The organism is Streptomyces auratus, assembly GCF_050433025.1.
Lineage (GTDB): Bacteria > Actinomycetota > Actinomycetes > Streptomycetales > Streptomycetaceae > Streptomyces > Streptomyces sioyaensis.
In genome coordinates this window covers 1,022,088-1,077,215 of record NZ_JBNGCB010000003.1, presented here as the reverse complement: position 1 = coordinate 1,077,215, position 55,128 = coordinate 1,022,088, and the positions used below count along the sequence as shown (strand labels likewise).

Annotated in this window: 55 protein-coding genes, 1 pseudogene and 1 riboswitch (2 of these 57 running past the window's edge); of the genes and pseudogenes, 30 read left to right on the top strand and 26 right to left on the bottom strand. The window is 72.2% G+C overall.

Annotated features, from left to right (window positions below; genetic code table 11):
- On the bottom strand, positions 1-753 hold the 5' portion of the coding sequence (locus BKA18_RS24455; protein ID WP_366045563.1) for a class I SAM-dependent methyltransferase. It extends 9 nt beyond the left edge of the window; only the first 753 of its 762 coding nucleotides appear in the window; the start codon lies at positions 751-753; its stop codon lies beyond the left edge, outside the window.
- A gap of 106 nt (positions 754-859) precedes the next feature.
- On the opposite strand from BKA18_RS24455, the gene BKA18_RS24450 reads away from it, so the two are divergent.
- Positions 860-1,525, top strand: a complete 666-nt coding sequence (locus BKA18_RS24450) for a CGNR zinc finger domain-containing protein (RefSeq protein ID WP_366045564.1) — start codon at positions 860-862, stop codon at positions 1,523-1,525.
- Here the strand turns inward: BKA18_RS24450 and sodX are convergent.
- Positions 1,429-1,899 carry a nickel-type superoxide dismutase maturation protease gene (sodX, locus tag BKA18_RS24445; protein ID WP_093485127.1) on the bottom strand — a complete coding sequence of 157 codons (471 nt, stop codon included), beginning with the start codon at positions 1,897-1,899 and terminating at the stop codon, positions 1,429-1,431. The two genes, BKA18_RS24450 and sodX, sit on opposite strands and share 97 nt — an antisense overlap.
- Positions 1,900-2,106: 207 nt before the next feature.
- Here sodX and sodN point away from each other — a divergent pair, with 207 nt between their 5' ends.
- Positions 2,107-2,502: a superoxide dismutase, Ni gene (gene sodN, locus BKA18_RS24440; RefSeq protein WP_006603170.1), complete on the top strand. Its 396-nt coding sequence runs from the start codon at positions 2,107-2,109 to the stop codon at positions 2,500-2,502.
- 150 nt (positions 2,503-2,652) lie between these two features.
- Here the strand turns inward: sodN and BKA18_RS24435 are convergent, their stop codons facing one another.
- The gene (locus BKA18_RS24435) at positions 2,653-3,939 is read right to left on the bottom strand and encodes a cation:proton antiporter (RefSeq protein ID WP_366045565.1); all 1,287 of its coding nucleotides are present in this window, start codon (positions 3,937-3,939) and stop codon (positions 2,653-2,655) included.
- 238 nt (positions 3,940-4,177) lie between these two features.
- Between BKA18_RS24435 and BKA18_RS24430 the strand changes: the two genes are divergently transcribed.
- Both BKA18_RS24430 and BKA18_RS24425 read left to right on the top strand, forming a co-directional pair.
- Entirely contained in the window at positions 4,178-5,488 is a 1,311-nt protein-coding gene (locus BKA18_RS24430) for an RNA polymerase sigma factor (RefSeq protein WP_366045566.1), read from the top strand.
- Between the two features lie 215 nt (positions 5,489-5,703).
- Entirely contained in the window at positions 5,704-6,393 is a 690-nt protein-coding gene (locus BKA18_RS24425) for a hypothetical protein (RefSeq protein WP_366045567.1), read from the top strand.
- A gap of 28 nt (positions 6,394-6,421) precedes the next feature.
- Here BKA18_RS24425 and BKA18_RS24420 read toward each other — a convergent pair whose 3' ends face one another.
- Positions 6,422-7,381 (bottom strand): LysR family transcriptional regulator, encoded by a 960-nt coding sequence (locus tag BKA18_RS24420; RefSeq protein WP_366045568.1) that lies wholly within the window; start codon positions 7,379-7,381, stop codon positions 6,422-6,424.
- Between the two features lie 218 nt (positions 7,382-7,599).
- Here BKA18_RS24420 and snpA point away from each other — a divergent pair, with 218 nt between their 5' ends.
- Positions 7,600-8,268: a snapalysin gene (gene snpA / locus BKA18_RS24415; protein ID WP_366045569.1), complete on the top strand. Its 669-nt coding sequence runs from the start codon at positions 7,600-7,602 to the stop codon at positions 8,266-8,268.
- A gap of 218 nt (positions 8,269-8,486) precedes the next feature.
- Here the strand turns inward: snpA and crcB (BKA18_RS24410) are convergent, their stop codons facing one another.
- The 4 genes from crcB (BKA18_RS24410) to BKA18_RS24395 form a co-directional block, all read right to left on the bottom strand.
- Entirely contained in the window at positions 8,487-8,861 is a 375-nt protein-coding gene (gene crcB, locus BKA18_RS24410; protein WP_366045570.1) for a fluoride efflux transporter CrcB, read from the bottom strand.
- Entirely contained in the window at positions 8,858-9,244 is a 387-nt protein-coding gene (locus BKA18_RS24405) for a DUF190 domain-containing protein (protein ID WP_006603177.1), read from the bottom strand. Before BKA18_RS24405 ends, crcB (BKA18_RS24410) begins: the two co-directional genes overlap by 4 nt.
- Positions 9,241-9,678 (bottom strand): fluoride efflux transporter CrcB, encoded by a 438-nt coding sequence (crcB, locus tag BKA18_RS24400; protein ID WP_006603178.1) that lies wholly within the window; start codon positions 9,676-9,678, stop codon positions 9,241-9,243. Before crcB (BKA18_RS24400) ends, BKA18_RS24405 begins: the two co-directional genes overlap by 4 nt.
- Positions 9,679-9,975: 297 nt before the next feature.
- On the bottom strand, positions 9,976-11,061 hold the full coding sequence (locus BKA18_RS24395) for a magnesium and cobalt transport protein CorA (RefSeq protein ID WP_366045625.1): 1,086 nt from the start codon (positions 11,059-11,061) through the stop codon (positions 9,976-9,978).
- A gap of 400 nt (positions 11,062-11,461) precedes the next feature.
- On the opposite strand from BKA18_RS24395, the gene BKA18_RS24390 reads away from it, so the two are divergent.
- Both BKA18_RS24390 and BKA18_RS24385 read left to right on the top strand, forming a co-directional pair.
- A complete protein-coding gene (locus tag BKA18_RS24390; RefSeq protein WP_366045571.1) occupies positions 11,462-13,789 on the top strand; it encodes a heavy metal translocating P-type ATPase in 2,328 nt (775 codons plus the stop codon).
- A 298-nt stretch (positions 13,790-14,087) separates the two neighbouring features.
- Entirely contained in the window at positions 14,088-15,026 is a 939-nt protein-coding gene (locus BKA18_RS24385; RefSeq protein ID WP_366045572.1) for a beta-ketoacyl-ACP synthase III, read from the top strand.
- Between the two features lie 40 nt (positions 15,027-15,066).
- Here the strand turns inward: BKA18_RS24385 and BKA18_RS24380 are convergent, their stop codons facing one another.
- Together BKA18_RS24380 and BKA18_RS24375 are read right to left on the bottom strand one after the other, a co-directional pair.
- Entirely contained in the window at positions 15,067-15,300 is a 234-nt protein-coding gene (locus tag BKA18_RS24380) for a hypothetical protein (protein ID WP_147248198.1), read from the bottom strand.
- A gap of 80 nt (positions 15,301-15,380) precedes the next feature.
- A complete protein-coding gene (locus BKA18_RS24375) occupies positions 15,381-16,307 on the bottom strand; it encodes a glutaminase (protein ID WP_006603184.1) in 927 nt (308 codons plus the stop codon).
- A 310-nt stretch (positions 16,308-16,617) separates the two neighbouring features.
- On the opposite strand from BKA18_RS24375, the gene BKA18_RS24370 reads away from it, so the two are divergent.
- The 3 genes from BKA18_RS24370 to BKA18_RS24360 all read left to right on the top strand — a co-directional run bounded on the left by BKA18_RS24370 (position 16,618) and on the right by BKA18_RS24360 (position 18,587).
- The gene (locus BKA18_RS24370; RefSeq protein WP_366045573.1) at positions 16,618-16,851 is read left to right on the top strand and encodes a hypothetical protein; all 234 of its coding nucleotides are present in this window, start codon (positions 16,618-16,620) and stop codon (positions 16,849-16,851) included.
- Between the two features lie 166 nt (positions 16,852-17,017).
- The gene (locus BKA18_RS24365; protein ID WP_093485115.1) at positions 17,018-17,608 is read left to right on the top strand and encodes an N-acetylmuramoyl-L-alanine amidase; all 591 of its coding nucleotides are present in this window, start codon (positions 17,018-17,020) and stop codon (positions 17,606-17,608) included.
- A 46-nt stretch (positions 17,609-17,654) separates the two neighbouring features.
- On the top strand, positions 17,655-18,587 hold the full coding sequence (locus BKA18_RS24360) for a 1-aminocyclopropane-1-carboxylate deaminase/D-cysteine desulfhydrase (protein ID WP_093485114.1): 933 nt from the start codon (positions 17,655-17,657) through the stop codon (positions 18,585-18,587).
- 82 nt (positions 18,588-18,669) lie between these two features.
- Here the strand turns inward: BKA18_RS24360 and BKA18_RS24355 are convergent, their stop codons facing one another.
- Positions 18,670-20,271 (bottom strand): Na+/H+ antiporter, encoded by a 1,602-nt coding sequence (locus BKA18_RS24355; RefSeq protein ID WP_366045574.1) that lies wholly within the window; start codon positions 20,269-20,271, stop codon positions 18,670-18,672.
- Positions 20,272-20,330: 59 nt separating this feature from the next.
- Here BKA18_RS24355 and BKA18_RS24350 point away from each other — a divergent pair, with 59 nt between their 5' ends.
- The 4 genes from BKA18_RS24350 to BKA18_RS24335 all read left to right on the top strand — a co-directional run bounded on the left by BKA18_RS24350 (position 20,331) and on the right by BKA18_RS24335 (position 22,828).
- Complete coding sequence (locus tag BKA18_RS24350; protein ID WP_147248194.1) at positions 20,331-20,591, top strand: UBP-type zinc finger domain-containing protein; 261 nt, start codon at positions 20,331-20,333, stop codon at positions 20,589-20,591.
- A 32-nt stretch (positions 20,592-20,623) separates the two neighbouring features.
- Positions 20,624-21,112, top strand: a complete 489-nt coding sequence (locus tag BKA18_RS24345) for a GNAT family N-acetyltransferase (protein WP_006603190.1) — start codon at positions 20,624-20,626, stop codon at positions 21,110-21,112.
- 290 nt (positions 21,113-21,402) lie between these two features.
- On the top strand, positions 21,403-21,816 hold the full coding sequence (locus BKA18_RS24340) for an ATP-binding protein (protein ID WP_006603191.1): 414 nt from the start codon (positions 21,403-21,405) through the stop codon (positions 21,814-21,816).
- Between the two features lie 43 nt (positions 21,817-21,859).
- Positions 21,860-22,828 carry an RNA polymerase sigma factor SigF gene (locus BKA18_RS24335; protein ID WP_366045626.1) on the top strand — a complete coding sequence of 323 codons (969 nt, stop codon included), beginning with the start codon at positions 21,860-21,862 and terminating at the stop codon, positions 22,826-22,828.
- A gap of 90 nt (positions 22,829-22,918) precedes the next feature.
- On the opposite strand, the gene BKA18_RS24330 is transcribed toward BKA18_RS24335, so the two are convergent.
- Complete coding sequence (locus BKA18_RS24330; protein WP_366045575.1) at positions 22,919-23,380, bottom strand: hypothetical protein; 462 nt, start codon at positions 23,378-23,380, stop codon at positions 22,919-22,921.
- A gap of 96 nt (positions 23,381-23,476) precedes the next feature.
- Between BKA18_RS24330 and BKA18_RS24325 the strand changes: the two genes are divergently transcribed.
- Both BKA18_RS24325 and BKA18_RS24320 read left to right on the top strand, forming a co-directional pair.
- Positions 23,477-24,460, top strand: a complete 984-nt coding sequence (locus BKA18_RS24325) for a diacylglycerol/lipid kinase family protein (RefSeq protein WP_366045576.1) — start codon at positions 23,477-23,479, stop codon at positions 24,458-24,460.
- A gap of 320 nt (positions 24,461-24,780) precedes the next feature.
- Positions 24,781-25,038: a WhiB family transcriptional regulator gene (locus BKA18_RS24320; RefSeq protein ID WP_003983230.1), complete on the top strand. Its 258-nt coding sequence runs from the start codon at positions 24,781-24,783 to the stop codon at positions 25,036-25,038.
- Positions 25,039-25,212: 174 nt separating this feature from the next.
- Here the strand turns inward: BKA18_RS24320 and BKA18_RS24315 are convergent, their stop codons facing one another.
- Positions 25,213-26,685: a sensor histidine kinase gene (locus BKA18_RS24315; RefSeq protein ID WP_366045627.1), complete on the bottom strand. Its 1,473-nt coding sequence runs from the start codon at positions 26,683-26,685 to the stop codon at positions 25,213-25,215.
- 646 nt (positions 26,686-27,331) lie between these two features.
- On the opposite strand from BKA18_RS24315, the gene nagB reads away from it, so the two are divergent.
- Positions 27,332-28,114 (top strand): glucosamine-6-phosphate deaminase, encoded by a 783-nt coding sequence (gene nagB, locus BKA18_RS24310; RefSeq protein WP_366045628.1) that lies wholly within the window; start codon positions 27,332-27,334, stop codon positions 28,112-28,114.
- Positions 28,115-28,141: 27 nt separating this feature from the next.
- Here the strand turns inward: nagB and BKA18_RS24305 are convergent, their stop codons facing one another.
- Both BKA18_RS24305 and BKA18_RS24300 read right to left on the bottom strand, forming a co-directional pair.
- Positions 28,142-29,695, bottom strand: coding sequence for a glycoside hydrolase family 3 protein (locus BKA18_RS24305; RefSeq protein WP_366045629.1), 1,554 nt, complete (start codon positions 29,693-29,695; stop codon positions 28,142-28,144).
- 8 nt (positions 29,696-29,703) lie between these two features.
- Positions 29,704-29,814, bottom strand: a pseudogene (locus BKA18_RS24300) (carbohydrate ABC transporter permease); the annotation flags it as partial.
- Positions 29,815-30,193: 379 nt separating this feature from the next.
- Here BKA18_RS24300 and BKA18_RS24295 point away from each other — a divergent pair.
- The 3 genes from BKA18_RS24295 to mctP all read left to right on the top strand — a co-directional run bounded on the left by BKA18_RS24295 (position 30,194) and on the right by mctP (position 33,110).
- Positions 30,194-30,949: a GntR family transcriptional regulator gene (locus BKA18_RS24295; protein ID WP_366045630.1), complete on the top strand. Its 756-nt coding sequence runs from the start codon at positions 30,194-30,196 to the stop codon at positions 30,947-30,949.
- Between the two features lie 215 nt (positions 30,950-31,164).
- Positions 31,165-31,425: a DUF3311 domain-containing protein gene (locus BKA18_RS24290; protein ID WP_235447710.1), complete on the top strand. Its 261-nt coding sequence runs from the start codon at positions 31,165-31,167 to the stop codon at positions 31,423-31,425.
- On the top strand, positions 31,422-33,110 hold the full coding sequence (gene mctP / locus BKA18_RS24285) for a monocarboxylate uptake permease MctP (RefSeq protein WP_366045577.1): 1,689 nt from the start codon (positions 31,422-31,424) through the stop codon (positions 33,108-33,110). Before BKA18_RS24290 ends, mctP begins: the two co-directional genes overlap by 4 nt.
- Positions 33,111-33,182: 72 nt before the next feature.
- Here the strand turns inward: mctP and BKA18_RS24280 are convergent, their stop codons facing one another.
- Positions 33,183-33,770, bottom strand: a complete 588-nt coding sequence (locus BKA18_RS24280; RefSeq protein WP_006603202.1) for a Uma2 family endonuclease — start codon at positions 33,768-33,770, stop codon at positions 33,183-33,185.
- Between the two features lie 130 nt (positions 33,771-33,900).
- Positions 33,901-34,048, top strand: a riboswitch (cobalamin riboswitch).
- 160 nt (positions 34,049-34,208) lie between these two features.
- Here BKA18_RS24280 and BKA18_RS24275 point away from each other — a divergent pair.
- From BKA18_RS24275 to BKA18_RS24265, 3 genes are all read left to right on the top strand, one after another.
- The gene (locus tag BKA18_RS24275) at positions 34,209-36,680 is read left to right on the top strand and encodes a ribonucleoside-diphosphate reductase subunit alpha (RefSeq protein WP_429638591.1); all 2,472 of its coding nucleotides are present in this window, start codon (positions 34,209-34,211) and stop codon (positions 36,678-36,680) included.
- The gene (locus BKA18_RS24270; RefSeq protein WP_366045578.1) at positions 36,680-37,825 is read left to right on the top strand and encodes a ribonucleotide-diphosphate reductase subunit beta; all 1,146 of its coding nucleotides are present in this window, start codon (positions 36,680-36,682) and stop codon (positions 37,823-37,825) included. The genes BKA18_RS24275 and BKA18_RS24270 overlap by 1 nt, the downstream gene beginning before the upstream one ends.
- A gap of 108 nt (positions 37,826-37,933) precedes the next feature.
- Positions 37,934-39,934, top strand: a complete 2,001-nt coding sequence (locus BKA18_RS24265) for a transglycosylase domain-containing protein (RefSeq protein ID WP_366045579.1) — start codon at positions 37,934-37,936, stop codon at positions 39,932-39,934.
- Between the two features lie 59 nt (positions 39,935-39,993).
- Here BKA18_RS24265 and def read toward each other — a convergent pair whose 3' ends face one another.
- The 6 genes from def to BKA18_RS24235 form a co-directional block, all read right to left on the bottom strand.
- Positions 39,994-40,638, bottom strand: a complete 645-nt coding sequence (gene def / locus BKA18_RS24260) for a peptide deformylase (RefSeq protein WP_366045580.1) — start codon at positions 40,636-40,638, stop codon at positions 39,994-39,996.
- 68 nt (positions 40,639-40,706) lie between these two features.
- The gene (locus BKA18_RS24255; RefSeq protein WP_093485098.1) at positions 40,707-41,705 is read right to left on the bottom strand and encodes a tetratricopeptide repeat protein; all 999 of its coding nucleotides are present in this window, start codon (positions 41,703-41,705) and stop codon (positions 40,707-40,709) included.
- Between the two features lie 426 nt (positions 41,706-42,131).
- On the bottom strand, positions 42,132-43,493 hold the full coding sequence (locus BKA18_RS24250) for an HD-GYP domain-containing protein (protein ID WP_429638588.1): 1,362 nt from the start codon (positions 43,491-43,493) through the stop codon (positions 42,132-42,134).
- A complete protein-coding gene (locus BKA18_RS24245; RefSeq protein WP_366045581.1) occupies positions 43,490-44,968 on the bottom strand; it encodes an HD-GYP domain-containing protein in 1,479 nt (492 codons plus the stop codon). Before BKA18_RS24245 ends, BKA18_RS24250 begins: the two co-directional genes overlap by 4 nt.
- Before the next feature lie 186 nt (positions 44,969-45,154).
- The gene (gene rsrA / locus BKA18_RS24240) at positions 45,155-45,577 is read right to left on the bottom strand and encodes a mycothiol system anti-sigma-R factor (RefSeq protein ID WP_366045582.1); all 423 of its coding nucleotides are present in this window, start codon (positions 45,575-45,577) and stop codon (positions 45,155-45,157) included.
- On the bottom strand, positions 45,574-46,269 hold the full coding sequence (locus BKA18_RS24235; protein ID WP_006603211.1) for a sigma-70 family RNA polymerase sigma factor: 696 nt from the start codon (positions 46,267-46,269) through the stop codon (positions 45,574-45,576). Before BKA18_RS24235 ends, rsrA begins: the two co-directional genes overlap by 4 nt.
- Positions 46,270-46,633: 364 nt before the next feature.
- On the opposite strand from BKA18_RS24235, the gene BKA18_RS24230 reads away from it, so the two are divergent.
- Positions 46,634-47,224: a helix-turn-helix domain-containing protein gene (locus tag BKA18_RS24230; RefSeq protein WP_366045583.1), complete on the top strand. Its 591-nt coding sequence runs from the start codon at positions 46,634-46,636 to the stop codon at positions 47,222-47,224.
- A 21-nt stretch (positions 47,225-47,245) separates the two neighbouring features.
- Here the strand turns inward: BKA18_RS24230 and BKA18_RS24225 are convergent, their stop codons facing one another.
- Positions 47,246-47,893 (bottom strand): alpha/beta hydrolase family protein, encoded by a 648-nt coding sequence (locus BKA18_RS24225; RefSeq protein WP_366045584.1) that lies wholly within the window; start codon positions 47,891-47,893, stop codon positions 47,246-47,248.
- A gap of 132 nt (positions 47,894-48,025) precedes the next feature.
- Entirely contained in the window at positions 48,026-48,859 is an 834-nt protein-coding gene (locus tag BKA18_RS24220; protein ID WP_366045586.1) for an SOS response-associated peptidase, read from the bottom strand.
- Positions 48,860-48,894: 35 nt separating this feature from the next.
- On the opposite strand from BKA18_RS24220, the gene BKA18_RS24215 reads away from it, so the two are divergent.
- From BKA18_RS24215 to BKA18_RS24200, 4 genes are all read left to right on the top strand, one after another.
- Complete coding sequence (locus tag BKA18_RS24215; RefSeq protein ID WP_366045587.1) at positions 48,895-49,608, top strand: M50 family metallopeptidase; 714 nt, start codon at positions 48,895-48,897, stop codon at positions 49,606-49,608.
- A 154-nt stretch (positions 49,609-49,762) separates the two neighbouring features.
- Complete coding sequence (gene aroA / locus BKA18_RS24210) at positions 49,763-51,127, top strand: 3-phosphoshikimate 1-carboxyvinyltransferase (RefSeq protein WP_366045588.1); 1,365 nt, start codon at positions 49,763-49,765, stop codon at positions 51,125-51,127.
- 14 nt (positions 51,128-51,141) lie between these two features.
- Positions 51,142-52,149 carry a ribosome small subunit-dependent GTPase A gene (rsgA, locus tag BKA18_RS24205; protein WP_366045633.1) on the top strand — a complete coding sequence of 336 codons (1,008 nt, stop codon included), beginning with the start codon at positions 51,142-51,144 and terminating at the stop codon, positions 52,147-52,149.
- Between the two features lie 165 nt (positions 52,150-52,314).
- Positions 52,315-52,638, top strand: coding sequence for a DMT family transporter (locus BKA18_RS24200; protein WP_006603218.1), 324 nt, complete (start codon positions 52,315-52,317; stop codon positions 52,636-52,638).
- 36 nt (positions 52,639-52,674) lie between these two features.
- Here BKA18_RS24200 and BKA18_RS24195 read toward each other — a convergent pair whose 3' ends face one another.
- Positions 52,675-53,409 (bottom strand): TetR/AcrR family transcriptional regulator, encoded by a 735-nt coding sequence (locus BKA18_RS24195; protein ID WP_366045589.1) that lies wholly within the window; start codon positions 53,407-53,409, stop codon positions 52,675-52,677.
- Between the two features lie 174 nt (positions 53,410-53,583).
- On the opposite strand from BKA18_RS24195, the gene hisN reads away from it, so the two are divergent.
- On the top strand, positions 53,584-54,387 hold the full coding sequence (hisN, locus tag BKA18_RS24190; RefSeq protein WP_006603220.1) for a histidinol-phosphatase: 804 nt from the start codon (positions 53,584-53,586) through the stop codon (positions 54,385-54,387).
- A gap of 151 nt (positions 54,388-54,538) precedes the next feature.
- Complete coding sequence (locus BKA18_RS24185; protein ID WP_006603221.1) at positions 54,539-54,940, top strand: CBS domain-containing protein; 402 nt, start codon at positions 54,539-54,541, stop codon at positions 54,938-54,940.
- Between the two features lie 182 nt (positions 54,941-55,122).
- Here BKA18_RS24185 and BKA18_RS24180 read toward each other — a convergent pair whose 3' ends face one another.
- Positions 55,123-55,128, bottom strand: the 3' end of a protein-coding gene (locus BKA18_RS24180) for a catalase (protein ID WP_366045590.1). 1,458 nt of this gene lie beyond the right edge of the window; only the last 6 of its 1,464 coding nucleotides appear in the window; its start codon lies beyond the right edge, outside the window; its stop codon occupies positions 55,123-55,125.

The following is a 55,128-nucleotide window of genomic DNA, read 5'->3' as shown; positions in this document are numbered from 1 at the left end:
GCCCAGCACCATCGCATCCGTCGGCGAGGACCACACCGTCCGCGCCTCCTCGAAGCCGGACTCGCGCAGCACCTGGGCATGCCATGCCGCCGACGGCGTCTCCCCGTCCGCGTGCTCGCCGAAGATCTCGAAGCGCTCGGCGGTCGGCGCGGCCAGCCGCGGGTCGGCGGCGGCCAGTTGCCACCACTCGGCCCAGTCGACGGCGCCGGCCGCCTTCGCCTCGTCCCGCCGCGCATGCCGGAAAGCGCGGTCGGCGGCGTTGATCCGCGGGGTGGCCTCGTCGGGCATCCGGTCGGCGTTCAGGAAGACCCCGCCGTCCCGCACCAGGCCGCCGAGCTGCCCGTACAGCCCGCGCAACTCCCCGCTGTGCAGCCAGTGCAGGGCGGTGGCGGAGAGCACCGCGTCGTACGAGGCGTGCGGCAGCTTCGCCGTCCACTCGGGGTCCTTGAGATCGGCCCGCACGAAGCGGACCCGGCGCTCGCCGGCGAAGTACCCTTCCGCGATGGCCAGCAGCGCGGGATCCAGATCGACGCCCACACTCTCGGCCCCGGGGAACCGCTGCAGCAGCCGGTCGGAGATACTGCCCGTGCCGCAGGCGAGGTCCAGGACCCGGGGAGCGGGACCCACCAGCGCCTCGACCATGTCCAGCATCACCCGGAAGCGCTCCTCGCGGTCGGGGAGGTACCACTCCTGCTGGCGGTCCCAACTGTTCTGCCACGCCTGCCAGTCGGCGCCGACGACGGTCTCGGTCATCGCTTCCCCTTCAGGGTGTACACCAGGGTGTAATACCCTTGTAGCCATATCGCCCATTACCTCATCCAGCATTCCGTACCTTAGCCCCCGCCCGTAAGGACTACAAGTGGAACTGGCCTATTACTCGGACTATGCGGTGCGACTGGTCAACACCGAGCAGCCCGAGCGCGGCACCGACAGCCTCACCTCGGTCGAGGCGGTACGGGAACTCTTCGGCCCCGCCCAGCAGGCCGCCCGGCGCGCGACCGACAGCGACGTCACGCGCCTGCGGACGGTCCGCGCCCGGCTGCGCGCCGTCTTCGAGGCCGCCGACGCCGGCGACGAGGTGCTGGCCGTGGACCTCCTCAACGCCCTGATGATGGAGTTCCCCGTCAGCCCGCAGATCTCCGGGCATGAGCACCGCGACGATGGGGGCACCTCCCGCTCGAGCCGAGCCGAGAGTGGGGGAGGCCGCCCCGACTGGCACATGCACATCGCCGACCACGCGGCCAACGCCACCGCCGGCTACACCGCCACCGCCTGTATGGGCCTGGCCTTCCACCTCACCGACCTGGGCGTGGACCGCCTCGGCATCTGTCAGGCGCGCCCCTGCCGGAACGTCTACCTGGACACCTCCACCAACCGCTCCCGGCGCTACTGCTCCGACCGCTGCGCCACCCGCGCCAACGTCGCCGCCTACCGGGCCCGCAAGCGGCTGGAGAGCGAGCGCTCGGCGCGTACCGGCCGCACCGCCGAGACCACCCAGGACAGCACCCCGGCGACCGACCGCTGAACCCCGCGCGGCGGGCGGACCCGCACCCAGGCGCGGGCGATGACCAGTTCGTCCGGAACCACCCCGAATTCCCGGCTGTCGTTCTCGACGAACGGATTGTCCCCCTGGACCCACCAGCCGCCGTCCCGCCGCTGTACGGCCCGCTTGACGATCAGCAGATCCTGCCGGAACGGATGCCGCAGCACGACCACGGCGCCGGGCCGCACCGCCGCCCCGTACTGCACCACCAGCTGGTCACCGGGCTGCAGCGTCGGCACCATCGATGGGTTGTACACCTCGGCCAGCCCGAACGCCCGCAGCGGCCCGCCCCGCCCCTGCCCCGCTTCCGCGCCCTCGCCCTGCCCGGGCCCGCGCTCGTGCACCTGCTCCGGCATCCCGTACCTCCCGGTCCAGCCCCGGTCCGACCCTCCCCCGGACTCCGTCCGGGGGCACCCCCATCTCGCTTCGCTCACCGGCCCATCCTCCATCAGTCCCAGCGCGACACCGGACTTTTGCCCTAAGCCCCCCGGGCCGCCCGAGAAAAGCCTTCCCCCACCGAGTAATCTCGCACCTGAGAAGACGATCACGAGGAAGGACTGAACATGCTTTCGCGCCTGTTCGCCCCCAAGGTGAAGGTCAGCGCCCACTGCGACCTGCCCTGCGGCGTCTACGACCCGGCCCAGGCCCGCATCGAGGCCGAGTCGGTCAAGGCCGTCCAGGAGAAGTACCAGGCCAACGAGGATGCGGACTTCCGCACCCGCGCCGTCCTGATCAAGGAGCAGCGCGCCGAGCTGGCCAAGCACCACGTCTCGGTGCTGTGGAGCGACTACTTCAAGCCCCCGCACTTCGAGAAGTACCCGCAGCTGCACCAGCTGGTGAACGACACCCTCAAGGCCCTCAGCACCGCCAAGGGTTCCAACGACCCGAAGACGGGCGAGAAGGCGCTGGAGCTCATCGCCGAGATCGACCGGATCTTCTGGGAGACCAAGAAGGCCTGACCTCGGTCCGGACGGCCTGACCTGCACTGCGCGGGTCGCGTGGCCACCTGTCCGCACCCGGTCCGCGGGGCGCCGCACATGGCGTCCATGACGGAGCGGGTGCGGTCTTCTTTTTCCGGCGGCAGGGGTGCCAGGTCCCACCGGTGGCGTTCACGGGCGGCTGGGGCCGCCCCGTCGCCGGACCCGGTGCAGACCGCCGCCCGCCATGCCCCGCACGGGCAGTTCGTCCGCCGGGGCGGCGGCGGGGCCGGTGTCGTCGACCGCCCGCCCGTAGCGCCGGGCCAGCGGGGCGGAGGTGAGGCCGTGGGCGAGGACGCTGAGCAGGACCGTGCAGGCCAGCACCGGGAGCACCGGGTGGGCTCCGGCGGGGTCGAGCTCCTCGACCGCGAGCAGGCCGAAGATGACCGAGGCCAGTCCGCGGGGCCCGAACCAGCCGACGAACAGCACCGTTCGGGCGTCCAGACCGCTGCCGGCCAGGCACAGCGCCACCGGCACCATGCGGATCACCGTCAGGCTCAGGACGGCGTAGAGCACGGCCTGCCAGGTGAAGTCGGCGGCCATCTGCGGGAGCAGGAGGGTGCCGAAGACCAGCCACACCAGCACGGACAGCAGGGCCGCGGACTGCTCGACGTACCCCAGCACCCGCTGCGGCGCTCCGTGCATCGTGCCGAACGCCAGCCCGGCGACGAAGGCGGCGACGAAGCCGTTGCCGCCGAGGGCGAGGGCCGAGGTGTAGCCGAGCAGGGACAGCGCCAGGACGCCCGCGCCGGCGAAGTCCTCGGCCGCCCAGCCGTTGCGCAGCGTGGTTCTCAGCAGCCAGCCGGCGGCCAGGCCGACCACCGCGCCGTACGCCGCACCGACGGCGAGCTCCACCACGGCATGACCGGTGGCGTCCGGTCCGGCAGTTCCCCCGGCCGATGCCATCCCGGCCAGGGCGAGCACCACCAGCGGGGTGACGATGCCGTCGTTGAGGCCGCTCTCCACGTTGATGACCCGGCGGATCTTCACCGGTACCTCCGGGTTGACCATCATCGTGGCGCCGAGCGCGGCGTCCGTCGGAGCGAGCGCGGCCCCGACGTACAGGGCGGCCCAGCCCGAGACGCCGGGCAGCAGGGCGGCCGCCAGCAGCGTGCCCAGACCCACGCACAGCGGCAGTCCGATGCCCAGCAGCCTTACGTAGAGGCCGAGTTCGGGGCGCAGGGCACGGAAGGAGAGCCGTGCGGCGTCGGTGAAGAGCACCCACACCAGGGTGACCTCGGCCAGCGTCTTGACCGTTTCGTGCGACAGCGCGAGGTGGAGGGTCCCGGTGCCCTCGCCCAGCAGCAGGCCCAGCAGCACGAAGGCGGCCGGAGCGGTGAGTTCGAAGCGCTCCATCCGCCGTGAGCACAGGCACCACAGGAACAGCAGGAGCAGGACCAGGGAAAGGGTGCCGTCCACGGGGGCTCTCCAGGGCTCGGCCTCGTCGGCCTTCGGGCCCCCAACTCTCGGGCATCACACCCGGCACCGGGCGGCGCGCGGCAGGCCGGGGCGCCGCCTTTCACGCTGCTGGCGGAAGGGCCGGGCGGCGGGGTGGCGCTCTGCGGCCACCAGGGCGTCAGCCGGCCGCCGGCCAGGGCCCCCGCCCGGCCCCGTCGCGCGGTGCCGGATTGCCGCGGCGGGGCCCGGATGCTCTGATGTGGCGGTGACGGCAACAGGCGACGCGCGACGCGCGGTCGAGGCGGTGTTCCGGATCGAGTCGGCGCGGCTGATCGCCGGGCTCACCCGGATCGTGCGCGACGTGGGGCTCGCCGAGGAGCTGGCCCAGGACGCCATGGTGGCCGCGCTGGAGCGGTGGCCGGAGACCGGCGTCCCGGACAATCCGGGTGCCTGGCTGATGGCGACCGCCAGGAACCGTGCGATCGATCTGCTGCGCAGACAGGAGCGGCTGGCCCGCAAGGTCGAGCTGCTCGGGCGGGACGCGGAGCGCGGTCCCGGCCTGTCGGAGGCGGACTTCGCACGGGTCGAGGACCGCGCGGGGATCGAGGACGATCTGCTGCGGCTGGTGTTCCTCTCGTGCCATCCGGTGCTGTCCACCCCGGCGCGGGTGGCGCTGACCCTGCGGCTGGTGGGCGGGCTGCGGACCGACGAGATCGCCCGCGCGTTCCTGACGTCCGAGGCGACCGTGCAGCAGCGGATCGTCCGGGCGAAGAAGCGGCTCGCCGACGCGCGGGTGCCGTTCGAGGTGCCGGCCAGGGCGGAGTGGGGCGAGCGGCTCTCGTCGGTGCTGGAGGTCGTCTATCTGGTCTTCAACGAGGGGTATGCGGCGACGGCCGGGGACGACTGGATGCGGCCGGCGCTGTGCGAGGACGCGCTGCGGCTGGGACGGATGGTGGCCGGGCTGCTGCCGAAGGAGCCGGAGGCGCACGGGCTGGTGGCGCTGATGGAGATCCAGGCCTCGCGGTCGGCCGCGCGGACCGGGCCGACGGGTGAGCCGGTGCTGCTGCTGGAGCAGAACCGGTCGCGCTGGGACCGGCTGCTGATCCGGCGCGGGCTGGCCGCGCTCGCCCGCGCCGAGGAGCTGGGCGGCGCCCTCGGCCCGTACGCCCTGCAGGCCGCGATCGCCGCCTGCCACGCCCGGGCGCGCACCGCCCAGGAGACGGACTGGCCGCGGATCGCGGTGCTGTACGAGGCACTGGGGCAGGTCGCGCCGTCCCCGGTCGTGGAGCTGAACCGGGCGGTGGCGGTGGGCATGGCGTTCGGCGCCGCCCAGGGCCTGGCGGTGGCGGACGGGCTGGCGGCGGAACCGGCGCTCGCGGGCTACCACCTCCTGCCGAGCGTGCGCGGCGATCTGCTCGCCCGGCTGGGGCGCGCGGCCGAGGCCCGGCAGGAGTTTCTGCGGGCCGCCGCGCTGACCCGCAACGCCCGGGAACGGACCCTCCTGGAGGAGCGGGCGGCGGAGCAGGAGGAGGAGGGGGGCACGGGCCATGGCCGCCCGCCCGAGAGCTGAGATCCGCCGCGCCGTACGGGAGCTGCCTTCCTCGGCGGCGCCCCTAGGGGGTGTCTCTCCGATCTCCGTGGGCCTGCGACGCCTGGCACCGCAGGCTGATCCACGGAGACCGCAGAGACACCCCCTACCGCACGGGCGGATTGCCGCAAAGCGGAACAGACAGCATCATGTGCGAGGTGGACCCGCCCGCCACCGTGACTGGAAATGACCTGCCGATGTCTCGTACTCCGCCGGCCCCCGAGGGGCGCGCCCGGGCGGCGCTGCCGGTGCTCGCCCTCACCATGGCATCGGCCCTCTTCCTGGTGTCCGGCTGCACCGGGGCCGGTGAGGCCAAGAGCGCCGGCCACACGCCGGCCGCTTCGGCCCCCCAGCAGATGTGGGCCCCCAAAACGCCCCCGCCCCCGCTCGCCGAGCCCAACTCGAAGATCACCGACGGCGTGCCGTCACCGGTGCGCGGGCTGCCGCGGGTGCCGTCCGGCGACATCCACCAGGTCTCGGCGCTCGCCATCGCCAAGGCCCGGCTCACCACGATGACCAGCCCCCTCGACGAAGAGGGCACGGACGAGAAGATCAAGAACTGCAAGGCCGTCGGGCAGGAATCGTGCCCGGTCCGGTCGCCGCAGTACCGGGACCTGAACGGCGACGGCAAGGACGAGCTGCTGCTCGGGATCGCCTCGGGGCCGTACTTCCTGTTCCTGTGGGCCTTCACGGTCAAGGACGGCCGGGTCACCCTGATCCTCGACCAGGCCGAGCGCCCCCGGTCGGTGAAATTGTCGGGCCGTGACGTGATCGTGCGGGAGCCGGCCGACAACGGTTATGACATCCGCCGGGTCTACTCGTGGGACAAGCGGGAGCAGGCCATGGACGAGCGGACCTACGCATACGTGGAGTCAAGCCGTAAATGAGCCGTCGGCCGGCGCCCGGCGCTCCGCGCTACCTCCCCACCGACAACATCCCGTCATGGCGCACCAGCCACGCCCGGTACGCCTCGCTCGCCCAGGCGATCTCCATGTACGAGGCGGTCAGATCGGCGAACAGGTCGTCCGCGGAGGCGGCCGGGGCGGCGTCCTGGCGGCAGGCCATGAAGAGGCGGACGGCCAGCGGGTCGCCGTACAGGGGGCGGATCGCCATGCCGTGCCGGGAGCGGGCGGTCGGCTGGCACGGGGTGACCACCTCGCCGGCCGTGACGAGGTCGACCGCGGTGAGGTAGTCGCCGTGCACGACCCGCGGGGTGATGCCGGCCGCGGCCCAGATGCGGCGCAGCCCCGCCCATTCGCCGTCCACGGTCGGGTCGACCATCCACTGGTCGTCGGCGAGGTCCGCCACCCGCACGACGGCCCGGGCGGCCGCCGGGTGGTTGTCCGCCAGGGCGATGAACTGCGGTTCCCTGGCGACGAGTTCATGCTCGACCAGGCCGTCGGGAACCCGCAGCGGCGCGCCCTCGACCTCGTGGACGAAGGCGGCGTCGAGTTGTCCCGTCGCCACCATGTGGAGCAGGGCATTGGCCGACACATCGGCTCTTATCGTGGTGTCCGTCTCCGGCAGCCGCACCCGGAGCCGTCGCAGCCAGCCCGCGACGGCGGGGCTGTTGGTGCTGCCGATGTGCAGTCGTGCGCCCCGTTCGTGGTGGGAGGCCGAGGCGATTTCGTCGATGAGTGCCCGCATTTCGGCCACGATCGGCCGGGCCCGGCACAGCACCGCATGCCCCAGCGGGGTGGGCCGGCTGCCGGTCGGTTCCCGGAAGAACAGCTGGCCGCCGAGGGCCTTCTCGATGCGGTGGAGCTGGGTGGTCAGGGAGGGCTGGGTCATGCCGAGCTGCCGCGCCGCCTTGCGTACGCTGCCGGTGTCGGCGATGGCGCACAATGCGCGAAGATGCCTGACCTCTAGCTCCACGTCCGGAGCATAACGAGGTCGGCATACGTCACACCAGACTCTCAAACCTGCCTCAACTCCCTTTTTTTCCGGGGTATTGGCCAGCGCTATCGGCACCTGGCATCTCCGTCCCGTGGGTGAACTGCGTCCAGACTCAACGGCACCAAGAAATCCGCAGGGCCCCGGTCGCCGCCCCACACGGCGACCGTACGGCCCTCGGAGCTTAAGGAGCCCCCCACATGAGATCTCCCAAGACAGCGCTGTCGGCAGCGCTCGGTCTGGGCCTCGCCGCCGCGCTCGCAGCCGCGGCGCCGGTTTCGGCAACCACCCCCTCCTCCCCCGTCAACTCCCACCACAGCACCCCCGCTTCGATCGCCGCCTACCAGGGTTCGGCGGCCGAGAAGGCCGACACCAAGGCGTTCTTCGAAGCAGTGATCAAGTCCGCGCGGGCCAAGATGAAGGCCCACCCGGGCGCGGCGACGGTCACCGTCACCTACGACGCCGGTGCGGCGCCGACGTACAAGAGCCAGATAGCCGAGAGCACCTCGATCTGGAACAGCGCGGTGCACAACGTGAAGCTGCAGGAGGGCAGCGGCGGCGACTTCCAGTACAAGGAAGGCGACGACCCACGCGGTTCGTACGCCAGCACCGACGGCCACGGCAAGGGCTATGTCTTCCTGGACCACAAGCAGAACCAGGAGTACAACTCCACCCGCGTGGCCGCACACGAGACCGGCCATGTGCTGGGCCTGCCGGACCACTACGAGGGTCCGTGCAGCGAGCTGATGTCCGGCGGCGGTCCCGGCACGTCGTGCCAGAACGCCCAGCCGGACGCGAACGAACGCGCCAAGGTGGACCAGCTCTGGGCCAACGGCCTGGCGGGCATCCGCCTCGGCAAGGCCTCCTGACCCACTCGGAGGCGCTCCGGAAACAACGAAGTTCGGCGGTGGCCCAGCGGCCTGGGCCCGGCTGACGGCAGCCGGTTCCGCGCACGGCCTGGGGCTGACGAGTACCGGTACCTGGCGGACGGCGCTCGTATCCCCACCAGCCCTCGCATCTCTGCGCCGCCCGTGCGGTGGGGCTCGCTACGAGCCCCACCGTTTTCGTCTGTCCGCGACCGCGCCGGTCAGCCCCACAGCGACTGCGCGGCGGCCGCACCGGCGAACGCGGCCGCGAGCCCGGCCAGCACGCTCGCCACGACATTGGCCGCGGCATAGCCGCGCGCCCCGTCCGCCGCCAGCCGCAGCGTCTCGTAGGAGAACGTCGAGTACGTGGTCAGCGCCCCGCACAGGCCGGTGCCCAGCAGCAGTTGGAGGTGCGAGGAGGCGGCGCCGGCGGCGGCCGCTCCGGTCAGCACCCCGAGGATCAGCGAGCCGACGACATTGACGGTGAAGGTCCCCCAGGGGAAGACCGTGTCGTGCCGGGACTGCACGGCGCGGTCGGTCAGGAACCGCAGCGGCGCACCCACCATCGCACCGACCACCACGAGCAGCCAGTTCACCCGCGCCCGCCCTCGTCCGCGGCCGGGCGGTCCGGGCGGGGATAGGTGAGCGCCTCGCAGGGGTCGAGCGTCACCAGGCCGCCGCCCGCGAGGAGTTCGTCCAGCTCCGGCAGGAAGGCACGGATCCGCTCCTCGGTGTCCACGACGACGACCGCGACCGGCAGGTCCTCGCTCATCGACAGCAGCCGCTGGGTGTGGATGAGGGAGGTGGCGCCGAAGCCCTCGACGCCGCGGAAGACGCTGGCGCCGGCCAGTCCGGCCCGGCGGGCGCGGTGCACCAGCTCCGCGTACAGCGGCTTGTGGTGCCAGGCCTCCTGTTCGCCGACGAAGACCGTGAGCCGCAGCGCGGGGGCGCCGCCGGGAAGTGCCGTGCCGTGTGTCATGCCGTCCGCCGCCTCAGTTCGAGAAGTGCGCGCGTGCCCGCCACCGCCGCCCAGACGGCCGCCAGCGCGAGGAGCAGGGTGCCCGCGAGATACGCCATGGCCAGCGCCGGCCGGCGGGCCTCGACCAGCCGCTGGATGTCGACGGCGTAGGTGGAAAAGGTGGTGAAGCCGCCGAGGATGCCGGTGCCGAGGAAGGGACGCACCAGCCGGTGGGCCGAGCGGACCTCGGTGATCACCACCATCAGGACGCCCATCAGTGCACAGCCGACGGCATTGACGGTCAGGGTCGTCCAGGGGAAGGTGCCGCCGGCGGTGGGCCAGAGGAGGCCTGCGCCGTAACGGGCCGTGGCACCGATCGCGCCGCCCACGGCCACCACGCCGATCACCGGCCACTGGCCCTGCCAGGGCGCCGCCCCGCGGCGTCGCTCGTCCATGGTTCTCCCGAGATCATCGGCGACCTCAGGCTACCTCTGCCCCTGTGCACCGGCCACACAGGGGCGCCGCCCCCGGCCGCGTCCGGCCCGGCGGGTCGGACCGCCAGGACCGTCCGTGCGGGGTGCGGCCGGCCGAGGTTCCGGGCCGGCGGTTCGGTGACTTCCCGGACCCCGGTCTCCCCGCCGGGCCCGCCGGCGGCGATCGTGGCCGAGGACATGTCGTGGACGCCGATCAGGGGCGTCGCCCCCTCGGCCGCGCTCTCATCGGTCCTTAACCGCGCTCACCCACGGCGGCGGCTACAGCCAGCCGTTGCGCTTGAAGCCGCGGTGGATCACCCAGCAGGCGGCCACGATCAGCACCATCACCAGCGGATAACCGAACGTCCAGTGCTTTTCCGGCATATGGTCGAAATTCATGCCGTACACGCCGCACACCATGGTCGGCACGGCCAGGATCGCGACCCAGGCACTGATCCGGCGCATGTCCTCGTTCTGGGCGACGGTGACCTGGGCGAGATGGGCCTGAAGTATGGAGTTGAGCAGTTCGTCGAAGGCGGTGATCTGCTCGGTGACCCGGTCGAGGTGGTCGGCGACGTCCCGGAAGTACGTCGTGATCCTGGAGTCGACCTCCCGCATGGGGCGCGTCGCCAGCGCCTGCATCGGCCCGTCCAGGGGGGCCACCGCGCGCCTCAGTTCCAGCAGTTCGCGCTTGAGCTGGTAGATCCGGCCGGCGCCGCCGCTGCCACGGACCGAGAAGACCTCGCTCTCGACGTCGTCGATGTCGTCCTGGACGTCGGCCGTGACATCGAGGTAGTCGTCCACGACGAGGTCGGCGACCGCATGCAGCACGGCGGACGGGCCGAGCGCCAACTGCTCCGGCACGGACTCCAGTTGCTCCCGCAGCGGACCGAGCGAGCCGTGCCCGCCGTGCCGCACGGTGATCACGAAGTCGGTACCGGTGAAGACCATGATCTCGCCGGTCTCCACGACTTCGCTGGTGTCGGTGAGCCGGTCGTGCTCGACATAGCGGACGGTCTTGAAGACGGTGAACAGCGAGCCGTCGTAGTGCTCCAGCTTGGGCCGCTGGTGGGCGTAGACCGCATCCTCGACGGCGAGCGGGTGCAGCCCGAACAGCTCGACGATTCCGGCGAATTCCTTCTCGGACGGCTCATGCAGACCGATCCAGACAAATCCCCTGCCGGAGTCACGGACCCGCCGGATCGCCACATCGGCCGGGTGATCGCCGTCCTGCCGTACGCCGTCCACGTACACCGCGCAGTTCACCACGGCGGTACCGAGCGGCGAGCGCGCCGGGTGACTGAGGTCGACGCCCCGGGTGCGCGGCTGCGGCAGCCGGACGGCCTTACGGAGGTTGCTGATCATCGACACCGGGCCAGTATGGCCCGCAGCGGCCCGGGAGCGGTACGGCGGAGGGCGCCTTTTCACGCGGCGTGGCGGTAGGAAAACGCGCGGTGGCGCGTCGAGGTCCGGGCCGTGCGCCGGCCCGGGTGGCCCTGCGAGCGGCCAACTCGGCGGAGCGCACCGGACTTTCGCAGGCGTGACCGTCCACGCCGGGGCCGACGGAGCCGACCCACGGCCGGGCCGCGCCGGGAACCGCCCGCGACGGCCCGACCGCCGCCGATCCGGGGTAGCCGACGGTGTGTGCCTCGGCCCTCACCGGCCACGAGACGGCCGGGGTGAGCCATCACACGACCGGGAATACCCCGAGGGGGTATAAGGTTCTCCTGGGGACCGGCACCCGCAGCACACCGAGGAGCACTCAATGGCCACCGCGATCGGAGAGCACGGCGTCGAGTTGCAGATCGGCGGGATGACCTGCGCCTCGTGCGCCGCCCGCATCGAGAAGAAGCTCAACCGGATGGAAGGCGTCACCGCCACCGTCAACTACGCCACCGAGCGGGCGAGGGTGACCCTCGCGCAGGGCAGCGGCGTCGAGACCGCGGACCTGATCGCCACGGTGGAGAAGACCGGCTACACCGCCGCGCTCCCCCGGCCGCCGGCTGCCGCACCGGCCGCCGCACAGCTCCCCGGCGGTGCGGACCACGGCGCGGCGGACGGCGCGGACGGCGCGGACGGCGCCGACGACCGGGCCGAAGACAGCCATGCCCCCGACCCGCTCGCCCCCCTCCGCCAACGGCTGCTGATCTCCCTCGCGCTCTCCGTCCCGGTGGTGCTGATGGCGATGGTGGTGCCGCTGCAGTTCACCTACTGGCAGTGGCTGTCGCTGACCCTGGCCGCGCCGGTGGTGGCGTACGGCGCCTGGCCCTTCCACCGGGCGGCCTGGACGAACCTGCGGCACGGCGCCGCCACGATGGACACCCTCATCTCGATGGGCACCCTCGCCGCCATGGGCTGGTCGCTGTACGCGCTGTTCTTCGGCACCGCCGGCATGCCGGGGATGACCCACCCCTTCGCACTGACCCTCGCCCGCACCGACGGCGGCAGCGCCCTCTACCTGGAGGCCGCGGCCGGGGTCACCACCTTCATCCTGGCCGGCCGCTATGCCGAGGCCCGCTCGAAGCGGAAGGCGGGGGCGGCGCTGCGGGCGCTGCTGGAGCTGGGCGCCAAGGACGTCACGGTGCTGCGGGACGGCCGGGAGGTCCGCGTCCCGACCGCCGCACTGCGCGTCGGCGACCGCTTCACCGTCCGGCCCGGGGAGAAGATCGCCACCGACGGCACGGTGCTGGAGGGCGCCTCCGCCGTGGACGCCTCGATGCTCACCGGCGAGTCCGTACCGGTCGAGGTCTCCCCCGGCGACACCGTCACCGGCGCCACCGTCAACGCGGGCGGCCGGCTGGTCGTCGAGGCCACCCGGGTCGGCGCCGACACCCAGCTCGCCCGGATGGGACGGCTGGTCGAGGAGGCGCAGAACGGGAAGGCCGCGGCGCAGCGGCTGGCCGACCGGATCTCCGCGGTCTTCGTCCCGGTCGTGATCGTGCTCGCCCTGGGCACCCTCGGCTACTGGCTCACCGCCGGCGCGGGCGCGGCGGCCGCCTTCACCGCGGCCGTCGCCGTCCTGATCATCGCCTGCCCGTGCGCCCTGGGCCTGGCCACCCCCACCGCGCTGATGGCCGGTACCGGCCGCGGCGCCCAGCTCGGCATCCTGCTCAAGGGGCCCGAGGTGCTGGAGTCGACGCGGCGGGTGGACACCGTCGTCCTGGACAAGACCGGCACGGTCACCACCGGCGTGATGACGCTGACCGGGATCCATCTCGCCGAGGGTGCGTCGGAGGCGGAGGTGCTGCGGCTGGCCGGTGCGCTGGAGCACGCCTCCGAGCACCCCGTCGCCCGCGCCGTCGCCGCGCAGGCCGCGTCCCGCACCGGCACCCTGCCCACCCCCGCGGAGTTCACGAACGTGCCGGGCCTGGGCGTGACGGGAGTGGTCGAGGGCCACTCCGTCGTGGTGGGCCGCGCACAGCTGCTGGAGCAGCGGGAGCTGCCCCTGCCGCCCGCGCTGGCGGAGGCCCGGGCCGCGGCCGAGGCCCGGGGCCGTACCGCGATGGCCGTCGGCTGGGACGGCGCGGCGCGCGCGGTGCTGGTGGTGTCCGACGCGGTGAAGCCCACCAGCGCCGAGGCGGTGCGCCGGCTGCGCGCGCTGGGGCTGACCCCGGTGCTGCTGACCGGCGACAACCAGGCCGTCGCGGCGTCGGTCGCGGCCGAGGTCGGGATCGACGAGGTGATCGCCGAGGTGCTGCCCGAGGACAAGGTGGCGGTGGTGGAGCGGCTGCAGGCCGAGGGCCGCTCGGTCGCCATGGTCGGCGACGGCGTCAATGACGCGGCCGCGCTGGCCACCGCCGACCTGGGACTGGCGATGGGCACCGGCACCGACGCCGCCATCGAGGCCGGGGACCTCACCCTCGTCCGGGGCGACCTGCGGGCCGCGGCGGACGCCATCCGGCTGGCCCGCGCCACCCTCGGCACCATCCGGACCAATCTGTTCTGGGCGTTCGGCTACAACGTGGCGGCGCTGCCGCTGGCCGCGGCCGGCCTGCTCAACCCGATGATCGCCGGGGCCGCGATGGCCTGCTCGTCGGTCTTCGTCGTCGGCAACAGCCTGCGGCTGCGCCGCTTCCGGGCGCTCGCCGGGTAGCCGGGGACGCGCCCGACCGCCAGGAGGAGGACGCGCCCGCGAGCGGAGCAATACCCCCCGCGGGCCCTCGCTCTGCCGTTGGATCGGCCGGGCTGCTGCCCCTGCGCGATCCCGTGTCGCCGCCCGTGGGCGCCCCGCACCATAGGGGGCGCCCGGGGGTCGGGCACAGCGGGCGACAGCCCCGGTTCTGACAACTGTCTCCAGTTCTGGAGACGGAAGATTGGCAGTTCACGCAGCCACCGGCCGGGAGTGACGGGTGAGACTGGTGAGATACCACCCACGACGTACAGGGGATTTCATGACCGGGTCACGCATCCTGGCCCTCGGCCATTACCAGCCCTCCGCCGTGCTCACCAACGACGACCTGGCCAAGATCGTCGACACCGACGACGCCTGGATCCGCAGCCGGGTCGGTATCCGCACCCGCCATGTCGCCGCCCCGGACGAGACCGTGGACGCGATGGCGGCCGCCGCCGCGGCCAAGGCGCTGGCCGCCAGCGGACTGGCCCCGCAGGACATCGACCTGGTGTTGGTCGCCACCTGCACGGCCGCCGACCGCAGCCCCAACGCCGCGGCCCGGGTCGCCGCCCGGCTCGGGCTCAACGCCCCGGCCACCATGGACCTCAACGTCGTCTGCTCCGGCTTCACCCATGCGCTGGCCACCGCGGACCACGCCATCCGGGCCGGTTCCACGACAAATGCGCTGGTCATCGGCGCGGAGAAGTTCACCGACGTCGTCGACTGGACGGACCGCACGACCTGTGTGCTGGTCGGTGACGGGGCGGGGGCCGCCGTCGTCAGTGCCTCGCCGGACCCGGAGATCGGGCCGGTGCTGTGGGGCTCGGTGCCGCAGATGGGCGGTGCGGTCCGCATCGAGGGCGAGCCGGCCCGGTTCTCCCAGGAGGGCCAGACCGTCTACCGCTGGGCGACCACCCAGCTGCCGGCCATCGCCCGCCAGGTCTGCGAACGCTCCGGGATCACGCCCGCCGACCTCGCCGGAGTGGTGCTGCACCAGGCAAACCTGCGGATCATCGAGCCGGTCGCGGAGCGGCTCGGCGCGGTCAACGCGGTGGTCGCCAAGGACGTCGTCGACTCCGGGAACACCTCCGCGGCCTCCGTCCCGCTCGCGCTGTCCAAGCTGGTCGAACGGCGCGAGATCGCCGCCGGCGACCCGGTGCTGCTGTTCGCCTTCGGCGGCAACCTCTCGTACGCGGGCCAGGTCATCCGCTGCCCCTGAGGGGCACCGGGCCGAGTCCGGTCCATCGAGGGCCGCGCGGTCAGGCGATGTCCCCCGGGTGCTCACGCAGGTACAGGGCGCCGCAGGTGTGGCAGAACGGCTCCCCCTGGCGGGTGCCCCAGACCTCGGCCGATTGGGTGGCGGCCGCCGGGGCCAGCTCCCGTCCGCACATCGCGACGGTGCCGTCCAGCCGCACCATGTGCCAGATCTTCACCGGTGTGTCCGCGTGCGGCAGCACGCCTTCCTCGTACTCGGCGCGCATCTCGTGCTCCATGGCGCTGCACCTCCTACGCCCACGATGCGCCAGCGGACCGGGGGCCACAACGGCAGCCGCGGCCGCTCCCCCGGGCCGGCTCAGAACACCGACCAGCCGGTCAGCGTCGTGAAGTGGTCCAGGGCCGCGGCGCCCGCGACGGAGTTGCCCCGGGCGTCGAGGCCGGGGCTCCACACGCACAGGGTGCAGCGGCCGGGGATCACGGCGATGATGCCGCCGCCGACCCCGCTCTTCGCGGGCAGCCCGACGCGGTAGGCGAACTCCCCGGCGGCGTCGTACGTCCCGCAGGTGAGCATCACCGCGTTGATCCGCTTGGCCTCGCGGGCCTCCAGCAGCCGGCTGCCGTCGGCGCGCAGCCCGTGTCGGGCCAGGAATCCGCCGGCCACGGCCAGGTCCCGGCAGCTCATCTCGATCGAGCACTGCCAGAAGTAGTGCTCGATGACGCTGGGGACCGGGTTCTCCAGGTTGCCGAAGGACGCCATGAAGTGGGCCAGCGCGGCGTTGCGGTCACCGTGCTCGGCCTCGGAGTCGGCCACCGCCTGGTCGAAGGCGAGGTCCGGGTTGCCGCTCTCCTCGCGCAGGAAGTGCAGCATCGAGGTGCTGGCGTCACCGGTCAGGGTCTGCAGGCGGTCGGTGACCACCAGGGCGCCCGCGTTGATGAACGGGTTGCGCGGGATGCCGTTCTCCGCCTCCAGCTGGACCAGCGAGTTGAACGGCGTGCCCGACGGCTCGCGGCCCACCCGCTTCCAGATGCCGTCCTCGCCCTGGCTGCCGGGGCTCTGCGCCATCACCAGCGCCAGCGAGAAGGCCTTGGAGATGGACTGGACGGAGAACGGGACCTCCCAGTCGCCGACGCCGTGCACCGCACCGTGGATGTCGGCCACCGCGATCCCGAAACGGTCCGCGGAGACCCGTTCGAGCGCCGGTATGTAGTCGGCGACGCGCCCCTGTCGCACCAGCGGCCGGGCGTAGGCCGCTACCTCTTCGAGAACGGCCTGGTAGTCCATGACGCACACGCTAACCCGGCGTGCGCGGCGCCCCCAGGGGAGCCCCCGTGCGTGACTCCACCCCAGGGCCGGGGTCTTGGGCCCGGGAGCCGTACCGCCGTCGGGCAGCACCGGCCGGACCGGGGGCGGCGCGCGGCGCGTTCACCGCACCGCGCCGGGCAGCCCGGGCACCCGCTCCCGGCATCCGCCGGCTACGCCGGGTGGCCCACCCGTCTCGCGCTCTCGGCCCGCATCCCCCAGCCTGGCACGGGAACCCCACGGCGGTCCGCGCCGTTGATCCCTTACGACACGGACCTCACGGAGGTGGCACATGACAGGGTTTCTCGACCGCGCCAAGGAGCAGGCCCGGCAGGGCCTGGAGGCCGGCAAGCAGAAGGTCGACGAGGTACAGCAACAGCGGGCCGGCAACGACCTGCTGAAGAAGCTGGGCTCCGCGTACTTCGCCGAGCGGCGGGGCAGCGGCTCCCCCGAGGCGACCCAGGACGCGCTCAACGCCCTCGAAGCGCACGTCAACGCCCACGGGGACGCCTTCCTGCACGGATAGCGCCGCGCCCGGTCCCGCCGTGCGCGAGGCCGAAATCGCTCGCTCATCCCCCGAACGCCCGGCCCGCTTTTCCCCGTTCACCTCCCGCGGCCCGGCCCGGTCCCGTACAAGCGAGACATGAGGCGGTGCGCGGTCGGCGGCCGCCGCGTCCGCATCGGAGTGGGCCATGTCCGTACCACTGTCCGCCGCCCGGTTCCGCCACGCGCTCACGGCCGAGGGGCTGCGCATCGCCGAGGTCGCCGGCTGGGAGACGCACAACCGCAACAGCAAGGGGCCCTGGGGCCCGGTGCACGGCGTGATGGTGCACCACACCGGCACGTCCGGTGCCGACAGCACCGTCCAGCTCTGCTACGACGGCCGCCCGGATCTGCCGGGGCCGCTGTGCCATGGCGTGATCACCAAGGACGGCACGGTGCATCTGGTCGGCTGCGGCCGCGCCAATCACGCGGGCCTCGGCGACGGCGACGTCCTGCGGGCGGTGATCGCCGAGAAGCGGCTGCCGCCGGACAACGAGGCCGACACCGACGGCAACCCCCACTTCTACGGCTTCGAGTGCGAGAACCTCGGCGACGGCAAGGACCCCTGGCCGCCGGCGCAGCTGGCGGCGCTGGAGAAGGCCGCGGCGGCGCTGTGCCGGGCGCACGGCTGGACCGAGCGCTCGGTGATCGGGCATCTGGAGTGGCAGCCGGGCAAGGTCGATCCGCGCGGCTACACGATGGACTGGCTGCGCGAGCGGATCGGCGACCGGCTGAAATGAGCGGGACGCGGTACGCGCCGGGCCCGCCGCGGCGCCACCCGGGACAATGGGCCGGGTGACCCGCACCGCCCCCGGCCCACAGCCGGACCCGCACAGCCTGCGCCCGCGTCTGCCCTCGCCCGTCCTGGAACTCACGGACGGGCCGTTCGCCCGCCGCGGGGTACGGCTGCTGCTCAAGCGGGACGATCTGATCCACCCGGATCTGCCGGGCAACAAGTGGCGCAAACTGGAGCCGAATCTGCGGGCCGCCGCCGCGGCCGGCGACCGCACGCTGCTGACGTTCGGCGGCGCGTACTCCAACCATCTGCGGGCGACGGCCGCGGCGGGCCGGCTGCTGGGCTTTCGCACCATCGGCGTGGTCCGCGGCGACGAGCTGGCCGGGCGACCGCTCAATCCGTCGCTGGCCCGCTGCGCCGCCGACGGGATGCGGCTGCACTTCCTCGACCGCGCCCGCTACCGCCGCGCCGCCGACCCCGACGTCCGCGCCGCCCTGCACGACCGCTTCGGCGCCTTCCGCCTCATACCGGAGGGCGGCAGCAACTCCCTTGCCGCCCAGGGCTGTACCGAGCTGGGCCGGGAGCTGCGCGGGGTGGCGGACACGGTCGCGGTGGCCTGCGGCACCGGCGGCACCCTGGCCGGCCTGGCCGCCGGGCTGGGCCCGCGGCAGCGCGCCCTGGGCTTCCCCGTGCTCAAGGGCGGCCGCCCGCACTTCCTGGGGCGGGCGGTCGGTGAGCTGCAGACCGCCGCGTTCGGCGGGCCGCGCGGCGACTGGCGGCTGGACGACCGCTTCCACTGCGGCGGCTATGCCCGCCGCACCCCGGAACTGGACGCGTTCGCGGACGCCTTCGAGGACCGGCACGGGCTGCCGCTGGAGCGGAGCTACGTCGCCAAGCTGCTGTACGGGCTGACCACGCTGGCCGGGGAGGGCGCTTTCGCTCCCGGCAGCGCGGTGGCGGCCGTGATCACCGGCAGGCCGTGAGCCGGGAGCCTTTGCAGGACGTCGGGACGGCGAGGCCGCCGGGCCGGGCGAGGCCGCCGGGCCGGGAGCCTCTCCCCCTCCCCTAAGACGCCACCTCCCGGTAAGCCGTCGCCTCCTCCAGATCCAGCCTGCGCAGCAGCGTCCGCAGCATCTCGTCGTCGATCCGCCGGGCGTCCCGCAGCCGGACGAACACCTGCCGTTCGGTGTCGATCATCTCCCGGGCCAGCCGCCGGTAGGTGTCGTCGGCGGACTCCCCGGTGACCTCGTTGACCGCGCCGAGCCGCTCCCAGACGGAGTTGCGGCGCCGTTCCATGATCGTGCGCAGCCGGTCGGCGAGCGGTCCCGGAAGGGCGTTGCGATCGTCCTGGAGCAGCTCCTCCAGACGCTCCTCGGCGGCCCGTGAGGCCTCGTTCTGTGCCTGTGCCTCGGCCAGCGTCTCGGCCTGGACGTCCCGGCCGGGCAGCTTCAGCGCGCGGATCAGCGGCGGCAGCGTCAGCCCCTGGACGACCAGGGTGGCGATGACGGTGGTGAAGGTCAGGAAGAGCACGAGGTTGCGGGCCGGGAAGGCCGCGGTGCCGTGCCCGGCCGCCGGGATGGAGAACGCGATGGCCAGCGACACCACCCCGCGCATCCCGGCCCAGCCGACGATGACCGGCGCGGTCCAGTTCACCCCCGGTTCGCGGGCGCGGATCCGGGCCGACAGGGCGCGCGGCAGAAAGGTGGCCGGAAAGACCCACACGAACCGCGCCAGGACCACGACCAGGAACAGCACCACCGCGTACCCCAGGGCCTGCGGCCCGCTGAACCGTCCCAGGCCGCGCAGCACGACCGGCAGCTGCAGCCCGATCAGCGCGAAGACGGCCGACTCCAGGATGAAGGAGACCATCTTCCACACCGCCTCCTCCTGGAGCCGGGTCTCGAAGTCGACCTGCCAGGAGCGGTGGCCCAGATAGAGGGCGACCACGACGACGGCCAGTACACCGGAGGCGCCGAACTGCTCGGCCACCGCGTAGGCGACGAACGGGATGAGCAGCGAGAGGGTGTTCTCCAGCAGCGCCGATTCGCGCAGCCGGACCCGCAGCCAGTGCAGCGGCACCATCAGTACGACGCCGATGCCGATGCCGCCCAGGGACGCGACGGCGAACGCCCGGAGCCCCTCGCCCCAGGTGGCGGCCGCGCCGAGGGCCGCGGCCAGCGCGACCTTGTACGCGGTGATCGCGGTGGCGTCGTTGACCAGGGATTCGCCCTGCAGAATCGTGGTGATCCGGTGCGGCAGCCCGAGCCTGCGGGCGATGGCGGTGGCCGCGACCGCGTCCGGCGGTGCGACCACGGCGCCCAGGACGAGCGCGGCGGTCAGCGGCAGGTCCGGGATGACGAGATGGGCCGCCCAGCCGACCACGAGCGTGGCGAACAGGACATAGCCGACCGACAGCAGCGCCACCGGCCGCACATTGGCCCGCAGATCCAGATACGAGCTGTCCAGCGCCGCGGTGTGCAGCAAGGGGGGCAGCACCAGCGGCAGCACGATGTGCGGATCGAGGGTGTAGTCCGGCAGGCCCGGGACGGCGGAGGCCGCGAGCCCCGCGGCGACCAGCAGCAGCGGGGCGGGGACCGGCGTACGGCGCGCCAGTCCGGCGACCGCCGCGCTCCCCGCGACCAGCAACAACAGCGGCATGACAGCCATCGGTCCCGTCCCGTCCCGGCATCCTCCGCCGGCCGTCCCGGCGATCTAACCTGGCCATCATGAGCGAGTGCACGCATGTTCCCGGACTGCCGCGCGCCGAACCGGCCCCGCTGAGCGCCACCTGCCTGGAGTGCCTGGCCGTCGGCAGCCACCCCGTACAGCTGCGGCTCTGCCTGGTCTGCGGCCATGTCGGGTGCTGTGATTCCTCACCGTTCCGGCATGCCTCCGGGCACTTCGAGGAGACCGGCCATCCCGTGATGCGGACCTTCGAACCGGGCGACTCCTGGCGCTGGTGCTTCGTCGATCAGCAGCTGGTGTGAAGAGCCGAACGGCGTCCGTTTAGCCTTCAGACATGATCCGCGCAGCGACCCCCGACGACGTCCCCGCCATCCTGGCCATGATCGGCGAGCTGGCCGCGTACGAGCGCGAGCCCGAGGCCGCGCAGGCCACCGAGCCGCAGCTGAAGGAGGCGCTCTTCGGCCCGCAGCCGGCCGCCTTCGCGCTGATCGCGGAGGCCGGTGGCGCCCCGGTCGGCTTCGCCCTGTGGTTCCGGAACTTCTCGACGTGGACGGGCACGCACGGTGTCTATCTGGAGGACCTGTACGTCCGCCCCGAGGCGCGCGGCGACGGTCATGGCAAGGCGCTGCTCGCGGCCCTCGCGGAGATCTGCGTGGCCCGCGGGTACGCGCGATTCGAGTGGTCGGTCCTGGATTGGAATGAACCGTCCATCGGTTTTTACCGGTCGATCGGCGCCCGGCCCATGGACGAATGGACGGTCTTCCGGCTCACTGGGGAGGCGCTGCACAACCTTGCCGCCACCTCACGTGTCAACGGAGCGTAATCGGCATCGATTTGACGGTGCACACCCCTAGCCACTTTCCGTACCCGTGGATTTACAATCAGTAACAGCGATGGCGCCGGGTGACCTGGGGCCGGATCGCCCTCCGGACGGCAGTCGTCCTCCTTCCGGGCGACATCGGCCCGCAGATCGCGATAGCGTCACAGCCGAACCATGCATCGCGCCTGATCGTTCTCCTTTCACGAAGGGAGAAAAGGGCCGACGCATATCCCGAACAACGCGAATATCGCGCATTTCCAGCTCAACCAGCTTGTGCCACCTTGGAGGTGAGGGTGTCCCAGATCGCAGGCGAGCCCGGGACTCAGGACTTCGTGGAAGTCCGTCTGCCCGCTGCGGGTGCCTACCTGTCCGTGCTGCGTACGGCCACGGCCGGGCTCGCAGCCCGCTTGGACTTCACCCTCGACGAGATCGAGGATCTGCGCATCGCGGTCGACGAGGCCTGCGCGATCCTGCTGCAACAGGCCGTCCCCGGCAGCGTGCTGAGCTGCGTCTTCCGCCTGATCGACGACGCACTTCAGGTCACGGTGTCGGCCCCGACGACTGACGGCCGCGCCCCGGAGCGCGACACCTTCGCCTGGACGGTGCTCTCCGCACTGGCCGGCAAGGTCGATTCCACCGTCGCCGAGGACCAGACGGTCACCATCAGTCTGTACAAGGAGCGCGGCGCCGGTCCCGGACCGTCATGACCGAACAGGGGGCCCCGTGAAAGATCTCGAACGCGGCGGGCGGATGGCGGCCGGTACGGCCGGCACGACCATCCCCGGGCAGCAGGCCCGGCCGCATCCGGTGGGCGTGCCCCACCACGGCGGCCGGTTGAATGCGGCGGAGCAGGCAGAGCGGGCGGACCACATGGAGCAGAGCGAGCAGCCGGGGCAGCAGGAGCATCAGCACGATGCGCCGGCCCCCGAACACCAGCTGCAGGATCACCAGCATTCCCAGGAGCCGCACGACCGCAGCGGCGCCCGGGCGATGTTCTACGAACTGCGCGGACTGCCGGACGGCTCCCCGGAGCGCGCGGAGCTGCGCAATGCTCTCGTGCGGATGCACCTCCCGCTCGTCGAGCATCTGGCCCGGCGCTTCCGCAACCGCGGTGAGCCGCTGGACGATCTGACCCAGGTCGCCACCATCGGTCTGATCAAGTCCGTGGACCGCTTCGACCCGGACCGCGGCGTGGAGTTCTCCACCTACGCCACCCCTACCGTCGTCGGCGAGATCAAGCGGCACTTCCGCGACAAGGGCTGGGCGGTCCGCGTCCCGCGCCGCCTCCAGGAGCTGCGGCTGTCGCTGACCACCGCGACCGCCGAGCTCTCCCAGCGGCACGGCCGGGCCCCCACCGTCCATGAACTGGCCGAGCATCTGGCGATCTCCGAGGAGGAGGTGCTGGAGGGCCTGGAGTCGGCCAACGCGTACAGCACGCTCTCCCTGGACGTCCCGGACACGGACGACGAGTCCCCCGCGGTCGCCGACACCCTCGGCGCCGAGGACGAGGCGCTGGAGGGCGTGGAGTACCGCGAGTCCCTCAAGCCGCTGCTGGAGGACCTCCCGCCGCGGGAGAAGAAGATCCTGCTGCTGCGGTTCTTCGGCAACATGACCCAGTCGCAGATCGCCCAGGAGGTCGGCATCTCCCAGATGCACGTCTCCCGGCTCCTGGCCCGCACCCTCGCCCAGCTGCGCGACAAGCTGCTCGTCGAGGAGTGACCGGACCGGGCGCGCACGGCACCGGCAGACAAGCGAAGGGGCGGGATCCACCGGATCCCGCCCCTTCGTCCGTTCCGTTCCCGGCGCCGGTCAGGGAGCCTCCCGCGGCCCGATGCCCAGGGCCTCGGTGGCCGTCGGATTGACCAGCAGGACGAGCACCACCAGCGCGGCCACGGCCAGTCCGACGCCGGCCGCGATCAGCGCCCCGCCGCCGTTCACCAGCGTCCAGGCCACCGGCAGCGCCACGATCTGGGTGATCAGCGAGGGACCCCGGCTCCAGCGGCGGCGCAGCCACAGCCCCCGCGCGGCCACCAGCGGCAGCACCGCGAGCGCGAGGACGGTCAGCCCGCCCATCTCCGCCTGCTGCGCACTGTCCGGCGCACCGGCGAGCCCCATGACCAGCATGTACGTACCGAGGGCGGCCAGCGCGAGCCCTTCGACCGCGGTGAGCGCCGCCGCGGCGCTCAGCCGGGCGGGCCGCGGTCCGGCCGGCTCGCGGGCGGCGGGGGCGTCGGCGGCTCGGGGCGCGGACTGCTTCTGCTGACTGCTCACCCCAGCAGGGTAGCGCCGGTGTTGACCGCCGCCGGGGAGGCCCCGGGGGCGGACGGGGCGTGAGACCGGTACCAGCAGGTAGGTACGCTGCTCCATATGCGCGCACTCCTCGTGGTCAATCCCGCAGCAACCACCACCAGTGCCCGCACCCGTGACGTCCTCACCCACGCGCTCGCCAGCGACCTCAAGCTGGAGGTCGCCGAGACGCAGTACCGCGGGCATGCGCGTGATCTCGCCCGGCAGGCCACCGAGGGCGGGGAGACCGAACTGGTCGTGGCACTCGGCGGCGACGGCACGGTCAACGAGGTCGTCAACGGCCTACTGGCGAACGGCCCCGATCCGGAGTCGCATCCCCGGCTGGCCGTCGTCCCCGGCGGCTCCACCAACGTCTTCGCCCGCGCGCTCGGGCTGCCCAATGACGTGGTGGAGGCGACCGGCGCCCTGCTGGACGCGCTGCGCGACGGCAGCGAGCGCACGATCGGCCTGGGCCTCGCCGCGGGCACACCCGGCACCGACGACGAGGGCGTACCGGATCGCTGGTTCACCTTCTGCGCGGGCTTCGGTTTCGACGCCGGCGTCGTCGGCCGGGTCGAGCAGCAGCGCGAACGCGGCAAGCGTTCGACCCACGCCCTGTACGTGCGACAGGTCGTACGGCAGTTCCTGAGCGAGGCGAACCGCCGGCGGGGCGTGATCACCCTCGAACGCCCGGGCGGGACCGAGGGTGCCGCGGAGATCGTCGAGAACCTCGCGCTGGCCATAATCTGCAACACCGCTCCGTGGTCCTACCTGGGCAATCGTCCGATCTACCCGTCCCCGGACGCCTCGTTCGACACGGCCCTGGATGTGTTCGCACTGAGCAAGCTCTCACCGGCCGCCGTGGCCCGGTACGCCACCCAGCTGCTGACGTCAACACCCGAGCGCGGGCCCCACGGCAAGCACGCACTCTCACATCACGACCTCACGAACTTCACCTTGCATTCGCAGGTTCCGCTGCCCTTTCAGATGGACGGCGACCACCTGGGACTGCGTACGAGTGTGACGTTCACAGGCGTTCGCCGTGCACTGCGTGTGATTGTGTGAGCAGTAGGGCCCAAAGTCCTTTCACTCGAACGTTTAGGCTGGTTTCCACCCCCTGGAATGACGGCTGTGAGCTAGGCGACACCAAGGATTCAAAAAAAAGTTTCCGGAAGGGGTTGTATCCGCAGCCGAGGTTTGCGAGTCTCTTCCTGGCGATCGGGACGGCCGCTTCACCGGCCCCCTTGAGAGCCCGAATCCTCCTCCTCATTCCACAGGACCGCACCAGTTCACGACTGGGGTTCGGCCCTTCCCTTGTGGAGGGATTCGTGAAAGCGTTCACATTCACAAGCAACGATCCCGTCACACGAGGAGATGGAGCAGCCATGGACTGGCGTCACCGCGCCGTTTGCCGCGAGGAAGACCCCGAGCTCTTCTTCCCCATCGGCAACACCGGTCCTGCGCTCCTGCAGATCGAGGAAGCCAAGGCCGTCTGCCGCCGCTGCCCCGTCATGGAGCAGTGCCTGCAGTGGGCGCTCGAGTCCGGCCAGGACTCCGGCGTCTGGGGAGGTCTGAGCGAGGACGAGCGCCGCGCGATGAAGCGCCGTGCAGCTCGCAACCGGGCGCGCAACGCCAGCGCCTGAGCCAGCCGCCCCGTGGCCCCCGAGCCGCAGCGCGCAGTACCCCCGATGCACCTCCGGAGCCGATCAGCCCGGTGTCATCGCATCTGAAGAGCTTTGAGCCCCGGACCAGATGGGTCCGGGGCTTGCTGCTGTCGGGGCAGGTACGGACCGGCGGCGGGGGCGGTGGCCCGGGTCTCAGTGCTGCTTGTCGGCCCGCACGGGGACGTCGAGGAGGACCTGCGTGCCGCGCTCGGGGGCCGGCACCATGTCGAACGTGCCGCCCAACTCCCCCTCCACCAGGGTCCGTACGATCTGCAGCCCCAGATTTCCGGCGCGCTGCGGATCGAAGTTCTCGGGCAGGCCGCGGCCGTCGTCCTGGACGGTGACCTGCAGCCGCGGTTCCGTACGGCTGCCGCCGCGCACCGCGCTGACCTCGACCGTGCCGTGCTCCGCCGGGCCGAAGGCGTGCTCCAGGGCGTTCTGCAGGACCTCGGTGAGCACCATCGACAGCGGGGTGGCCACCTCGGCGTCCAGGATGCCGAAGCGTCCGGTGCGGCGGGTGGTCACCTTGCCCGGGGAGATCTCCGCCACCATGGCCAGCACCCGGTCGGCGATCTCGTCGAACTCGACCCGCTCATCGAGGGTCTGGGACAGCGTCTCGTGCACGATCGCGATCGAACCGACCCTGCGGACGGCCTCGTTGAGCGCGTCGCGGCCCTGGGCGGAATCCATCCGGCGGGACTGCAGCCGCAGCAGAGCAGCCACCGTCTGCAAATTGTTCTTCACCCGGTGATGGATTTCCCGGATGGTGGCGTCCTTGGTGATCAGTTCCCGTTCGCGGCGTCGCAGTTCGGTCACATCGCGCAACAGGACCAGTGAACCGATGTGCGTCCCCTTCGGTTTGAGCGGAATGGCGCGCAATTGAATGACGCCCTCATTTCCCTCGACCTCGAATTCCCTGGGGGCCCAGCCGCTGGCGAGCCGGACCAGTGCCTCGTCCACCGGGCCGCGGGCGGGGGCGAGTTCGGCGGTGGCCCGGCCCAGGTGGTGGCCCACCAGGTCGGCGGCGAGACCGAGCCGGTGGTAGGCGGAGAGGGCGTTGGGGCTGGCGTACTGGACGACACCGTCCGCGTCGAGCCGGATCAGTCCGTCGCCGGCACGCGGCGAGGCGTCCATGTCGACCTGCTGGCCGGGGAAGGGGAAGGTGCCGGCGGCGATCATCTGGGCGAGGTCGGACGCGCTCTGGAGGTAGGTGAGCTCCAGCCGGCTGGGGGTGCGGACGGTCAGCAGATTGGTGTTGCGGGCGATCACCCCGAGTACCCGGCCCTCACGGCGTACCGGGATGGACTCGACGCGTACCGGCACCTCCTCGCGCCACTCCGGGTCGCCCTCGCGCACGATGCGGCCCTCGTCCAGGGCGGAATCCAGCATCGGTCGCCGGCCGCGGGGAACGAGATGGCCGACCATGTCGTCCTGATAGGAGGTGGGGCCCGTATTGGGCCGCATCTGGGCGACCGAGACATAGCGGGTGCCGTCACGGGTGGGCACCCACAGCACCAGATCGGCGAAGGAGAGGTCGGAGAGCAGCTGCCACTCCGAGACCAGCAAATGCAGCCACTCGAGGTCGGTGTCGCTCAGAGCGGTGTGCTGGCGTACGAGATCGTTCATGGAGGGCACGTCTTGGAGCCTACCGGCGTACCCTGTAGGCGCTGCGTCTGCAGGGGCATGGACAAGTGAGAATGGTCTACTCCAGAATGCGGCAAGGCCTCCGTTCTCCCCGCACAGGAGGACGGAACGAGGCCGCAGGCGCTCTCTGCCCTGACTGCGCCGAGGCCTCCGATCGACCGGTCCCAGGACGGGACCGTGCCCCCACCGCACACGGGGGTGCCTTCCGCCCGTAGGGCGGGGCCGGCCGATGTCAGCTCCGGGCTGCGGTGCCGGACAGGTTGAGGGTCCTGTCCCGGCGCCGCGGCCCGCGGGTGTTTCCGGGGCCGTGCACCGGCCGCGGACCGCGCCGTACGCCTCCGGCCACCTGCCGCCGGTCCGATGAGCCGGGGCCGGGGCCGAGCGTCCCGCCCGCCCCGCGAGGGCGATCCGCCTCTCCACCGCACCGCTCGCGACCGCGAGTTCGCCGGCGCGCCGCCGTCCGGCCCCCCGCCACCCCGGCGCGCCTCGGCGCCACCGGAAGCCCCCGATCCCCCGGATATCGCAGCCGTCCGTCCGGCAGTGCCAACGGCTTCCGGGGGCCGCGCTCTGCTAGATTGGTCTATACCACATGACCCATGAGACCACTCTCCAGAACGGCAGGCCAAGCGTGGAAGTTGTCATCGTTCCGGACGCCATGGCGGGCGGCGAGCTGATCGCGGAGGCCCTCGCGGCCCTGCTGCGCCGTAAGCCCGACGCGCTGCTCGGTGTGGCCACCGGCTCCACCCCGCTGCCCATTTACCAGGCACTGGCGGCGCGGGTCCAAGCCGGGTCGGTGGATGCCTCACGGGCGCGCATCTGTCAGCTCGACGAATATGTGGGCCTGCCTGCCGGGCATCCCGAGTCCTACCGTTCGGTGGTCCTGCGCGAGGTGGTCGAGCCGCTCGGCCTCGGCGCGGACTCCTTCCTGGGGCCCGATGGCGCAGCCGAGGACGTCCAGGGGGCCTGCGAGGCGTACGACCGGGCGCTGCGCGAGGCCGGCGGGGTGGACCTCCAGCTGCTGGGCATCGGCACCGACGGGCACATCGGCTTCAACGAGCCCTGCTCGTCGCTCGCTTCGCGTACCCGGATCAAGACGCTGACCCAGCAGACCCGCAAGGACAACGCCCGGTTCTTCGACAGCCTCGACGAGGTGCCGCACCACGTCATCACCCAGGGCATCGGCACCATCCTGGAGGCCCGCCATCTGGTGCTGCTCGCCACCGGCGCGGGCAAGGCCGACGCCGTGGCCCGGGCCGTCGAGGGGCCGGTAGCCGCGCTGGTCCCGGCCTCGGCGCTGCAGCTCCACCCGCATGCCACGGTCGTCGTGGACGAGGCCGCCGCCGCGCGGCTGAAGCTCGCCGACTATTTCCGCGCCACCTACGCGGCGAAGCCGCACTGGCAGGGCATCTGACGGTCCCGGAGTTCCCGGGCGGGGTGGTCAGTCCCCGTCCGCCGGGCCGCGTCGCCCCGTGAGGACCTCGGCGGCGGCCCGGCCGCAGACCCGGGCGGCGCCGTGCGTGGCGAGGTGCAGGGCGCCCCGCGGCGGGGACTGCGGGACGCCCATGTCGATAACCGCGGTGTCGGGGCGGGCGGCAAGGAGGGCGTCGAGCGCCTCGGCCATCCAGGGATGACGGTGGACGTCGCGGACCACGGCGACCAGACGGCGCCCGGCGGCCGCCGTGAGCAGGCCGTCGACCAGCGCGGGGGTGCCGGCCGCGGCCGCGGTCTCCGCGGTGCAGGTGAGCGTCCCGGTGCCGGGGAGCAGCCGGGTCAGTTCGGCGGCGACGCCCCAGGGGGTCTCGTCCCCGACGGCGATGTTGGCCAGCGGGGTGAAGGCCGCGACACAGGCGGGCGTGGTCAGGGGGGTGAACGGGCCGTCGACGGTGCGGCGCAGGGCGCGCCGGGCCGCGGTGAGGCCGATCCCGGGGGCGGGCTCGATCCCCTCCCCCGCACCCGTGCGCCGGGTCCAGCGCGCCAGGGCGCGTACCCGTGCCGCGGCGTCCGCGAGCCGCGCTTCGGGCAGTTCGCCCGCGCGCACCGCCCGCACCAGGGCGTCGCGCAGCCGCAGCACGGTGTCCTCGTCCGCCAGTCCGCCGCCCACACAGAGGGCGTCCGCACCGGCGGCGACGGCCAGCACGCTGCCCCGTTCGAGGCCGTACGCGGCGGAGATGGCCCGCATCTCCATCCCGTCGGTGATGATCAGGCCGTCGAAGCCGAGACCGCCGCGGTCGACGGGGGCGCGCAGCAGTCCGCCCAGCGCGGCCGGGCTGAGCGTGGCGGGGCGGTCGGCGTCCAGGGCGGGCAGCAGGATGTGTGCGCTCATCACGGCGCGGGTGCCGGCGGCGACGGCGGCGCGGAACGGCACCAGTTCGCGCTCCTGGAGGGTGGTCAGACCGGCGGTGATCCGCGGCAGGTCGTGGTGGGAGTCGACGGCGGTGTCCCCGTGGCCGGGGAAGTGCTTGGTGCAGGCGGCGACGCCGGCGGACTGCAGCCCCTCGACATAGGCGGCGGTGTGCCGGGCGACGAGCTGCGGATCGTCGCCGAAGGAGCGGACGCCGATGACCGGGTTGTCGGGGTCGGAGTTGACGTCGGCGCAGGGCGCCCAGTTGAGGGTGATGCCGCACTCGGCCAGCCGTCGGCCGAGTTCCCGGGCGACGTCGCGGGTCAGGGCGGTGTCGTCGACGGCGCCGAGCGCGTGGTTGCCGGGGAAGGAGGAGCCGCCGCGCACTTCGAGGCGGGTGACGTCGCCACCCTCCTCGTCGACGGCGATGAGGAGGTCCTCGCGTGCGGCGCGCAACCGGGCAGTGAGCTCGGCGAGTTGCGCGGGGCTCTCGACATTCCGGCCGAAGAGGCCGACCGAGGTCAGGCCCTCGCCGATCCGCCGCAGCAGCCAGTCGGGGGCGGTGGTGCCGGTGAAGCCCGGCTGGAGGACGGTGAGTGCGTCGCTGGTCAGGGTGTCGGTGGAGGGTTCCGACCGTACGAGCGGGGTCATGGGCTGCGTCATCCCTTCACTGCGCCGGAGGTGAGACCGCCGACCGCCGTGCGTTGCAGGAACAGGAAGAGGGCCAGGAGGGGAAGGGCGAAGAGCGACGTGGCGGCCAGGGTGGCGCCCCGTTCCCGGGGCACCGCGGCCGTATGGCCGCGGAGGGGCGGCAGGGCGAAGGGCGGCACCATCAGCATGGAGACGAGGGTGAGCGTCCGCAGGCCGTCGAGCAAGCAGGCGTCGCCGCTGTGAGCCCACGCGTCATCGCGCTCTCCCCCCAAGGCCGGGTGTGGTCTTTAATGGTTTAGACCAGCGCCCGCAGCTTGGCCTAGACCTTTTGGGGTGTCAAGGGGTGTATAAGAGTCGCTGCCAGGTCCGTCACCTGACCGACATCCGGCGGGCCGGGACCTGCGACAGCGCACGGGGAAGGCTCCCGTGCCACGATGTGAGCCGCTACGTACGGAGGAGCCGGTGACGGCAGCACGACAGGAGTCGGAGAGGCGGGTCATGGAGACGGACGGGGGCAGCACTGCCGAGAGCGGCGTACGGACCGCGCGGGTGCCCAAGTACTACCGGCTCAAGCGGCACTTGCTGGAGATCACCGAGACCCTGCCGCCCGGCACCCCGGTCCCGCCCGAGCGCACCCTCGCCGCCGAGTTCGACACCTCGCGCACCACGGTGCGTCAGGCCCTGCAGGAACTGGTCGTCGAGGGCCGGTTGGAGCGCATCCAGGGCAAGGGCACCTTCGTCGCCAAGCCCAAGGTCTCCCAGGCGCTGCAACTGACCTCCTATACGGAGGACATGCGGGCCCAGGGTCTGGAGCCGACCTCCCAGCTGCTGGACATCGGCTATGTCACCGCCGACGACCGGCTCGCCGGACTGCTGGACATCGCCACCGGCGGGCGGGTGCTGCGCATCGAACGGCTGCGGCTGGCCAGCGGTGAGCCGATGGCCATCGAGATCACCCATCTGTCGGCGAAGCGCTTTCCCGCGCTGCGCCGGAACCTCGTCAAGTACACCTCCCTCTACACCGCGCTGGCCGAGGTCTACGACGTCCGGCTGGCCGAGGCCGAGGAGACCATCGAGACCTCCCTGGCCACCCCGCGCGAGGCCGGCCTGCTGGGCACGGACGTCGGGCTGCCGATGCTGATGCTCTCCCGGCACTCCCTCGACGCGCAGGGGCAGCCGGTGGAGTGGGTGCGTTCGGTCTACCGCGGCGACCGCTACAAGTTCGTCGCCAGGCTGCGCCGCCCCGCGGACTGATCCGCCGGCCCCGGGCCGGGCTCCTTCCGCCCGGCCCCGCCCGGCCGCGCCCGCCGTTGTCCGGATCCGGCCCCGCCCGGCCGCCGCAACCCCCGCGGACCTGCAGCAAGGTGGAGTCTTGATACCGATATGCGGACGGGTAGTGACGCGCGCCACGCTCCTGCCATAGATTTCCAGCCGATTACGCAGGAGACCCAGGGGACGGAGCAACGGTCATGACGCAGTCAGCTGTATCGCCGGATCGCAGACAGGTGGTCACGCCCACACGGGTGATCGCCGGGATCTGCCTGATCGCTCCGTTCGTCGCCATGCTGTGGGTGAGCTCGTACGCCCGGATCGAGCCGACGCTCATCGGGATCCCGTTCTTCTACTGGTACCAGATGGCGTGGGTGCTGATCTCGACCGTGCTCACCATGATCGCGTACAAGCTCGTGCAGCGTGAGCAGCGGGCACGCAAGGGCGGTGGGTCGGAATGAGCCTGACCACGACCGCACCGGAGACCTCCGCCGTGCTGGCCGCCTCCGCGACCAAGGGCGTCAACGGCGTGGCGCTCGCCGTCTTCATCTTCTTCTTCCTCGCCGTGACGGTCATGGGGTTCCTGGCCGCCCGCTGGCGCAAGGCCGAGGAGTCCGCCAACCTCGACGAATGGGGGCTGGGCGGCCGCAGCTTCGGCACCTGGGTGACGTGGTTCCTGCTCGGCGGCGACCTCTATACGGCGTACACCTTCGTGGCCGTTCCGGCGGCGATCTACGCGGCGGGCGCGGCCGGCTTCTTCGCCGTGCCGTACACGATCCTGGTCTACCCCCTCATCTTCACCTTCCTCCCGCGCCTGTGGTCGGTCTCGCACAAGCACGGCTACGTCACCACCTCCGACTTCGTGCGCGGCCGCTTCGGCTCCAAGGGCCTGTCGCTGGCCGTGGCGCTCACCGGCATCCTCGCCACGATGCCGTACATCGCGCTGCAACTGGTCGGCATCCAGGCCGTCCTGGACGTGCTGGGGATCGGGGGCGGCGAGCACACCAACTGGTTCGTCAAGGACCTGCCGCTGCTGATCGCGTTCGCCGTCCTGGCCGCATACACCTACTCCTCGGGGCTGCGGGCGCCGGCTCTGATCGCGTTCGTCAAGGACGGGCTGATCTATCTCGTCATCGCCGTGGCCATCATCTACATCCCGATCAAGCTGGGCGGCTTCGACGCGATCTTCCACTCGGCCGGCAAGGCGCTGTCCCAGCCGGGACCCGTCCCCGGCAAGCCGCGCGGCGAGCTGACCAGCGGGCCCAACGCCCAGTGGGCGTATGCCACTCTGGCGCTCGGCTCGGCGCTGGCGCTCTTCATGTACCCGCACTCGATCACGGCGACGCTGTCCTCGCGCAGCCGCAATGTGATCCGCCGCAACACCACCATCCTGCCGCTCTACTCCCTGATGCTGGGGCTGCTGGCGCTGCTGGGCTTCATGGCGATCAAGGCCGGCACGGACATCCAGGGCAACCCCCAGCTGGCCATCCCGCAGCTCTTCGAGGACATGTTCCCGAGCTGGTTCACCGGCGTCGCGTTCGCCGCGATCGGCATCGGCGCGCTGGTGCCCGCGGCCATCATGTCGATCGCCGCGGCCAACCTCTTCACCCGCAACGTCTACAAGGACTTCCTCAAGCCGGACGCCACGCCCGCGCAGGAGCACAAGGTCGCCAAGCTCGTCTCGCTGCTGGTGAAGGTCGGCGCGCTGGTCTTCGTCCTCACCATGGACAAGACCGTCGCCATCAACTTCCAGCTGCTGGGCGGGATCTGGATCCTGCAGACCATGCCGTCGCTGGTCGGCGGCCTGTTCACCCGCTGGTTCCACCGCTGGGCGCTGCTGGCCGGCTGGGCGGTCGGCATGCTCTACGGCACGCTCGCGGCGTACGGCGTGGCCAGCCCGACCCAGGCGCACTTCGGCGGCTCCAGCAAGGAGATCCCCGGCATCGGTGAGATCGGCTACATCGGTCTGACCGCCTTCGTCCTGAACGTCGTGGTGTCGGTCGTGCTGACCGTCGTCCTGAAGGCCGTCAACGCTCCCGAGGGCACCGACGAGACCAGCCCCGCGGACTACACGGCGGACGCGGGCGACGCGGGCGTCGTGGTCGAGCTGCCGCCGGCCACCGAGAAGGCTCCGGCCGGCCACTGAGCCACCGGCCGTCCTTCGGCATCGGGCCGCCGCGTTCCTTCGGGGAAGCGGCGGCCCGTTGCCGCGCGCGGGTCAGTTCACCCAGTCCTTCAGCTGCTCGGTTTCGAGCGTGATGCCGACGGGGTCGGGGAGGTGGAGCGACTTGCCGAACGACACGGTATGGACCGTCTCGTAGCGACCGTCATCGGGTTCGCTGTAGACGACCATCTGGCAAGCCTGGCGGTCGATCAACAGGTAGAGCGGGATACCGGTTTGTGCGTACGCACGGGGCTTCTCCACTCGGTCGCGCTGGTCGGTATCCGAGTCATGCGAGGTGACTTCGACGACCATGAGCACCGGGTCGGGGTCTGCCCATTCCCCCTGGCCCACGAAGGCATCACACGGCACGAGCGAGGCGTCCGGACGGAGGCGGCCCTTTCGGTACGTCTCCGCCTTCAGGCCCTGGCCAGGATCGAGGAAGAGCTCCGGCCTGTGCTGAATGCAGATGCGGAGCAACCACTGAATGATCCGACCGTGATCCCCGTCCGGCATGGGCTTGCTCTTGACCTTCCCGTCGATGAGTTCCAACCGCGCGCCTTCTTCCAGGCGGGCGAGTATCCGGGCGGCCTCTTCGAAATGCTCGGTCTCCATGATGTGCGGCCGGTCGGCGAGCGCGGTCATGAGGCCTTCTCCTTCTTCCACGGGACGGAGCAGAGAACTGCCACCGACCATAGCCGAGACCACTGACAGACACCGTGTGATCACTCACGACACACTAGATATGGGGGTGCGCCTGACGGCCCACCACCACATGTATGCTCGTCCTCGCTGTCGCCGCAGGGGAATCCGGTGCGAATCCGGAACTGTCCCGCAACGGTGTCAAGGCGCGCTTCCCCGGCCGGAAACCGGCCCCGACGCGCGCCCGGAGTCCGAAGACCTGCCGACAGTACGACCGCACCGCCATGGGTGTGGACGTCGATACGTCCGGGCCCCGAGGGCTGGGCCGGTGGACGCCGCGTGGTGAGCCCGCGCACTCCTGACCGTGTCGGGGTGCCGCATGCCCGCGTGCGCCCGTCGTGCCCGCCCTCGCGGCCCCCGCCGAGTGAGGGAGAGCATCACGTGACCATCGCGCCAACGGAGCCCGCGTCAGACGCCGAGGTCGTGCCGCCTGCGGTGGCCGCGTCTGCCGGTGCCGCCGGTGCCGCCGACGGCGGCCCGGGCGAGGACGGCCCGGGTGTCGCCCTGCTGCGCACCCTGACCGAACTGACCGAGGACCTGACCGCGACCGACCCCGGCAAGGTGGCCGCCGCCGCCCTGCGCGGCCGGTACGAGGGCGCAGGCGGGGCCGAACTGCGGTCGCTGGCCACCGATGCCGCGGCCGGTCTGATCGGTGACGAGCCGCAGTACTCCAAGCTCGCCGCGCGGCTGCTCACCCTCGCCATCGCCGAGGAGGCCGCCGGCCAGGGCGCCGTCTCGTTCTCCGCCTCGGTCGCGACCGGTCACCGCGAGGGCCTGATCGCCGACGAGACCGCGGAGTTCGTACGGACCCACGCGGCCCGCCTGGACGCGCTGGTCGAGCGGGCTCTGGCCGACGGCGCCGACGACCGCTTCGGCTACTTCGGGCTGCGCACCCTGCACTCGCGCTACCTGCTGCGCCACCCCACCACCCGTCAGGTCATCGAGACCCCCCAGCACTTCCTGCTGCGGGTGGCCTGCGGCCTCGCGGAGACCGCGGATTCCGAAGAGGGCACCGAGCGCGCGCTGGACGACGTCACCGAGCTCTACCGCCTCACCAGCTCGCTGTCCTACCTCCCCTCCTCGCCCACCCTCTTCAACTCCGGCACCCGCCACCCGCAGATGTCGTCCTGCTACCTGCTGGACTCCCCGCTGGACGAGCTGGACTCGATCTACGACCGGTACCACCAGGTGGCGCGGCTGTCCAAGCACGCCGGCGGCATCGGCCTCTCGTACTCCCGCATCCGCGCCCGGGGTTCGCTGATCCGCGGCACCAACGGGCACTCCAACGGCATCGTGCCGTTCCTGCGCACGCTGGACGCCTCGGTCGCGGCCGTGAACCAGGGCGGCCGGCGCAAGGGCGCCGCCTGTGTCTACCTGGAGACCTGGCACGCGGACCTCGAGGAGTTCCTGGAGCTGCGTGACAACACCGGTGAGGAGGCCCGCCGTACCCACAACCTGAACATCGCGCACTGGATCCCGGACGAGTTCATGCGCCGGGTCGAGGCGGACGCCGACTGGTCGCTGTTCTCCCCTTCGGACGCACCGGAGCTGGTGGACCTGTGGGGCGAGCAGTTCGACGCCGCGTACCGCCGGGCCGAGGCCGAGGGCCGAGCCGTCAAGCAGATCCCGGCGCGGGTGCTGTACTCCCGGATGATGCGCACCCTGGCGCAGACCGGCAACGGCTGGATGACGTTCAAGGACGCCGCCAACCGCACCGCCAACCAGACCGCCGAGCCCGGCCAGGTCGTGCACTCCTCCAACCTGTGCACCGAGATCCTGGAGGTGACGAACGACGGGGAGACCGCGGTCTGCAACCTGGGGTCGGTGAACCTCGCCGCCCACCTCGGCAACGACGCCGGCGGCTGGGAGGAGGCGATGGACTGGGAGCGGCTGGACGCCACGGTCCGCACCGCCGTCACCTTCCTCGACCGCGTCGTGGACATCAACTTCTACCCGACCGAGCAGGCCGGGGCCTCCAACTCCCGCTGGCGGCCGGTCGGTCTGGGCCTGATGGGCCTGCAGGACGTCTTCTTCCGGCTGCGGCTGCCCTTCGACTCGCCCGAGGCGCAGGAGCTGTCCACCCGGATCTCCGAACGGATCATGCTCGCCGCGTACGAGGCGTCCGCCGACCTCGCCGAGCGGCATGGCCCGCACCCCGCCTGGTCCGCGACCCGCACCGCCCGCGGGGTGCTGCACCCCGACCACTACCCGAACGCCGAGCCGCGCTGGGCCGACCGCTGGGCGGCGCTGCGCAGCCGGATCGCCCTGACCGGCATGCGCAACTCCCTGCTGCTGGCGATCGCGCCGACCGCGACCATCGCCTCCATCGCGGGCGTGTACGAGTGCATCGAGCCGCAGGTCTCCAACCTCTTCAAGCGCGAGACGCTGTCCGGGGAGTTCCTCCAGGTCAACGCCTATCTGATCGAGGAGCTCAAGGCGCTGGGCCTGTGGGACGCCCGGACCCGTGACGCGCTGCGCGAGGCCAACGGCTCGGTGCAGGACGTCGCATGGATCCCCGAGGAGATCCGGGCGCTGTACCGCACCGCCTGGGAGATCCCGCAGCGCGCCCTGATCGACATGGCCGCGGCCCGTACGCCGTACCTGGACCAGAGCCAGTCGCTGAACCTCTTCATGGCGTCGCCGACCATCGGCAAACTCAGCTCGATGTACGCCTACGCCTGGAAGCGCGGCATCAAGACGACGTACTACCTGCGCTCCCGGCCGGCGACCCGGATCGCCCAGTCCGCGCGCGGCACCGCCGCCGCGAGTGCCCCCGTCCCGCAGCAGGCCACCGACCCCGAGGCCGTCGCCTGCTCCCTGGAAAACCCCGAGTCCTGCGAGGCCTGCCAGTAATGCCCAACCCGTCGCCCGACCTTCCCCAAGCTCTCAACTCCGTTCGAGCAGGGGAGACCCCAATCCCCTCAACGACGGCGCTGCGCGCCGAAAGCCCCACCGAGACCAACACGGCGGCCGCCGCCCACACCGCCACCACCGGCACCAAGAACCTCCTGGACCCGGGCTTCGAGCTGACCCTGCGTCCCATGCGGTACCCGGAGTTCTACGACCGCTACCGGGACGCGATCAAGAACACCTGGACCGTGGAGGAGGTCGACCTCCACTCCGACATCGCCGATCTCGCCAAGCTCTCGCCGGGCGAGCAGCACATGATCGGCCGGCTGGTGGCGTTCTTCGCGACCGGTGACTCGATCGTCGCCAACAACCTGGTGCTGACGCTCTACAAGCACATCAACTCCCCCGAGGCGCGGCTGTACCTGAGCCGTCAGCTCTTCGAGGAGGCGGTGCACGTCCAGTTCTATCTGACGCTGCTGGACACCTACCTGCCCGACCCGGACGACCGCGCCGCCGCCTTCGCCGCGGTGGAGAACATCCCGTCCATCCGGGAGAAGGCCGAGTTCTGCTTCAAGTGGATGGACTCGGTCGAGAGCATCGACCGGCTGGAGTCCCGGGCCGATCGGCGCCGCTTCCTGCTGAATCTGATCTGCTTCGCGGCCTGCATCGAGGGGCTGTTCTTCTACGGCGCCTTTGCATACGTGTACTGGTTCCGCTCGCGCGGTCTGCTGCACGGGCTGGCCACCGGCACCAACTGGGTCTTCCGCGACGAGTCCATGCACATGGAGTTCGCGTTCTCGGTGGTGGACACCGTCCGCCAGGAGGAGCCGGACCTCTTCGACGACAAGCTGGAGCAGCAGGTCACCGAGATGCTCAGGGAGGCCGTCGAGGCCGAGCTGCAGTTCGGGCGCGACCTGTGCGGTGACGGCCTGCCGGGCATGAACACCGCGTCGATGCGCGAGTACCTCCAGTGCGTCGCCGACCAGCGGCTGCAGCGGCTGGGCTTCGCGCCGGTCTACGGATCGGAGAACCCGTTCTCCTTCATGGAGTTGCAGAACGTCCAGGAGCTGACCAACTTCTTCGAGCGCCGGGCCTCCGCCTACCAGGTCGCGGTCGAGGGCTCGGTCTCCTTCGACGACGACTTCTAGAAGTTCTCGAAGACGGACCGCGACGCCCCTTCGCTCCGGCCACCCGCCGTTTGTGAGCGTTCTGTTACCTCGGCAACCGGAACGCGTGGCCACCACATCTAAGCGGGCATGAAGGGCACGAAGGGGCGTCGTCGGTTCATCGACTATCCGCGTCAGGGACGGAAAGGTCTGCGCCGTTGGCTGCCGTCATGGAGACAGTGGCTGAGCGCCGTCGCACTCGGCGTGGCCGGCCTGGCGGGACTCTTAGCATTCGTGTACGCAAAGGTCGACATACCGAGTGAGAATGCGCTCGCCGGCCAGGAGGCGACCGTCTATTACTGGGCGGACGGCAGCCAGATGGTGAGCGTGGGTGCCGTCAACCGCCAGAACGTCACCCTCGACAAGGTGCCCGACTCCGTCGAGAATTCCGTGATCTCGGCGGAGAACGCCACCTTCTACAGCGACCCCGGAGTTTCGCTCCAGGGCATCGGCCGGGCCCTGGTCACCATGGTGTCGGGCGGAGACACCCAGGGCGGCTCCACCATCACCCAGCAGTTCGTGAAGAACACCTATCTCTCGCAGGACCAGACGGTCACCCGCAAGGTGAAGGAATTCGTCATCGCGCTGAAGGTGAGCAACCAGAAGTCGAAGCGGGAAATACTTCGCGGCTATCTGAACACCAGCTGGTTCGGCCGCGGTTCGTACGGCATCCAGGCGGCCGCCCATGCGTATTACGGCATCGACGCCGCGAAGCTGAACCCCAGTCAGGGCGCGCTGCTGGCGGCCCTGCTGAAGGGCTCCGAGCAGTACGACCCGGGGCTGAGCAAGGCCAATCACGCGCGCGCCGTGGCCCGCTGGAAGTGGATACTCGACCGGCAGGTCGACACCGGGAAGATGAGCGCACAGGAGCGGGCGAAATACCGCACCTTCCCCGAGCCCCGCGCACTGTCGAAACCCACCAGCCAGGCCGGCCAGACCGGCTATCTCGTCGATGTAGCCAATAAGTTCATCAAGGCCGACACCGGCCTGACCGACAAGGACCTGGCACGCGGCGGATATCGCATCCACACCACGTTCGACAAAAAGCGCACCCACCGCCTGGAAAAGGCCGTCACCGACGTGCGCCGCGACACCATCGATCCGAAACGGCGCACGGCCGACAAGTTCGTGGAATTCGGCGCCGCCTCGGTACGCCCCAAGGACGGCGCGATCGTCGCGCTCTACGGCGGCGCGGACGCCACCAAGCACTTCAGCAACAACGCGGACACCACGGCGGTCCCGGTCGGGTCCGCCTTCAAGCCGTTCGTGCTGGCGGCCGCGCTCCAGCAGCAGGTCGACGAGCCGTCCGCCGCATGGGACGGCACCGCGACCGAGGCACCGGAGGCCGACCCGTCCCGCGCGGCGGCCGACAAGACCCGGCCGCTGGTTCTGCGCTGGGCCCTGCTGAAGGGCAAGAACCCGCCGTTCGTGCAGGCCGGACAGCAAATGGGGCTGGAGCGGATCCGGGATCTGGCGGTGGCCTCGGGGCTGCGCAAGGAGAGCCTGGCGCGCCTGGAACAGACCTTCCCGCTGGGCACCTCGGCCCCCAGCGCGGTCCGGATGGCGAGCGCCTACACCACCTTCGCCAACGACGGGCTGCACACCGACCCGTACGCGGTGTCCGCGCTCACCCACGACGGCCGCCCGGTACCCGGCCTGCGCCGCCCCGAGTCGCACCAGGTCCTCGACGCCGGCGTCGCCCAGCAGGTGTCCGGCGCCCTGGAGGAACGCGGCCGGCAGGCCCTGAAAGCACAGGGCGGGACGGCGGCACAGCAGCCGGTCGCGGCCGGTCTCACCGAGCCGGGCGACCGGATGAAGTCGGCGTGGTTCATCGGCAGCCCGCCTGCCGGTGTGCCGGACCTCGGTACGGAACCGGGCACCGGGCCGGGCAACGGGGGCGGTTTCCGTCCCGGCCGGCCGCCCGGCGAGGGTGACGGTGACGGCAATGAGCCGACCACCGCCGTCACCATGTTCCGCAACAAGCCGGGCGCCCCCGAGCTGCTGCCGATGCAGGACGTCGGCGGCGCGGCGAGCGGGCTGGGGACGACCATCCCGCCGAAGATCTGGAGCGCCTACCAGCAGGCACCGTGACGACGACGGGCGCCCGGCCCACCGGCCGGGCGCCCGGGCGCCTGCGTCATCAGTCGTTATCAGTCGTTGGCGACGACGGGGTAGCGCGGCTCCCGCTCGGCCATCTGCTTGAGCGCGTCCTTGCGCTCCCGCTTGCTCAGCCGGTCGATGTAGAGGTAGCCGTAGAGGTGGTCGGTCTCGTGCTGCAGACAGCGCGCGAAGTAGCCGGTGCCCTGGATCGCGATCGGCTCGCCCTTGGCATTCTGGCCGCGGACCACGGCGTAATCGGGGCGGGCCAGCTCGGCGTAGGCGCCGGGCACGGACAGACAGCCCTCGTTGGAGTCGTCCAGGATGCGGCGCTCGGCCGGCAGCTCCTCCAGGACGGGGTTGCAGACCGCACCGACGTGCCGGACGCCCTCGTCGTCCAGGCAGTCGTAGACGAAGACCTTCAGGTCCACACCGATCTGGTTCGCGGCCAGGCCCACGCCCTCGGCGGTGCGCTGGCTGGCGAACATGTCGTCGATGAGCTGGGCGAGCTCCTCGTCGAACGCCGTGACGTTCTTGCACTCCTTGTGGAGCACCGGGTTGCCGACAACCGTGATCGGCCGCGAGGTGCCCCGCGCACGGTGGGCTTCCTCCCGCTCCCCGCCGTCGGTGACGTCGTCGATGAACGCCTCGTCCACGCGCTGGTCACCCTCTTGATCAAACACAGGCTGCTGGGCCATCTCCGCCGTACGCCTTCCTGAAAACCCTGGTTAGTCGCCCTACAGCCTACGGGGACGCCGGCGGGTGCTCAGCAGACCTCTTCAAGATCCCGCCATTCCCGGGTGTCCGGGCTGTCCGCGACCCAGCCGTCCAGCAGGCCGCGCACCAGGGCGGACGGCGCCGCGATGCCGCATTCGCGCTCCGGCACCCACAGTGAGCCCGAGCCCGCGGTGCGGTGCCCGAGCGGCCCGGGGTGGCCGGGCTCGCTGTGGTCGTGCGGGTCCAGATGCTCGCCGTCGCCCTCGTCGCTGGGCATCCGGCTCTCCGAGCACGTACGGCACAGCAGCCGCACCGAGGACGACCAGTCCTCGGCGGCGAAGCCCGCGTCGGCCGCCAGCCGCTCCAGGGCGTCCCGGTCGGCCTCCGAGGCAGCCTCCAGGAGCACCACCCAGGTGGGGACCGGGGAGGGCGCCCACAGCTCGATCTCGTCGAAGACCGGATAGGCCCGGGTGGCGCCGTCGGCGCTGACGATGGTCCGCTCGCCGTGCGGGACGCCGTCGTGCAGCACCACCTCGCCCCAGCGCCGCCCGGAGGACGGCAGCGGGATCGACAGCACCTCGATCCGCGCCGGGTCCAGCCGGCGGCCCCAGACGACCTCCGCCTCGCCCTCCGGGGAGAGCCGGACGGCGGCGCTGCCCAGTGCCATACCGAGCGGTTCACCGGACGGGGAGCCCTCACCGGGGACCTTGAGGCCGTACGCCTGCCAGGCACGGCGGGCCAGCGGCCAGTCCTGCAGGGCGGTGGCGGCGATGCCGACGTTCCACCAGTCGGGCGCCCCCGCCTCCCGGTCCAGCAGCGCCACCGCACGCAGACCGGCCGCCCGGGCCTGCTCCCAGTCGTGCCGGAACTTGTGCAGCAGGGCGAGGTTGAACCAGGACTCCGAAAGCCACGGCTCCATGTCCGCGGCACGGGTCAGCAGCGCCCCCGCGTCCTCGTAACGGCCGTCGCCGATCAGCGTGAAAGCGCGGTCGGTCGCCTGACGCCACGAGGCGGAGGGCCGGTGCCGTACCTTGCCGAAGATCCTCACGATTCCCGCCTGCTGGTTGCTCTTGATGCCGCCGAGGAGGTCTCCCCGGGCGGCGCCCGGGGCCTTCCGAGGGGCCTACTCGACAACCTGCCACAGATTGCCGCCGGGCTCAGCCCGGTTTGCCGCTCCCCTGCGGCTCCTTGCCCTTCCCCGACCCCCTGAATCCCCCTGGAAGGGGCTTCCTTCGCATCCAACCATGCCCATCTCGGCGGGCGCTCATTACCCATGGGTTCCCGCACCTCGGGCGCACGGCGCGGGCCCCACGACGGGGGCGGGGCGGCGGGGCGGCTCCCGGGGCCCGCGGGAGACCGTCCGCGGGCGTATCCGGCCCGCCGGGACTGCCCTCGCGGGACTGCAGCAGGTCGGGCTCTGCCGGCCGCAGAGCGGGCGGACCCCGTCCCGCGCCGTGCGCCACAGTCGGCCATCTCACACCGCGCGGCCGCCGCACGACAGCACCCGGGCCAGCGCCTCGACGACCCCTGGTTCGTGGTCCTGCGCGGTGGCCAGCCGCAGCCGCTCCAGAGCGCGCAGCGGGCCGCCCGGGCCCGCGGAGCCGCCCGACAGGTCGTCGTAGGCGTTGACGGTGCGGACGATACGCGCCGTGACCGGCTGGTCCCGGAACGGATCGGCCTGCCGCTCGACGATCATCGCGACCTCCGCGGGGGCCCCGGTCTGCCGGACAACGGCACCGCCCAGCAGCGCGATCCGGCGCTGCTGGTCGGGCGGCAGCGGTGCGGTCGCCCCGTCGGGCACCGGGTCCAGCAGCGAGAGCTGGCCGATGTCGTGCATCAGGGCGGCGTATTCGAGCACGTCCAAGTCCGGCTCGGTCAGCCCCAGTTCGCGGCCCACGGCGCGGCTGAGGGCCGCCACCCGGCGGGCGTGGCCGTGCGGGGTGTAGCCGGCGATCTCGGTGCAGCGGGCCAGCGAGGCGATGGTCTGGCGGTAGGTGGAGCGGACCGCGGCGAAGCGGCGGAAGGCGAACTGGGTCAGCAGCAGCGGCAGACAGAAGACGGGCAGCGCCCACAGCCCGGCGACCGCGGTGGCCAGCGCGATCACCACGCCGGTGGCACAGATCGCCGAGCCGATGCCGGGCAGCGCCCGCAACTCGTCGCGCAGCAGCGGCCCGTACGGCCAGCCGGTGCGGGCCCGGGCGAGCGCGGCCGCCAGCACCGCGTCGCACAGCGCGGTCAGCGCCATCAGGGCGGTCATGAAGAGGGGGTAGACCGGCCCGGAGGCCACCCAGGTGTCCAGCGTCCCGGTGTTGTAGAGGGGCTGGAAGCAGGTGGCGGCGAAGCCGATGGTCAGTACCCGGCGGGCGAGATGGTCCAGCGCCGGGCCCTGGCCGCGGGCGAGCTGCGGGACGAGTCCGACCAGGCCTGCCGCCAGGACCACGGCCACGATCTGCGGGACGCCGTGGGTCGTGGGCCGGCCGCCGGCCGCGCCGAGCAGGGCGTAGGCCAGGGCCCCGGCCGCACCGAGCGGGGCGCCCTCCCGCTCCCCCGGCATCCGCCCGGGCCCGGCCGCCGGAGCGGGGCCGCGGCCCACCAGCTCCCCCACCGCGATCAGCACCCCGAAGGCCAGCGCGATCCCCGGCTGCTGCAAGCCGTCCCACAGCGTCCGGCCGAGCGACCAGCCCGCCAGCGCGGCGGCCGGGGCGTAGACCGCGGCGACGACGGCGCGTGCGCCGCAGGCCGGCGCCCCGGCGCGCGGGCCACCGGCGGCACGCCCCTCCGCGGTCCGGCGCGCGGCCGGCCACAGGCGCCGGGGGTCGCCCCGCGCGCCGCTCACCGGGTGCCGTCCCGTCCGGCCCCTTCGGGCCGCAGCCCGGGCCGCACCGCCGTACGCTCCGGGCCGCCGGACGATTCCCCATCCCGCCGCGGCGCGACGCCGCCGACCGGTTCCCCCTCCCCCCGCGGCACGCCCCCGTCCGCCCCCACAGCCGGCTCCGCGTCCGCCGCCGTCACCAGGTCCGGGTGCCAGCCGTCGCGGTCCAGTGAGGCCGCCAGCGCCCGGACCATCCGCGGGTCGAACTGCGCCCCGGCGCACTTGCGCAGCTCCTCGACGGCCGCCGGCACCGGCCGGGCCCGCCGGTAGGAGCGGGTGGAGGTCATCGCGTCGAAGGCGTCGGCGACCGCCACCACCCGGGCGTACTCCGGAATGTGATGGCCCCTCAGCCCGTAGGGATAGCCGCGGCCGTCCAGCCGCTCGTGGTGGTGCAGGATCGCCGCCCGCGCCTCCCCCAGGAAGCCGATGCCGCGGACGATCTCGTGTCCGTACTCGGGATGCAGCTCGATGACCCGGCGCTCCTGCGGCGTCAGCGGGCCGTCCTTGCGCAACAGCCGGGTGGGGACGCCGAGTTTGCCGACGTCGTGCAGGATGCCGGCGAACCGCAGCACCTCCACCCGGTCCTCCGCCATGCCCAGCTCCCGGGCGATCATCACCGAGGCGCGCCCGACCCGTTCGCTGTGTCCGCGGGTGTAGCGGTCCTTGATGTCGACGGCCTGGACGAGGGCGCGGATGGTGGCCTGATGGGCGGCGCGTTCGCGGTGGTACTGGGCGAAGACCCAGCAGGACAGGCACATCGGCAGCAGCACCAGCAGCGCCGCCGGCGGCCCGTACGAGCTGCGCCACAGCACCGCCATCATCAACCCGGCCAGCCCGTGCACCAGATGCGGCCCCAGCGAACGGGTCAACAGCCCGCGCCAGGCGGTGCGTACGGGGTGCCGCTCGGCGGCGATCAGCACCCCGCCGTCGAGCGCCGCCAGCACCGCGCAGAAGGTCACCGCGGCGGCCGCGGCGGGCAGCAGCAGGACGGGGAACTGCGGTGCGGACCACGGTGGGTGGCCGCCGGTGAGCCGGAAGACCTGCGCGGCCGCCCAGCACGCCGGCGCGAGCTCGGCGGCGTGCCAGAGCCTGCGGGCGCCGGTCGAGCGGCCCTCGGCCGGTCCGGTCAGCGCCCCGGGGACGGCGGTCAGCGCGGCCAGCGGCGGCGGCAGCAGACAGACGCCGGCGAGCAGGACGGGGCTGGCCCAGCCGGCGGGAAAGCCCGCGGGCCCCTCGGCGGGACCCGTACCGGACGGCGCCCGGCCGCCCACCGACGGGCAGCGGCGCACCTGTTCACACCCGGCGTACAGCAGGGCCAGGGCCAGGGTGCTGCTCCAGGGGGCGCCGGCGCCGAGCCGTATCGCGGGGGCCGCACACAGTGCCGCGGCCAGTGCGGTGCCGCCGATATACCCTCGCGCGGCCGCCGGAAGTCCCCGCATCGCGCCCTCCTCGTCGCCCACCGCTCTCCCGCGCGCTCCGGAGGAGCCGGGAAGGTCCCTTTGCGCCGCCTCAGAGGGGCGCTCGGGTCGGTGAGAATAGACGGGCCGGGAGGCCGGGGAAGGGGCATCGGGAAATCGGGCGGGACGAATCGGCCCGCCCCTCACCCCTTAGGGTGATGTGCCGCGTTATTCGGTCCGCGCGGTCTTGGTCCGTGCATCGGACGGGCCGGCGTCGGACGGGCCGGCGTCGGACGGGCCGGCCGGCCCGGAGCCGCTCGCCTCGGCGTCCGCCTGCTCGCGCTGTGCCTGTTCCTTCTTGGCCTGTTCGAGCACGCTCACCTCGGGCACGGTCTCCCCGGCCCGGATGAGGTCGATCCGGCCCATCACCTTGGACCGCAGGTCGCTGGGGACGTCGTCATGGCCGCAGCAGCGCTTGACGAGCTTCTTGACGGCCTGCTCCAGGCCGTACTTCTCCAGGCACGGCGAGCACTCGTCGAGATGCACCTGGAAATCTGCGCACTCCCCCTCGGGCATCTCCCGGTCGAGATACTCGTAGAGGTGGTCGAGGACCTCTGAGCAGTCCTTCTCGTGCGGCTCTCCGCAGCTCATGATCCCGAGCCTTTCCGGTCGTGCGACTCCGTCGTCCGCGCGGCCTGCGGGTCCGCAGCCCCCGCCCCGGCCGGGACCAGCCCGCGCTCACGGGCGTAATCCTCCAGCATGCCGCGCAGTTGGCGCCGACCGCGGTGCAGCCGGGACATCACCGTGCCGATGGGTGTCCCCATGATGTCCGCGATCTCCTTGTAGGCAAAGCCCTCGACATCCGCGAGGTAGACCGCGATACGGAACTCCTCCGGGATGGCCTGGAGGGCGGCCTTCACATCGGAGTCGGGGAGGTGGTCCAGCGCCTGCGACTCGGCGGAGCGCAGCCCCGTCGACATGTGCGACTCGGCGCGTGCCAGCTGCCAGTCCTCGATCTCCTCCGCCGCGCTGCGCTGGGGCTCGCGCTGCTTCTTGCGGTAGGAGTTGATGAAGGTGTTCGTGAGGATGCGGTACAGCCAGGCCTTGAGGTTGGTGCCCTCGCGGAACTGGTGGAAGGACGCGTACGCCTTGGCGTACATCTCCTGCACGAGGTCCTCGGCGTCGGCCGGGTTGCGGGTCATGCGCAGCGCGGCGGAGTACATCTGGTCCAGGAAGGTCAGCGCATCCCGCTCGAAGCGCGCGTTGCGCTCGGCGGCGCTCTCCTGAGCCCTCTCCTCAGCCGTGCCGTCGGTCCCTGCGTCGGTACCGGTGACCGGACCCACCTCCTCCAGCGTCGTGGCCCCGGATGCGGACCCACCCGATTCGGAGAATAGACGACGATCCGGTGCGGCCGCCGCTCCGGCCAGGGCAGGCTGCGTCACCTGCATCTGCGACCACGACAGATCGGCGGCCGGGCGGGCGGGGCAAGCGATTCCCATGCGGCGGACTCCCATTCCTCATGCTTCGCCGGACGTACTCGGGCACTACGTGTGGCACAACAGCCGCACCCGCCAGGTCATTCCCGGTCGGCCGGCTCGCCTTTCCCGCCCTCTCCCCAGGCCCGGGCCCCCGTACGGACACCCGGCGGACACCGTCGCCCGCCCCGCCAGGGTTGACAAACCTGCTTGCCGGTTCGGCAATGGTGGGGTGACCGATCACGCATACGCGAAGGTGCTGGCGGACGTGGGCCCCCGGCTGCGGCGGCTGCGCCAGGAGCGCGGGGTGACGCTGACCGCGCTGTCCGCGGCGACCGGCATCTCGGTGAGCACCCTGTCGCGGCTGGAGTCCGGCGGCCGCAAGGCCACCCTCGAACTGCTGCTGCCCCTGGCGCAGGCCCATCAGGTGCCGCTGGACGAGCTGGTGGGGGCGCCGGAGGTGGGTGACCCCCGGGTGCGCGCGGCACCGCTGCGGCGCGCGCATCTGACCGCGGTCCCGCTGACCCGCCAGCCGGGCGGCCTCCAGGCGTTCAAGCTGGTCATGGACCCGACCGGCGGCCCGCCCGAGCAGCGGACGCACGAGGGGTACGAGTGGCTGTACGTGCTGTCCGGGAGGCTGCGGCTGCTGCTCGCGGACCGCGATGTGGAGCTGCGGGCCGGGGAGGCGGCGGAATTCGACACCCGGCTGCCGCACTGGTTCGGGCCCGCGGGCGACGCACCGGTCGAGCTGCTGAGCCTGTTCGGCAGCCAGGGGGAGCGGATGCACGTCCGCGCCCGTCCGCGGGGGCGGGGCGGCGACTGACCTGCCAGACGGGCGGCGGCGTCAGCCGAACATGCCGTCCAGCCAGGAGGCCACCGCGTCCGTGAGCCGTCCCATGGATTCCGCCTCGCCGACGCCCGCCTTCTTCGGGACCGCGAAGCCGTGGTCCCCATGGGCGATCTCGGTGAGCTCCGTCCCGGGCGGGAACTCCGCCGGCCGTCCGAACGGGTCCCGGCCGCCCTGGACGACCAGCGTCGGCACCCCGGCACCGGTCAGTTCCTCCGCCCGCGACTTCTCCGGCCGGCCCGGAGGGTGCAGCGGGAAGCTCAGCGCCAGTACGGCCTCGGCGCCCAGTTCCCGTGCCGTACGGCAGGCCACCCGGGCACCGGCGCTGCGGCCGCCGGCGACCACCGGCAGGCCGGGCTTCTCCAGCGCCGGCCACAGCGCGGTCCAGGCGGCATCGAGGGTCTTCGGCGCGGGCGCCACCTTCTTGCCCGCCACCCGCCACGGCTGCTCGACCAGCGCCACGGTGTAGCCGCGGGCCGGCAGCGCGGCCGCCAGGGCGCGCAGATCACGTACCTCGATGCCCCCGCCGGCACCGTGACTCACGGCCACCACGGCCCGGGCCGGCTTCGCCTCGCGGTACCAGGTGATCCGGGCGTCGCCCGCCGGCGTCCCGACCGTCTCGGTCTCCATCGCCCCTGTGCTCATGCCGCACCCTCGCTTCACTCGGCCTCGCTGCGCACGGCGCGCACCTTCTGCCGGCTCCTCGCCGCGCCCGCCCGTACGCCCATCCTGCCCGCGCCCCGGCCGGAAGTGCACCGCAGCATGCCCGTCGGCGCCTCAGAACAGCGTGCCCACCTCCGGGCCGTCGAGCTCGGTGACCAGCTCGGGCCCGTTGTTGCGGACGTTGCTGACCTCGGTCGGGACCGGATGGGCGCGCATCAGCCCGGCCGGCGGCGGCGTCAGCAGCTCGCGCACCGCGTCGGGGTCGGTACGGGCCGGGTCGAGCCAGGCGTCCCAGCGGTCCGGGGTCAGCACCAGCGGCATCCGGGGGTGGATGTCGGCCAGCGCCTGCGGCCCCTCGCCGCCGCTCGCCCCGGCCAGCGGCGTGGTCTCGGCCTCGGTGGTGACGACCGTGCAGGTCACCCACCAGGCCAGCGGGTGGTCACCGGGCAGGGTCGCGTCCCGCCAGAACTCGTACAGACCGGCCAGCGCCATCACCGAGCCGTCCGCCGGGGTCACGAAGTACGGCTGCTTGCGGGGGCGCTTCTTCCTGCCCTGCTCCTCCAGCTGCCGCTCCGCGGGGGCGGTGACCCACTCGAAATAGCCGTCACCGGGGAGCAGACAGCGGCGGGCCGCGAAGGCCTGCCGGAAGGACGGCTTCTCGTGCACCGTCTCGGCCCGCGCATTGATCATCTTCGCGGCGGCCTCGGGTGATTTCGACCACGACGGGACCAGGCCCCACTTCAGCGTCCGCAGCTGGCGCACCGGGCTGCCCGGCGGAAAGGCCTCGGCTGCCGGGCCCTTGAGGGGACGCTCCAGCACCGCGTGCACCGGGTCCGTCGGCGCCACGTTCCAGCTGGGCGCCAGCGTCTCGGTCGGCTCCCACTGCTGGACGCCGAATATTCCCACCAGGTCCTCGGGGCGACGACTCGCTGCATACCTACCGCACATGCATGCCACACTGCCATGCCACACGAAGGGGAGACATGGACACCGACCACCTCACCGACATATGGAGCCGGGTCTTCGGGACGCAGCCCGCCCCCTCGATCTGGCTGGTGATCATCACCGCGGTGCTCGCGCTGGGCGCCGTCGTCCCGCACACCGCCTGGCGGCTTGCGCGCAACGCCGTCACCATCGCGCACGAGGGCGGGCACGGACTGATCGCGCTGCTGACCGGCCGCCGCCTGGACGGCATCCGGCTGCACTCGGACACCTCGGGTCTGACCGTCTCGCGCGGCAAGCCCACCGGCCTGGGCATGGTGCTCACCGCCGCGGCCGGCTACATCGCCCCGTCTCTGCTGGGCCTGGCGGGCGCCGCGCTGCTCGCCGCGGGGCACATCACCGCGCTGCTGTGGGGCGCCACCGTGCTGCTGCTGGCGATGCTGATCATGATCCGTAACGCCTACGGCGTGCTCACCGTCGTCCTGGCCGGTGCCGCGTTCGTGCTGGTCTCCTGGCTGACGACGCCGCAGGTGCAGGCGGCGTTCGGGTACGTGGTGGTGTGGTTCCTGCTGCTGGGCGGGGTGCGGCCGCCGTTCGAGCTGATGGGCAAGCGGCGCCGGGGCGGTGCTGCGGACTCCGACCCGGACCAGCTGGCGCGCCTGACCCATGTGCCGGCCGCCATCTGGCTCGGCCTCTTCCATGTGGTGACGCTGTGCTCCCTGATCGGGGGCGGGCGCTGGCTGCTGGGCCTGTGACGCCCCCGGCCGCCGGTTGCGGCGGCCCGCGGCGGGCGTGCCGGCCGGCCCCGCCCGTCGCCGCGGACAGCCGCATTACCAGTGCCGTGTTTCGCAGGGGTTGCGCCGCTTTTGATCAAGATCGGCACCCCTGTCCAGCCATTAAAGTAAAGGCATGACCGAGAGCCCCGTACATCCCGCCCTGTGGCCCGCCCCCCTCGCATCCGGGGCGGTCGATGCAACCGTCACCGTTCCCGGCTCCAAATCGGTCACCAACCGCGGCCTGGTGCTGGCCGCCCTCTCCTCCGAGCCCGGCTGGCTGCGCCGGCCGCTGCGCTCCCGGGACACCCTCCTGATGGCCGAGGCGCTGCGCACCCTGGGCGTCGGCATCGAGGAGACGGCGTCGTCGAGCTCCGCCGACTCCGCGGGCGGGCCCGGCGGCGGTGAGGCCTGGCGGGTGATCCCCGCGGGGCTGCACGGCCCGGCCACCATCGACGTCGGCAACGCCGGCACGGTCATGCGCTTCCTCCCCCCGGTCGCCGCGCTCGCCGACGGCCCGATCCGTTTCGACGGCGATCCGCGCTCCTACGAGCGCCCGCTCGGCGGCGTGATCGAGGCGCTGCGCACCCTGGGCGCCCGGATCGACGACGACAACCGCGGCGCGCTGCCGATGACGGTCTTCGGCGGCGGCGCCCTGGAGGGCGGCCCGGTCGAGATCGACGCGTCCTCCTCCTCCCAGTTCGTCAGCGCCCTGCTGCTGTCCGCGCCGCGCTTCAACCAGGGCGTCGAGGTCCGGCACGTGGGCGCGGCGCTGCCCTCGATGCCGCACATCCGGATGACCGTCGACATGCTGCGCAGCGTCGGCGCCCAGGTGGACACCCCGGAGGCGGGCGGCGAGCCGAACGTCTGGCGGGTCACCCCCGGCGCCCTGCTCGGCCGCGATCTGGTCGTCGAGCCGGATCTTTCCAACGCCCAGCCGTTCCTGGCCGCCGCGCTGGTCACCGGCGGCCGGGTCACCATCCCGGACTGGCCCGCGCACACCACACAGCCCGGTGACGCGCTGCGCGAGATCTTCACCACCATGGGCGGTTCCTGCGAGCTGACCGAGCAGGGCCTGACCTTCACCGGCAGCGGCCGCATCCACGGCATCGACGTCGACCTGAGCGAGGTCGGCGAGCTGACGCCGGGCATCGCCGCGGTCGCCGCGCTGGCCGACTCCCCCTCCACGCTGCGCGGGGTGGCCCATCTGCGGCTGCACGAGACCGACCGGCTGGCCGCGCTCACCAAGGAGCTGGGCGAACTCGGCGGCGATGTCACCGAGACCGCGGACGGCCTGCACATCCGGCCGCGCCCCCTGCACGGCGGGATCTTCCACACCTACGAGGACCACCGGCTGGCCACCGCCGCGGCCGTCATCGGCCTGGCCGTCAAGGGCGTGGAGGTGGAGAACGTCGCCACCACCGCCAAGACCCTGCCGGACTTCCCCGCCATGTGGACCGACATGCTCGATCCGGCGGCCGTCCCCGCCCGGAGAGCGTGAGGGCTGACGCCGCCATGCGCCGCTACGGCAAGAACCCCGACGAGGACGACATCCGCGTCCGGCCCAACCCCAAGGGCAACCGTCCCCGTACCAACATCCGTCCCAAGCACCTGGACGCCGGCGAGGGCCTGGTCCTCACCGTCGACCGCGGCCGGCTGACCTGCCTCATCGACGGCCGTACGGTCACCGCGATGAAGGCCCGCGAACTGGGCCGCAAGAGCGCGGTGGTCGGCGACCGGGTCGCCGTCGTGGGCGATCTGACCGGCGCGAAGGACACCCTCGCCCGGATCGTCCGGGTCGAGCCGCGCTCCTCGACACTGCGCCGTACGGCCGACGACGACGACCCGTTCGAGCGGGTCGTGGTCGCCAACGCCGACCAGCTCGCCATCGTCACCGCGCTCGCCGACCCCGAGCCGCGCCCCCGGCTCATCGACCGCTGTCTGGTCGCCGCCTACGACGCGGGCCTCGACCCGCTGCTGGTACTGACCAAGTCCGATCTGGCGTCCGCCGACGCCCTGTTGGAGTCCTACGGCACCCTCGGCGTCCCCTACATCGTCACCAACCGCGACGAACTCACCGACGGCAGCGCCGCCGAGCGGGTGCGGGCCAGCCTGGCGGGCCGGATGACGGCGTTCGTCGGGCACTCCGGCGTGGGCAAGACCACCCTGGTCAACGCCCTGGTCCCGGAGCGCCGCCGAGCCACCGGACACGTCAACGCGGTCACCGGTCGCGGCCGGCACACCACCACCTCCGCGCTGGCGCTGCCGCTCCCCGGCGACTCGGGCTGGGTCATCGACACCCCGGGCGTGCGCTCCTTCGGACTGGCCCATATCGACCCGTCCCGGGTCATCCACGCCTTCCCCGACCTGGAGCCGGGCACCGCCGGCTGCCCGCGCGCCTGCAGCCACGACGAGCCGGACTGTGCGCTGGACGAGTGGGTCACCGACGGCCATGCCGACCCGGCCCGCCTCTATTCACTGCGGCGTCTGCTGGCCACCCGCGAACGACGCGAGGGCGACTGACCGCCGACGTTTGCCACCGCTCGCACACGGTAAAGGCATAATCACACCAAGGTCGGCGTAGCGGTCACGCAGGCCCCGATCGCCCGGACGGGGCCTGAGCGAGTACTTCTGACGTCCCGTCGTCGCTCAGCCCGGACAGGCCCTAGCTGACGGAGGCATGCGGACATGGCGTGGCTGCTCGTCGTGGTGGCGGGGATCCTGGAGACCGGCTTCGCGGTCTGTCTCAAGCTCTCGCACGGCTTCACCCGCCTCTTCCCCACCATCGCCTTCGCGGCCTTCGCCCTCGGCAGCTTCGGTCTGCTGACGCTGGCGCTGCGCAAGCTCGACGTCGGCCCCGCGTACGCGGTGTGGACCGGTATCGGTGCGGCCGGTACCGCGATCTACGGCATGGTCTTCCTCGGCGATCTGGTCTCCACCCTGAAGATCGTCTCCATCAGCATGGTCATCATCGGCGTGATCGGACTGCAGCTGTCGGGCTCTGCGCACTGAGCCGGGGCGTCCGCCCGCCGCACCTCTGACGCCTCGTCAGCTCCGGTCGGCCGGCTGCGTACCGGCCGTCATCCGGGCGAAGGCGCTCCGTACGAGCCGGGACACCGCCTCCGTGTCCGGCTCCCGGCGTGCGCGCTGCGCCGGTACGCGTCCCGGTGCGGGCGCCGCCCCCGGCGCCGGCGGCGCGAGCACCCAGGACAGGGTCAGCCGCGCCGCGGTCTCGCAGGCGGTGCCCAGGGCGGGCAACTCCTCCTCGGGCCAGCCGGGCCGCAGGGCCGCGACCGCCTGATCGCAGAACCGGCCGACGAGTTCGGCGGGCCCCGGCAGCGGCCCCTCACCGGGCGGCGCAGCACGCTGTGCGGGCACGCCGGGCCGGGGCGCCCCGGTCGGCGCAGGGGCGGCGGGCCCCGTCGGGGCGGGCGACAGCCGGTCTCCCCAGCAGCCGGTCAGGGCGGCCCTGACCAGGGGGTTGGCGCGGGCGGTACGTACCGTCCAGGCGGCCGCGGCCACTATCGGGGCCGCCGCGTCGCGCCGCGCCCCGGCCGCCGGGGCGCCGCGGGACAGCGCCCGCGCCACGCCGGCGAGGTAGTGATCGGTCTCCCGGCGGACCAGGGCGCGGGCCAGCCCCTCCTTGCTGCCGAACTCGTTGTACAGCGTCTGCCGGGAGACCCCGGCGGCGGCCGCGACCTCGACCATCCGCACGGCCGTCCAGGGCCGCTCCGTCAGCGCCGTGTAGGCGGCATCCAGCAAGGCTTCACGCGCTGCGGGCATCCGTCCCTCCCCGGCCGCCGGCCCGATCGGCCGGTGTGCGCACAGAATTGACGGGGCACCAGATGCTGTCAAGGGTCGGCACAGCCGGTACCTGTCGGCGGGGTCGGTGGTGTCACACGCCCGGCGGCGCATGGCCGTGTGGCTCCGGCGTATACCAATGGATACTGTTCGCACATGCCCGACTATCACGATGATCTTCGCCTCGGCCATGTTCTCGCGGACGCCGCGGACGCCGCCACCATGGAGCGCTTCAAGGCCCTCGACCTCAAGGTCGAGACCAAACCGGACATGACACCGGTGAGCGAGGCGGACAAGGCCGCCGAGGAGCTGATCCGCGGCCAGCTCCAGCGGGCCCGCCCACGGGACGCGGTGCTCGGCGAGGAGTTCGGCAGCGAGGGCGCGGGGCCGCGCCGCTGGATCATCGACCCGATCGACGGCACCAAGAACTACGTCCGCGGGGTGCCGGTCTGGGCCACCCTGATCGCACTGATGGAGCGCGGTGAGGGCGGTGACCGCCCGGTGGTCGGCATCGTCTCCGCACCGGCGCTCAACCGCCGCTGGTGGGCCGCCGAGGGCCTGGGCGCCTTCACGGGCCGCAGCCTCACCTCCGCGACCCGGCTACAGGTCTCCAAGGTCGGCCGCATCCAGGACGCGTCGTTCGCGTACTCCTCGCTGACCGGCTGGGAGGAGCGCGGCAAGCTGCCCGGCTTCCTCGATCTGAGCCGGGACTGCTGGCGCACCCGCGGCTATGGCGACTTCTGGCCGTACATGATGATCGCCGAGGGCTCGGTGGACATCTGCGCGGAGCCGGAGCTGTCGCTGTGGGACATGGCGGCCTGCGCGGTGGTCGTCAACGAGGCGGGCGGGCAGTTCTCCGGCCTGGACGGCAAGCCGGGCCCGCACAGCGGCAACGCGGCGGCCTCCAACGGCCTGCTGCACGAGGATCTGCTGAGTTATCTCGGCGACTCCGCACGCTGACCTGCACAACTGCGGGCAATCGGACAACCGTCCACCACTTACCCCTTGTTGCATCACCGGAGGCATGTGAACATGAGAATTCCCCACTTTGTGAACTTGTGAATCCCTTCGCAAGGCACATTCACCAAGGAGGTGGCTCCACTCCATGCCCATGCACGTCAAAGACGCCATGAGCACGGTGCTCCTCACCATCGGGCCCGCTCACACCCTCCGCCAGGCGGCGCAACTGATGGCGGCCCGCCGCCTCGGCGCGGCCGTGGTCCTCGACAGCGACACCTGTGGCATCGGCATCCTCACCGAACGCGACATCCTCAACTCGCTCGGCGCGGGCGAGAATCCCGACCGGGAGACCGCCCAGACCCACACCACCCCTGACGTGGTCTTCGCCGCTCCGGACTGGACCCTGGAGGACGCCGCGGAGGCCATGGTGCGCGGCGGCTTCCGCCATCTGATCGTGCTCAACGACCAGGAACCGGTGGGCGTGGTGTCCGTACGCGACATCATCCGCTGCTGGTCGACCACGACGGAGCGGGCCCGCGCCGTGCCCGCCTGAAGGGCCGCGCGTCCCCTCGGCCGGGCACACGAAGAGGCCGGAGCCCCTTGGCATCCGGCCTCTTCGCTTATTACGGCAAGCGACGATTGAGCAACCCCCACGGCGCGCAACCCCCTCCGCGAGAGCGGCTGGGGCCACCTCCCCGCGTCAGCCGGGGAGGCTTGGCCGCAAAGGGGGACTGCTCAGCC

Coding starts and splice junctions, on each gene's coding strand:
- hisN (WP_006603220.1), top strand. CDS start 53,584: ATGCCCGACTATCACGATGATCTTCGCCTCGGCCATGTTCTCGCGGAC.
- sodN (WP_006603170.1), top strand. CDS start 2,107: ATGCTTTCGCGCCTGTTCGCCCCCAAGGTGAAGGTCAGCGCCCACTGC.
- rsgA (WP_366045633.1), top strand. CDS start 51,142: ATGCGCCGCTACGGCAAGAACCCCGACGAGGACGACATCCGCGTCCGG.
- BKA18_RS24405 (WP_006603177.1), bottom strand. CDS start 9,244: ATGACACACGGCACGGCACTTCCCGGCGGCGCCCCCGCGCTGCGGCTC.
- BKA18_RS24305 (WP_366045629.1), bottom strand. CDS start 29,695: ATGACCCCGCTCGTACGGTCGGAACCCTCCACCGACACCCTGACCAGC.
- sodX (WP_093485127.1), bottom strand. CDS start 1,899: ATGCCGGAGCAGGTGCACGAGCGCGGGCCCGGGCAGGGCGAGGGCGCG.
- BKA18_RS24200 (WP_006603218.1), top strand. CDS start 52,315: ATGGCGTGGCTGCTCGTCGTGGTGGCGGGGATCCTGGAGACCGGCTTC.
- BKA18_RS24380 (WP_147248198.1), bottom strand. CDS start 15,300: ATGGAGCACGAGATGCGCGCCGAGTACGAGGAAGGCGTGCTGCCGCAC.
- crcB (WP_006603178.1), bottom strand. CDS start 9,678: ATGGACGAGCGACGCCGCGGGGCGGCGCCCTGGCAGGGCCAGTGGCCG.
- rsrA (WP_366045582.1), bottom strand. CDS start 45,577: ATGAGCTGCGGAGAGCCGCACGAGAAGGACTGCTCAGAGGTCCTCGAC.
- BKA18_RS24355 (WP_366045574.1), bottom strand. CDS start 20,271: ATGGCTGTCATGCCGCTGTTGTTGCTGGTCGCGGGGAGCGCGGCGGTC.
- BKA18_RS24220 (WP_366045586.1), bottom strand. CDS start 48,859: ATGTGCGGTAGGTATGCAGCGAGTCGTCGCCCCGAGGACCTGGTGGGA.
- BKA18_RS24325 (WP_366045576.1), top strand. CDS start 23,477: ATGCGCGCACTCCTCGTGGTCAATCCCGCAGCAACCACCACCAGTGCC.
- BKA18_RS24245 (WP_366045581.1), bottom strand. CDS start 44,968: ATGCGGGGACTTCCGGCGGCCGCGCGAGGGTATATCGGCGGCACCGCA.
- BKA18_RS24350 (WP_147248194.1), top strand. CDS start 20,331: ATGAGCGAGTGCACGCATGTTCCCGGACTGCCGCGCGCCGAACCGGCC.
- BKA18_RS24425 (WP_366045567.1), top strand. CDS start 5,704: ATGTCTCGTACTCCGCCGGCCCCCGAGGGGCGCGCCCGGGCGGCGCTG.
- BKA18_RS24185 (WP_006603221.1), top strand. CDS start 54,539: ATGCACGTCAAAGACGCCATGAGCACGGTGCTCCTCACCATCGGGCCC.
- mctP (WP_366045577.1), top strand. CDS start 31,422: ATGAGCCTGACCACGACCGCACCGGAGACCTCCGCCGTGCTGGCCGCC.
- BKA18_RS24315 (WP_366045627.1), bottom strand. CDS start 26,685: ATGAACGATCTCGTACGCCAGCACACCGCTCTGAGCGACACCGACCTC.
- BKA18_RS24295 (WP_366045630.1), top strand. CDS start 30,194: ATGGAGACGGACGGGGGCAGCACTGCCGAGAGCGGCGTACGGACCGCG.
- BKA18_RS24320 (WP_003983230.1), top strand. CDS start 24,781: ATGGACTGGCGTCACCGCGCCGTTTGCCGCGAGGAAGACCCCGAGCTC.
- BKA18_RS24385 (WP_366045572.1), top strand. CDS start 14,088: ATGACCGGGTCACGCATCCTGGCCCTCGGCCATTACCAGCCCTCCGCC.
- BKA18_RS24375 (WP_006603184.1), bottom strand. CDS start 16,307: ATGGACTACCAGGCCGTTCTCGAAGAGGTAGCGGCCTACGCCCGGCCG.
- aroA (WP_366045588.1), top strand. CDS start 49,763: ATGACCGAGAGCCCCGTACATCCCGCCCTGTGGCCCGCCCCCCTCGCA.
- BKA18_RS24365 (WP_093485115.1), top strand. CDS start 17,018: ATGTCCGTACCACTGTCCGCCGCCCGGTTCCGCCACGCGCTCACGGCC.
- def (WP_366045580.1), bottom strand. CDS start 40,638: ATGGCCCAGCAGCCTGTGTTTGATCAAGAGGGTGACCAGCGCGTGGAC.
- BKA18_RS24360 (WP_093485114.1), top strand. CDS start 17,655: ATGGGCCGGGTGACCCGCACCGCCCCCGGCCCACAGCCGGACCCGCAC.
- BKA18_RS24195 (WP_366045589.1), bottom strand. CDS start 53,409: ATGCCCGCAGCGCGTGAAGCCTTGCTGGATGCCGCCTACACGGCGCTG.
- BKA18_RS24370 (WP_366045573.1), top strand. CDS start 16,618: ATGACAGGGTTTCTCGACCGCGCCAAGGAGCAGGCCCGGCAGGGCCTG.
- BKA18_RS24280 (WP_006603202.1), bottom strand. CDS start 33,770: ATGACCGCGCTCGCCGACCGGCCGCACATCATGGAGACCGAGCATTTC.
- BKA18_RS24395 (WP_366045625.1), bottom strand. CDS start 11,061: ATGATCAGCAACCTCCGTAAGGCCGTCCGGCTGCCGCAGCCGCGCACC.
- BKA18_RS24390 (WP_366045571.1), top strand. CDS start 11,462: ATGGCCACCGCGATCGGAGAGCACGGCGTCGAGTTGCAGATCGGCGGG.
- BKA18_RS24215 (WP_366045587.1), top strand. CDS start 48,895: ATGGACACCGACCACCTCACCGACATATGGAGCCGGGTCTTCGGGACG.
- BKA18_RS24270 (WP_366045578.1), top strand. CDS start 36,680: ATGCCCAACCCGTCGCCCGACCTTCCCCAAGCTCTCAACTCCGTTCGA.
- snpA (WP_366045569.1), top strand. CDS start 7,600: ATGAGATCTCCCAAGACAGCGCTGTCGGCAGCGCTCGGTCTGGGCCTC.
- BKA18_RS24290 (WP_235447710.1), top strand. CDS start 31,165: ATGACGCAGTCAGCTGTATCGCCGGATCGCAGACAGGTGGTCACGCCC.
- BKA18_RS24265 (WP_366045579.1), top strand. CDS start 37,934: ATGAAGGGCACGAAGGGGCGTCGTCGGTTCATCGACTATCCGCGTCAG.
- BKA18_RS24335 (WP_366045626.1), top strand. CDS start 21,860: ATGGCGGCCGGTACGGCCGGCACGACCATCCCCGGGCAGCAGGCCCGG.
- BKA18_RS24345 (WP_006603190.1), top strand. CDS start 20,624: ATGATCCGCGCAGCGACCCCCGACGACGTCCCCGCCATCCTGGCCATG.
- BKA18_RS24225 (WP_366045584.1), bottom strand. CDS start 47,893: ATGAGCACAGGGGCGATGGAGACCGAGACGGTCGGGACGCCGGCGGGC.